Below are 56,884 nucleotides of genomic sequence, written 5' to 3' on the forward strand. Positions count from 1 at the left end.
AGGTTGCACTACAAGAGGCTGCACAGCGGCATACAGGTGAAGCCCAACACACGGCCTTCCCTGCGCAGTGGTTTGACGGCTTATGCCGAGCTCTCCCCGGGGAGCGATGCACTATTGCCCCCGTCGCCTTGCGGATGGCTGATGTGAGCGCCCGGTCGGGCCGCCCACATCACCACAAGACTTGACGCACAGACCCCGGGCGTCAGGACGACACGGTTTTGCCGTACGCTAATAGCACCGGTCGTGTGCGCGATGCCCTCGCTCACGGTTTCCCGCCCTGCGAAGCCCTTCGCGCCGATGTGACTAGCGTCCACCGCAGCTCACCCCGCGTTTCGTGACGATCGCGATACGCCCCTCTGACCGGGATGAGGTGGCGACAAGATGCGATAAATCAGAATTTCTGTAAAGGCGAATATTTTCGCGCCAGCGGATTGACCTGTCGTTTGGGTGTTTTGCCCGTCGGGCGACGCAAGGTCTTGTAGACCGGATGGAGCCCAGCGTAATCCGGGGCCCGTACCCGCGGAACGAATCCCGGATTGCGCTTCGCTCCATCCGGGCCACGGGACTCGCGGCGGCGTGATGAGGGCTTGGTGATCCTGCGCGGGATATCGTAGAAGCGATCCGAACAGGAGAGTCCTAAACAGGAGACTTGGGCGTGATGGTGGGCGACACGAACGTTCGGGCTGGCCAGTGCCATTGCGGCACCGTGCGTTTCGAGGCGACGCTCAGCGACGGCTTCAATTCGATCCGCCGCTGCACCTGCTCCTACTGCCGCATGCGCGGCGCCGTCGTCGTCATGGCGGCAATGGGCGGGATCAAGTTCCTCCAGGGCGAGGATGCGCTCACAAGCTACCGCTTCCATACCGGATCAGCGCAGCACTTCTTCTGTTCCCGTTGCGGAATCTACACGCACCATCAGCGACGATCCGACCAATCTCTCTATGCCGTCAACGTCGCCTGCCTGGATGGGGTAAGCCCGTTCGATTTCACTGAGGTGCCGGTCATGGACGGCATCAACCACACCAACGACACCGGTCAGCCGACGCGGCGGGCCGGCACGCTCCGCTTCATTCCGGCTGACTGAGGGCGGGGTTGCCTGGCTCAGCCGCGCGGCGACCGCGGCGGCCTGCGCTTCGCGGCATGCCGGCGCGGCGAGCGTGTCACGCGGGGGCGCAGGCGGGTTACAGCGGCTTCACGGCGCGGCTTGGTCTGGACTGGGCCGCGGGCGAGATCCATCAGCATGCGCAGCGCCTCGACCACCGAGCGTTGACGCACGGCGGTGCGGCCGATGGCGCCAAAGCGATGCTCGCGGTGAACGATACGTCCGTCGCGCGCGGCGGCAGCGAAATGCACGAGGCCCACCGGCTTGCCCGGTGTGGCGCCGCCGGGGCCGGCAATGCCGGTGATGGCGACTGCAAGATCGACGCCGGCACGCTCCAGCGCGCCGACCGCCATGGCTGTTGCGGTCTCCCTGCTGACGGCACCGAAATTGGTGAGCGTGCTTGCCTCGACCCCGAGCATCGCGCGCTTGGCGTCGTTGGAATAGGTGACGAAACCCCGATCGATCACGTCGGAGGAGCCGGGAATGTCGGTCAGCGCGCCCGCGACGAGACCGCCGGTGCAGGACTCCGCAGTCGCGATCGTCAGCTTGCGCATCCGGCACAGATCGAGCAGCGAGCGGGAGAGGGCGCGTGCGTCGCTGCCGGCCATGGCCTAGACACTCCAAATCTTCTCGTTAAACGGCAGACGGATGGTGGCGCTCGCGGTGGCCGCGATGCCTTCCTCGCGGCCGGTGAAGCCGAGCCGCTCGCTGGTGGTCGCCTTGACCGCGACCCGGGAGAGGTCGACGCCGGAGATCTCGGCGATGCGCGCGCGCATGGTGTCGCGCAAAGGGCCGATCTTCGGTCGCTCGCAGATCATGGTGACCTCGAGATTGGCGATGCGGCCGCCGCGCTGGGTGACGCGCTCGATGGCGTATTTCAAAAACTGGTCGGAGGAGGCGCCTTTCCACTTCGCGTCGCTGGGCGGAAAGTGCGAGCCGATATCGCCGTCAGCGAGCGCGCCGAGGATGGCGTCGACCAGCGCATGCAGGCCGACATCGCCGTCGGAATGGGCCAGGAAGCCCTTGGTGTGCGGCACGCGCACGCCGCAGAGCATGAGATGGTCGCCCTCGCCGAAGGCGTGGACGTCGTAGCCCGTGCCGGTCCTGATGTCGCCGAGCAGGCTGGCCAGCCGCGCTTCCTCGCGCACGAAATCCTCGGGGGTGGTGAGCTTCATATTGGCAACATCGCCTTCAAAGGTTGCAACCGTCAATCCCGCCCATTCGGCAATCGCGGCATCGTCGGTGAAATCGCTGCGCCCGTCCTTGGCCGCGCGACGATGCGCTTCGAGGATGACGTCGAAGCGAAAGGATTGCGGCGTCTGTGCGATCCGCAACCGCGCCCGGTCCGGCGTATCCTCGACATTACCGTTCTCGCCGGTGACCTTGATGGTGTCGGTGACGGGAACGACGGGGATCGCGGCGCCGGTGCGGCTGGCCGCATCGATCGCGCGGGTAATCACGCCTTCCGAAACGAAGGGGCGCGCGGCGTCGTGGATCAGCACGATGTCGGGCTTGTGCCTGGCGAGCGCTTCGAGACCGGCGAGCACCGAGGCCTGCCGGGTTGCGCCGCCATTGACCGGCGCCTCGTGGCTGAGCCCTGCGACCGCTGCCGTGAACATGGCGCTGTCGTCGGGGTTCACGACCGGCTGAACCGCGAACACGTCTCCATGACGGCTGAAGGCCTCCATGGCGCGATAGATCACCGGCACGCCGCCGATCTCGCGATATTGCTTGGGGCCACCGGCGCCTGCGCGCAGGCCGCGTCCGGCCGCGACGAGAACGACTGCGGTGCGCTGTGATTTCGCCATAGGACTCAAATACTCATTTGATGATGAAGAGAGTCGGGGGTGGGGTGATTGCCGCATGCCTCTAGCACGGCAGGCCCGCAAAAAAAGGGGGTTTCCCCGGATTGTGGGAAACAGCATTTTGCTGCACTGCACTTGAAAGATTTGCAGAACTGTCTAAACTGTAGGCATGACGCTTGACTGCACAAGAATTGTGCGCAAGATAGGTCATGGCAGGCGCGATGAGGCGCTGCCAACGCAACGAGACCCCTGTGACCGGCTCGGCAGTATCAGGCTCTAAGCCATTGAAGATAGGCGATATTGACGTCGCCACCCCGGTCTTCCTGGCGCCGATGTCGGGGGTGACTGACTCGCCCGTCCGCCGGCTGGCCGCGGAGTTGGGGGCCGGTCTGGTGGTGTCCGAAATGACGGCCAGCGACGAACTCGCCAATGGCCATCATATGTCCCGGTTGCGCTGCGAAGCCACCGGGATCGGTCCGCACGTGGTCCAGCTCGCCGGTTGCGAGACGCACTGGATGGCAGAGGGCGCCCGGATCGCCGAAGCCGAAGGCGCCGACATTATCGACATCAACATGGGCTGTCCGGCCCGTCACGTCACCGGCGGCCAGTCCGGTTCCGCCTTGATGCGCGACCTCGACCACGCCGTCAGCCTGATCGAAGCGACGATCGCGGCGGTGAAGGTGCCGGTGACGCTGAAGATGCGGCTCGGCTGGGACGACCGCACCCGTAACGCGCCGGAATTGGCGCGGCGGGCGCAGGCGTCGGGCATCAAGCTCGTCACCGTGCACGGCCGCACCCGCTGCCAATTCTACAAGGGCGAGGCCGATTGGGACGCGATCCGCGCCGTGCGGGAGGCCATCTCCATTCCGCTCGTCGTCAATGGCGACATCACGACTTACGAGAAGGCGCTCGCGGCGTTAGAGGCCTCCGGCGCCGACGCCGTGATGATCGGCCGCGGCGCGCAGGGCCAGCCCTGGCTGCCCGGCCAGATCGGCCGCCGCCTCAAGGGCGGGGCGGCGGAAGCCACGCCGTCGCTCGAGACGCAGCTGCATTACGTCCGCACGCTTTATGAAGGCGTCTGCGCGCTCTACGGCTTGCGCATCGGGCTGCGGCACGCGCGAAAACATCTCGGCTGGGCGCTCGACGTCGCGGCCGATGTGAGCCGCGCGCCGGCCGAGAAGCTGAAATCCTGGCGCCAGAAAATCCTCACCTCGGAGGATCCGCGCCTCGTCCACCGATCACTGCAAGATGCCTTCGACGACTTCGCATGGAGCGCCGCTGCATGAGCTCAGCCGCTGAACATCGTCGGCCCGTTGCGTCCGACAGCGATGCCATACTGGACGCACTGCCGAATCCCATGCTCATGATCGGGCCGGACGGCAAGATCGTCGCCGCCAACATCGCAACCGAAGCCTTCTTCGATATCTCGACGCAGTTCTTGAAGCGGCAGTCGCTGAAAGAGCTGGTGCCGTTCGGCAGCCCCTTGCTGGCGCTGATCGACCAGGTGCGTTCGTCGAACGCGCCGGTCAACGAATACAAGGTCGATCTGGGCACGCCGCGCATGGGCGGGGACCGCCAGGTCGATCTGCACGTTGCCCCCGTCACGGAACGGCCCGGCCATATCGTGGTGATGCTCCAGGAGCGCTCCATCGCCGACAAGATGGACCGCCAGCTCACCCATCGCAGCGCCGCGCGCTCGGTGATCGCGCTCGCCGCGATGCTGGCGCATGAAATCAAGAACCCGCTCTCCGGCATCCGCGGCGCGGCGCAGCTCCTGGAGCAGCAGGCCTCCTCGGAAGACCGCATGCTGACGCGGCTGATCTGCGACGAGGCCGACCGCATCGTGACGCTGGTCGACCGCATGGAGGTGTTCGGCGACGAGCGCCCCGTGGTGCGCGGCCCCGTCAACATCCATTCGGTGCTCGATCATGTCAAACGGCTGGCGCAGTCCGGCTTTGCCCGCAACATCCGCTTCGTCGAGGACTACGATCCCTCGCTGCCGCCGGTGCTGGCGAACCAGGACCAGCTCATCCAGGTGTTCCTCAACCTGGTGAAGAACGCCGCCGAAGCGCTGATCGACGTTCCCGACGGCGAAATCCAGCTCACCACCGCATTTCGTCCCGGCGTGCGCCTGTCAGTCCCCGGTCAAAAATCCCGTGTATCCCTGCCGCTCGAATTCTGCGTGAAGGACAACGGACCAGGCGTGCCGGACGATCTTCTGCCCAACCTGTTCGATCCCTTTGTCACCACCAAGCAGACCGGCTCGGGTCTGGGTCTCGCGCTGGTCGCAAAGATCATCGGGGATCACGGGGGCATCATCGAATGCGAATCTCAGCCGCGGAAGACCACCTTCCGCGTGCTGATGCCGATGTATTCCACATCGGTGAAACATGCCGATCAAAGCAGTCGCGACGGCTCTGCCGGGAAGTCGTCGTCTGCGTCACAGGGGGCAAAATGAGGATTAACGATGCCCGCAGGTAGCATTCTCGTTGCTGATGACGACACCGCCATCCGCACCGTTCTCAATCAGGCACTATCGCGCGCCGGCTACGAAGTGCGGCTGACCGGCAATGCCGCGACGCTGTGGCGATGGGTCAGCCAGGGGGAGGGCGATCTCGTCATCACCGACGTGGTGATGCCCGACGAGAACGCGTTCGACCTGTTGCCGCGGATCAAGAAGATGCGGCCGAATTTGCCTGTCATCGTCATGAGCGCGCAAAACACCTTCATGACGGCGATCCGCGCCTCCGAGCGCGGCGCCTATGAATATCTGCCGAAGCCCTTCGACCTGAAGGAGCTGATCGCCATCGTCGGCCGCGCGCTGGCCGAGCCGAAGGAGCGGGTCTCGACGCCGAACGAGGACGCCGAGATGGAGGCGATCCCGCTGGTCGGCCGCTCGCCGGCGATGCAGGAAATCTATCGCGTGCTGGCGCGGTTGATGCAGACCGACCTCACGGTGATGATCACGGGCGAGTCCGGTACCGGCAAGGAGCTGGTGGCGCGCGCGCTGCACGACTACGGCAAGCGCCGCAACGGCCCGTTCGTCGCGGTCAACATGGCGGCAATCCCGCGCGACCTGATCGAGTCCGAACTGTTCGGCCACGAGCGCGGCGCCTTCACCGGGGCCAACACCCGCGCCTCCGGCCGCTTCGAGCAGGCCGAGGGCGGCACGCTGTTCCTGGACGAGATCGGCGACATGCCGATGGAGGCGCAGACCCGTCTGCTGCGCGTGCTTCAGCAGGGCGAATACACCACGGTCGGCGGCCGCACCCCGATCAAGACCGACGTGCGCATCGTCGCGGCCTCCAACAAGGATCTGCGCGTCCTGATCCAGCAGGGCCTGTTCCGCGAAGATCTGTTCTTCCGTCTCAACGTCGTGCCGCTGCGGCTGCCGCCGTTGCGCGAGCGCATCGAGGATCTGCCGGATCTCATCCGTCATTTCTTCGCGCTGGCCGAGAAGGACGGACTGCCGCCGAAGAAGCTCGACGCGCTGGCGCTGGAGCGGATGAAGCAGCATCGCTGGCCGGGCAACGTGCGCGAGCTCGAGAACCTCGCCCGTCGCCTCGCGGCGCTCTATCCGCAGGACGTGATCACGGGCTCGGTCATCGACGGCGAGTTGGCGCCACCCACGGTCAGCCCGGGTGCCGCAGTCCAGCATGGCGTCGACAATCTCGGCGGCGCCGTGGAAGCGTATCTCTCCTCGCACTTCCAGGGCTTCCCGAACGGCGTGCCGCCGCCGGGCCTCTATCACCGCATCCTGAAGGAGATCGAGGTGCCGCTGCTTACGGCCGCGCTCGCCGCCACCCGCGGCAACCAGATCCGCGCGGCCGATCTGCTCGGCCTCAACCGCAACACGCTGCGGAAGAAGATCCGGGATCTCGATATCCAGGTGTATCGGAGCGGGGGCTAGCCTTCCCGCAACCGACGGTGGCTCAGCTCCCCTATCAAGCGGAGCTGAGCCTGTCCGGTTCGCGTTGGCCGTTGTGGCTGACGCGGTGAGCAGAAGTCCCGATGGGACCGAAACGTTCCTCCGGAACATTCATATGGTGATTTCTGCCGCGGGACCCGGCCTCACACCTATCTGACAAACCGGCCTGCTAGCTGTATCGCGCTGGCGACGTTCGCATTGGGCTCCTGCACCCCGAGACCATTGACCAGCAGATCCGCCGCCACGATCAGCAGCAGCACGGCCGACACCATCATTGCGAGAAAGAATTTGTGCATGCCGGTCAAGCCGCCGGAGCCGGATTCCGTTCCCGCCCTGCGGCATGTCGCTGTGGATGCGCGGGTCGGTCGCGGCGGGGGCGCCGCGGAATTGTCGCAATTCGGCAACAATGTGGTACGAATACATCAGTATCCGCCCGCCGCGGACCCCGTTTTCAGCACCCATTGCCGGAATGACCAGCGCAGACACCTCGGCCGCATCCTTTGACACGGCCCCAGCTGAAGAGCCCCGGCGTTGGTCGGCGCGCCGCTGGCTGGCGCCGTTCGCCGTGGCCCTGGCCCTGCTGTCGGCCTGCCTGACGTTCCTGGTCCTGACCGGCCTCACGTCGATCGAGCCGACCCCGGCGGTTGTCCGCTCGTTCTATCTGATCAATGCTGGCACGATCCTGCTGCTGGTCGGCATCATCATCCGCGAGCTCTGGCAGCTGATCCTGGCGCGACGGCGGGGCAGGGCGGCGGCGCGCCTCCATGTCCAGATCGTCAGCCTGTTCTCGATCGTGGCGGTGCTGCCGGCGGTGCTGGTCGCCGTCGTCGCCAACGTCACCATCGAGCGCGGCCTCGACCGCCTGTTCTCCGGCCCGACCAAAGAGGTGATCCAGAATTCGCTGACGATCGCGCGCGCCTACATGCAGGACCACGCGCAGCTGATCCGGGGCGACATTCTCGGCATGGCCAACGACATCGCCCACGCCCGGCCGCTCTACGACCAGGATCGCCGCTCTTTTCGCGAATTGCTGACGTCCAGCGCCGCCTCGCGCAATTTGCCGGGCGCGATGATCATCGACAAGAACACCAACATTCTCGAATCCGCCGACACCGGCATGCGGCTGGCCTATTCGCCGCCGGCGCCGGACTTCCTCAGCAACGTCAACGAATCCGAGCCCGAGATCGCGGTGCTGCCCGATGCGAGCTTCGTCGCCGCGGTGGTCCGCTTGCGCGCCTTCAGCGACACCTTCCTCTACGTCGCGCGGCCGCTCGATCCGAATGTCGTCAACCAGCTCAAGCAGACCGAGGTCAGCGTCGCCGAATACGCCCAGATCGAGTCGCGCCGGCTCGGCATCCAGGTCGCGTTCGCGCTGATGTTCGCGGTGATCGCGCTGACCATCCTGATGGCCTCGGTGCTGATCGGCCTCAACTTCGCCAACTCACTGGTCTCGCCGATCCGGCGGCTGATGAACGCGGCCCAGACGGTCTCGACCGGCGACCTCCATGTGAAAGTGCCGGTGCACCAGTCGGAAGGCGACCTCGCCCAGCTGGGTGAGACCTTCAACAAGATGACGGAGGAGTTGCGCAGCCAGCGCGACGAGCTGGTCAACGCCAGCGACCTCATCGACAGCCGCCGCCGCTTCATCGAGGCGGTGCTGTCGTCGGCTAGCGCCGGCATCATCGGCGTGGATAATTCAGGCAGCGTCGGCATCCTCAACCGTTCCGCCGAAAAGCTGATCGGGCACTCCGAAGCCGAGACGCTCGGCCATCCGCTTTCCGACGTGCTGCCCGAGCTCGAAGAGATGATGAAGAGCGCGCGGGAAGGGACCCAGCGCCTGGTGCAGGGGCAGATCACGATCACCCGGGACGGGCAGGAACGCAATCTGTCGGTCCGCGTCAGCGCCGAGAAGACCAGCCAACCCCACGACAGCTACATCATCACCCTCGACGACATCACCGAACTGGTCTCGGCGCAACGCACCTCGGCCTGGGGCGACGTTGCGCGCCGCATCGCGCACGAGATCAAGAACCCGCTAACCCCTATCCAGCTCTCCGCCGAACGCATTCGCCGCAAATTCGGCAAGGACATCACCGAGGGCAAAGACAAGCAGATCTTCGAACAGTGCACCGACACCATCGTGCGTCAGGTCGACGATATCCGTCGCATGGTCGACGAGTTCTCGCGCTTTGCGCGGATGCCGAAGCCGGTGATGGAGGGTGAGGACGTCGCCGACGCAGTGCGGCAGGCGGTGTTCCTGATGAAGGTCGCCCACCCCGAGATCGATATCGAGGCCGAGTTCAGGGAAGACCCGCTGCGCGCGCAGTTCGACCGGCGGCTGATCTCGCAGGCCGTCACCAACATCGTCAAGAACGCCACCGAGGCGATCGAGCAGGTCCCCCTGGAGGAGCTCGGCAAGGGCCGGATCGACGTCGTGGTCTCGCGCGAGGGCGAGGACGTGCTGATCGACGTCGTCGACAACGGCATCGGCCTGCCCAAGGTGGCGCGCTCGCGCCTGCTCGAGCCCTATGTGACGACACGCGCCAAGGGCACCGGCCTTGGGCTCGCGATCGTCGGGCGCGTGCTGGAAGACCATGGCGGCCGCATCGAACTGAAGGATGCCTCGGACTTCCGCGAGGGCCAACGCGGCGCCTGGATGCGGATGCGTTTTGCGATCTCCGGCGCTCCCGCCAAGAGCGAGGGGGCCGAACCGGCAGCCGCGGCAACGACCAAGCCGGAAAGCGGCGAAACGGCCACGAAATCCGTCAAGGATCCGGAAACAAAGCAGGCGGCCGTCGAAACCAAAGAGCCGGCTGAAAAGACCAATGATTCAACGAAGATCGAAGCCTCAACAGGCAGCTGAGAAAACAGGCGACCCATGGCAAGTGAAATTCTGATTGTCGATGATGAGGCCGATATTCGGGATCTCGTTGCGGGCATCCTCGAAGACGAGGGCTTCGTGACCCGGACCGCGCGCGACAGCGATACGGCGCTCGCCGAGATCGCCAACCGCAGGCCGCATCTGGTGTTCCTCGACATCTGGTTGCAGGGCTCCAAGCTCGACGGCTTGCAGCTCCTGGAGCAGGTCAAGAAGGACAACCCCGATCTGCCGGTCGTGATGATCTCCGGCCACGGCAACATCGAGACCGCGGTCGCCGCGATCAAGCGTGGCGCCTACGACTTCATCGAGAAACCGTTCAAGACCGACCGGCTGATCCTGGTCGCAAACCGTGCACTGGAGAACTCGCGGCTCAAGCGCGAGGTCAAGGAGCTGAAGCAGCTCGCGCCGAGCGCAAGCTCGCTGGTCGGCCGCTCGCCCAGCATGAACCAGCTGCGCCAGACCATCGAGCGTGCGGCCAAGGCCAACAGCCGCATCCTGATCGTCGGCCCCGCCGGTGCCGGCAAGGAACTGACCGCCCGCACGTTGCACACGGCCTCGGGCCGCGCCGACGGCCCCTTCGTCGTCATCAACGCCGCTGCGATCACGCCCGAGCGGATGGAGCACGAGCTGTTCGGCATCGAACAGTCCAACGGTGAGCACGCGCGTAAGCCCGGCGCGCTCGAGGAGGCCCACGGCGGCACTCTGTTCATCGACGAGATCGCGGACATGCCGCGCGAGACCCAGAACAAGATCTTGCGCGTGCTGGTCGAGCAGTCGTTCCAGCGCGTCGGCGGCAACGGCAAGGTGCAGGTCGACGTCCGCATCATCTCGTCCACCGCGCGCAACCTCGAAGAGGAGATCGCGGCCGGCCATTTCCGCGAGGACCTCTATCATCGACTGTCGGTGGTGCCGATCCGCGTGCCCGCGCTATCGGAGCGGCGTGAGGACATCCCGGAATTGATCGACTACTTCATGGAGCAGATTTCCGCGGGCAGCGGCCTGCCCAAGCGGCAGATCGGCCAGGACGCGATGGCGGTGCTGCAGTCGCATGTCTGGCCGGGCAATGTGCGCCAGCTCCGCAACAACGTTGAGAGAGTCATGATTCTGGCCGCGGGCGGGCCTGAAGTCATCATCACTGCCGACATGCTGCCGCAGGACGTCGGCTCCATGGTGCCGGCGATGCCGACCAGCAACAATGGCGAGCACATCATGGGCCTGCCGCTGCGCGAAGCGCGGGAAGTATTCGAGCGCGACTATTTGATTGCACAGATCAGCCGTTTCTCAGGAAATATTTCTCGCACGGCCGAGTTTGTTGGCATGGAACGCTCGGCACTGCATCGGAAGTTGAAGGCGCTCGGCGTCGGCTAACGCTGCGACGTCGTTGGAATAGGCGAGGAAAATCATCGATTTCCGTAGTTTTTCGGGGCAATACGGCATGGGCTGCCGCGTGAAGCGGCTTGCCTAATAAGCCTACCTGTCCTCTAATCGAACCGCTGTCCCTCCGAGGGGGATCTCATGAGGGACGGCAACCGGACGAGGACCCCCAATTTTCAAAAGAGGGCCGCAACCGGCGCAATAAAAAGAAACTCAAAGCGAGAAAAAAACAATGGCGGCAGACCGCGCACAAAACCTGCAGGACACCTTCCTTAATCACGTTCGCAAAACCAAAACGCCACTGACGATCTTTCTGGTCAACGGAGTGAAGCTCCAGGGCATCGTGACCTGGTTCGACAATTTCTGTTTGCTGCTTCGGCGCGACGGTCACTCGCAGCTCGTCTACAAGCATGCGATCTCGACCATCATGCCAGGCGCTCCGATCCAGTTGTTCGAAGGCGGCGAGGACCAGCCGGCTTGAGAGTGATCTGATTGGAACCCCGGAATTTCGACGGGGATGCCGACCGTCCGCGGTCGGCAGGGGATAAGCAGACGGGGCGGGTGCTTGTCATCGGTCCCTATTTGCGAGTGCGCGCAGGCAATGCCGACGCGCAATCGGAAGCTCATGTTCTGCGTGACGCGGAAGCCCGGCTCGACGAAGCTGCCGGCCTCGCGCGCGCGATCGATCTCGTCGTTGCCGATGCCATCATCGCGCCGATCAACCAGATCCGCCCTGCGACCTATATCGGCAAGGGCAAGGTCGAGGAGATCGCTGCGCTCGCCAAGAGCCTCGACGTCGAGCTCGTGGTGATGGATTGCGCGCTGGCTCCGATCCAGCAGCGCAATCTCGAGAAGGAGCTGCAGGCAAAGGTGCTCGACCGCACCGGGCTCATTTTGGAAATCTTCGGACGCCGCGCCAAGACCAAGGAAGGCTCGCTCCAGGTCGAGCTCGCGCATCTCAACTATCAACGTTCGCGCCTGGTGCGCTCATGGACCCATCTCGAACGCCAGCGCGGCGGCTTTGGATTCATGGGCGGTCCCGGCGAGACGCAGATCGAAGCCGACCGCCGCCTGATCCAGGAGCGCATCTCCAAGCTCGAGGGCGAGCTGAAGAAGGTGCAGGCCACGCGCCGTCTGCATCGCGCAGGCCGCCAGCGCGTGCCGTACCGCGTCGTCGCGCTGGTCGGCTACACCAATGCCGGCAAGTCGACGCTGTTCAACCGCCTGACCCGCGCCGACGTGCAGGCCGCCGACATGCTGTTCGCCACGCTGGATCCGACCCTGCGCGCGCTCACGCTGCCGCATGGCGGCAAGGCGATGCTGTCGGACACCGTCGGTTTCATCTCCAATTTGCCGACGCAGCTCGTCGCCGCTTTCCGCGCCACGCTGGAGGAGGTGCTGGAAGCCGACGTCATCCTGCATGTGCGCGATATCTCGCACGACGACGCCGAGGCGCAGCAGAGCGACGTTGACGCCGTGCTGCGCCAGCTCGGCATCAATCCCGATGATTCAGGCCGCATCATCGAGGTCTGGAACAAGATCGACCGTTATGGTCCCGAACAGCGCGAAGAACTTTTGAACATCGCCGCGCGCAGGCCGGAGGATCATCCGGCGATGCTGGTGTCCGCTGTGTCGGGCGAGGGGGTCGACGCACTGCTCGCCGCGATCGAGGAGCGCTTGGCCGCCAAACGCATCACGCTCGACCTCTCGATCGATGCCTCCGACGGCGCCGGCATCAGCTGGCTGCATCGGAATTCCGAGGTGCTGGCCAAGGAGCTGCACGACGGCCGCTTCGACATGACGGTGCGGGTGGACGAGACCAAGCGGGACATCGTGGTCAACAGATTCGATGCGGTGCCGCGACTGTCCGCGTAGACGCCGTCGCCCGCCAGTGAGTTGAGCTAACTGCTGCCTCAAGCAACGCTGTCGTCCCGGACAAGCGTAAGCGCAGATCCGGGACCCATAACCACAAGCGGCTGGAATTGGCACGCTGGTAGCTCCAGCGTGGTTCAACAATGTGCATTCGGGGTAATGGGTCCTGGCTTTCGCCAGGACGACGCTTGAGCTAGGAGCGCGCTTGGTTGCTTCTCTCGGGCGGCGCAGCGCTTTTCGCCTCACCTTTCGCCTCATTCCACAGCGCGTCCATCTCCGCGAGCGACGCCTGCTCCAGCGTCCGCCCCTGTGCTTCCAGCGCCCGCTCGATATAGGCAAAACGCCGCTCGAACTTCGCGTTGGTCGCGCGTAGCGCGGCTTCCGGATCGGCATCGACATGGCGGGCGAGGTTGACCAGCGCGAACATCAGGTCGCCGGTCTCTTCCGCCAGGCCCTCGCTGTCGTTGCGGTCGAGGGCGGCCTCGATCTCGTCGGCTTCCTCGCGGATTTTTGCCAGCACCGCGCGCGGATCGTTCCAGTCGAAGCCGACAGTGGAGGCCTTGCGCTGCAGCTCCATGGCGCGCGTCAGCGCGGGCTGGCCGGCCTTCACGCCCGACAGCAGCGATTTGTGGGACGGCACTTCCTGCGGCGGCCGGCGCGCGGCGCGCTCGGCTTTCTCCTCGGCCTTGATGCGGTCCCAGACTTCCTTGACGTGGGAGGAGGCGAGATTGCCGTCCTTGTCGGCGAAGACGTGAGGATGGCGCCGGATCATTTTTCGCGTGATGGCCTCGACGACATCTCCAAACGCGAACGCGTTCTGCTCCGACGCCATCTGGGCGTGGAACACCACCTGCAGCAGGAGGTCGCCGAGCTCCTCGCAGAGGTCGTCGAGGTCGCCGCGGCTGATGGCCTCGACCACCTCATAGGCTTCCTCGATCGTATAGGGCGCGATCGTTGCAAAATTCTGTTCGAGGTCCCAGGGACAGCCGGTCACCGGCGTGCGCAGCGCCGCCATGATCTCGATCAGGCGGGAAATGTCGCGGGATGGGGTCATTGCGGGGCAGTCTCCTGGCTCCCTAGCCTTATGCCAAAAGCGAGCCCCCGTTCCCAGTGTGGCGCGGCGGAACAGGGTGATTTCCACCAGTTGGCGGGCCGGATTGGCGAGCAGCGTGCGCAATGCTAAAGCGCGGGCCATGAGTGACGTATTTTCATCCGAAACCGCATTGGTACTGTTCTCCGGCGGCCAGGATTCCACCACCTGCCTTGCCTGGGCGCTGAACCGGTTTGCGCGCGTGGAGACGCTGGGGTTCGATTACGGCCAGCGCCACGCCATCGAGCTTGCCTGCCGTGACCGACTGTTCGACGGCATCAAGGATCTGCGCGCGGATTGGGCTTCCAGGCTCGGCGAGAGCCACACGCTGTCGATCCCGACACTCGCGGCCGTATCCGAGACGGCGCTGACGCGCGACGTTGCGATTGCGATGGGCGCTGACGGCCTGCCGAACACGTTCGTGCCCGGCCGCAATCTGGTGTTTTTGACTTTCGCCGCGGCGCTGGCCTATCGGCGCGGCATCAGTCACATCGTCGGCGGCATGTGCGAGACCGACTATTCCGGTTATCCTGATTGCCGCGACGACACCATTCGCGCGATGCAGGCCGCGTTGTCGCTCGGGATGGCCCGCAAATTCGAGTTGCATACGCCGCTGATGTGGATCGACAAGGCCGCGACGTGGAAGCTCGCCCATGACCTCGGCGGCGACGGGCTGGTCGACCTCATCCGCGAGCACTCGCACACCTGCTATCTCGGCGAACGCGGCGCGCAGCATGATTGGGGATACGGTTGCGGCGAGTGCCCGGCGTGCAGCCTGCGGGCAAAGGGGTGGCGGGAGTACGTGGCGGGGCGGTGAGGTGCCTCACTGCGCCGTCATTGCGAGGAGCTCTTGCGACGAAGCAATCCAGACCGCCTCTGCGGAGGGATTCTGGATTGCTTCGCTTCGCTCGCAATGACGGAATATGTGGAAGCAGCTTACCGAAAATCCTCCGGCGTCAGCTCGATCGGCTTGCCGTGCGGGGTGCGATCTGCCGCATGGTCCCAGGCGTCGCGGTAGCGATGCAACGTCTCCGCAGACGCAACGCCCTTGCGCGCGACCAGCCCCTCCAGCGTGGCGAGCCAATGGAGATAGTAGGTCTCGCCGGTATCGGGATCGCCGGCCGCCTGCGCACGTTTGATCTCGGAGGCCAGGGCTGCCGCCCATTCGGGCCAGGTGAACACGCCGCGCTCGTGCAGCGTCAGCGCCATCGCGAAGGCGTGCGCCTCCCAGGGCGCGCGAAACACCGGGCCGTCATCATCGCGCGGAATGCTCGGGATGGCTGCCGTCGCGGCGGCAGCAGCCGTGCTGCTCATCACGCCGGGTCCAGATACGGCTCGAACGCATCGATCGAGACTTTCGAGGTGGGATCGCCGTCCGCGCCCCAGAGATCGCGGCCCTCGAATACGACCGTGTAGAGCCATTGCGGATTCTCGCCGAGCTCCATCGCCGCCGAATCCGGAAACACGTGGCAGCCATGGTTCAGCTCGACGATTCCGACATGACCGCGCACGTAGCGCGGCAAGCGGGTGTGGGTCGCGGGATGAATGTTCTTCGCGCGGACCTTGTCACCGATCTTGAATTTCGCCGGTGCCGGGGCAGGCCGGGCGAACTTGCCACGCACCATGATGCGCTCGACCTGGCCGAGATCGAACTTGCCGTGCTTGAGCGCCTTGGCCGGCTGCATTGCGTGGCCGGCGGCGACTTCCTCCCGAGTGAGATAGCCTTTCTCGATCAGCATCTCCTCGAGCCCGAGAAACCATTTCTTGTAATAGGAGCTCGACAGGTACACGTGCGGCGGGATCGTCTCGCGATAGAAGCGCGAGGTGTCGATGTTGAAGGCGCCGGCCGCGCCCATCGCGCGCACCATGGCGAGAACACGCGACTCCCATTCCTCGTGGAACACCGGCTCGTTCGGCTCGGGCTCGACCTTGCCGAAGCCGTCCATGCCGCCCATGTCGTGCACGCCGTTCATGACGGCGCTCCGGGCATCTTGGGAAAGCCGGTGCCGATCATGGAATCGCGCGTGACCAGCTCGGCGAGCTGCTCCTCGCTCCAGCCATCGGTCCCCGCAGGGCGCATCGGCAGCACCAGAAAGCGCGTTTCGGCGGTCGAATCCCAGACCCGGATTTCAACGTCCTTGGCGACCTGCACGCCGAAATCGGCGAGCACGCCGCGCGGGTCCTTCACCGCGCGGGAGCGATAGGGCGCGGCCTTGTACCAGACCGGCGGCAGCCCCAGCATTTCCCAGGGGTAGCAGGAGCACAGCGTGCACACGACCATGTTGTGACGCTGCGTCGTGTTTTCGACCACGACGAGGTGGTCGCCGACGCGGCTGATATGGCCGAGCGTGCCGATCGCCTTCGAGCCGTCCTCCAGCAGTGCCGTCTTGAACGCCGGATCGCTCCAGGCCTTGGCGACGACGCGCGCGCCGTTGTGGGGACCGATCCGGGTCTCATAGGCCTGGATGATGGCGTCGAGCGCGGCCGGCTCGACATAGCCTTTTTCGGTCAGGATCGTCTCGAGCGCGCGCACGCGCAGCTCGGTCTCCGACAGCTCGGAATGGTCGTGATCGTGGTGATGATGATGCTCGCTCATGGGGCGAAGATAGTCCCAGAATCCGGGCGTTGTCGAGGCGAAGACTCTGCTAACATCGCACTATGGGCTGGGCTGCAAGAACCGGAATAACCGCCGCAATCGCGGCTCTTGGCGCATTCGCGGCGCAGGATGCGCGCGCCGCGAATGGCGCCTATGCGGTCGATGCCGCCGACATTTCCGAGGTCGGCTCCTGCAAGGTGGAGAGCTGGCTGTCGACGGCTTCCAACACGGATTTTTCGGCGGTCGCCAATCCCTCCTGCGTCGTCGATCCCTTCAGGCCGATCGAGCTGAGCCTGCAGACCATCCGGGCCCGGAGCGACGGCGGCTGGAGCACGACGGTCGCGCCAAAAGCCAAGACGAATTTCGTCCCGACCGGGATCGGCCGGTGGGGATTGTCGGCCTATGGCGGCGGATCGTTCGACGCGGCGACCGGCGAGGCGCTATCCGCCTTTGCCGTGATCCCCGCGACCTTCCGACTGTCCGAGACCATGCGCATTAACGTCAATGGCGGCTGGCTCTGGGATCGCACGGTGGATCGCCACTACCTGACCTACGGCATCGGCTTCGATTGGAAATTCACCGACACCTTGCAATGGACGATCGAGGCTTACGGGCAGGCCGGCGCCTCCGAGATCGCGAGCATCGTGCAGCCGCGTTTCCAGACCGGTGTGCGCTACCGTCCGAACGAGATCTTCTCCGTCGATGTGATCTACGGCCGCAACATCACAGGCGAAAATGCCAACTGGATCACCATCGGGACCACGGTCCGGTTTCCGGTCCATGGAAGCGAACCCGAACATCGGCGTACCGGGCATCTGTGAGCGCCAGGAAGACCCAAGAACAAGGGAGTTTGCGTTGCGTGACTATGTGAAGATCGAGAAGGGCCTCGGACCGGAGGGGCGGATTGCGGTGGTGCGGTTCGACCGCGGCGATGGCATCAACGCGCTGTCGCCCGAGGCGCTGCGCCAGCTCACCGCGGCCGCGCGCAGTTTTGAGGATGATTCCGCAACCTCTGTCGTGGTGCTCACAGGCAGCGCGGCTGCGTTCAGCGCCGGCTTCGACCTCAAGGATGCTGAAGGCCGCGCGCGCAAGGACATGGACCTCGGCACGCTGCGGCGGCATCTCAAGCTCGGACCGCGCCTGACTCACGCCTGGCAGGAGATGGAGCAGATCACGATCGCCGCCATCGAGGGCTTTTGCGTCGGCGGCGGCGTGGCGCTCGCCGTCGCGCTCGACTTCCGCGTCATGGGACGCGATGCCCATCTACGGGTACCCGAGATCGGGCTCGGCATGAACATGAGCTGGCAGAGCATTCCGCGCATGTTGCATCTGATCGGTCCGGCTCGCACCAAGCAGGCGGTGATCCTGGCCGATCAGCGCATCAGCGCGGATGAAGCCTATGAGTGGGGCCTGGTCGAGCAGGTGGTCGATCCCGGCCATGCGTTCGATGCCGCGATGGAGCTTGCGCGCAAGGTGGCAGCGCAGCCGCCGCTCTCCGTTGCCATGACGAAACTCACGGTCAACCGGCTGGCGCATGCGCTGGATAATCTCGCCAGCCACATGGACGTCGACCAGTTCGCCCTGGCAAGCCTCAGCGAGGACCACAAGGAGGGCGTCGAGGCGTTCCTGACGCGACGCAAACCGAAGTTCAGAGGGCGGTAGAAGCAGGCTCGGGCCATTGATTGCGCCGCGGACTATCCGTATACGCGGCGCTGGGACAAAATAGGCCCGATCAACGGGCCGGCAGACGACAATGACGATCGAGGGGGAGGGCCCATGACCGCTAGCTCGCAGGCGCCTGAGGCGAAAGGGTTTCGCTGGAAGCTGATCGCGCCGCTCGCGGTGTGGCTGGTGATCTATCTGTGGCCGGTGCCGGCGGGGCTCAACGTCAATCAGTGGCATTATTTTGCCGTCTTCGCGGCCGTCATCACCGGGCTCATCCTGGAATCGATGCCGGTCGGCGCGGTCGGCCTGATCGGGCTGACGGTTGCGGGCGTCGGCGGTTATATCGATCCCGATCCGACCAAGTCGCTGCGCTGGATGCTGGCGGGCTTTGCCGAGAGCACGGTCTGGCTGATCGTCGGCGCCTTCGTGTTCTCGATCGGGTACCGCAAGAGCCAGCTGGGCCGGCGTATTGCGCTCGTGCTGGTGCAAAAGCTCGGCACCAACACGCTCGGTCTCGGCTATGCGGTGGCGATGTCGGACTTCTTGCTGGCGCCGGCGACGCCCTCCAACACCGCGCGCAGCGGCGGCATCGTCTATCCCATCATCAGCAACATCCCGCGCATCTACGGCTCCGAGCCTGGACCGACCGCCGGCAAGATCGGCACCTATGTGATGTGGACCGCGTTCGCGTCGACCGCCGTCACCAGCTCATTGTTTTTCACCGCGCTGGCGCCCAATGCAGCGGCGCTCGCCATCGCCAAGAAGACCGTCGGAATCGACGTCAGCTGGGCGCAGTGGTTTATGGGCTTTGCGCCGCTCGGCCTCCTCCTGATGGTGCTGGTCCCGCTGCTCAGCTACGCGGTCTGCCGCCCCGAGGTGAAGAGCAGCCCGGAAATTTCCGAATGGGCATCGAAGGAGCTCGCGGAGATGGGCCCGATGTCGCGCAATGAGTGGATCATGCTGGCGCTGATCCTGCTCGCGATGTTCCTGTGGATCGCGGGCTCGAGCCCGGACATCCGCGTGCCGCTTCTGGGCTCGAATTTCGTCAACGCCACTACCGTCGTGTTCATCGTGATCTCGCTGATGCTGGTGACGGGCGTGATCGAGTTTGCCGACATCGTCGCCGAGAAGGGCGCCTGGGAGGTGTTCTTCTACTTCACCTCGCTGCTGACGCTGGCCTCGGGCCTCAACGAGATCGGCTTCATCAAATGGTTCGCCACCGAATACGCAAAGCCGCTCGCCGGGCTGTCGCCGTCGACCGCGATGCTGCTGCTGGTCGCGCTGTTCTTCTGGATCCATTATTTCTTCTCGAGCATCACCTCGCATGCCGCCGCCGTGCTGCCCGTGGTGCTCGCGGTCGGATCCGGCATCCCCGACCTGCCGGTCACGACGCTCGCCATGCTCTGCATGTATTCGCTTGGCTTGATGGGCGTGATCTCACCTTACGCGACCGGGCCGGCGCCGATGTATTTCGGCAGCGGCTATATCGGCAAGGGTCAGTTCTGGGGTTTTGGGCTGATTTTCGGGGTGCTCTATTTCGCGGGGCTTCTGCTGATCGTATGGCCCTGGTTGCGGGTCACCTGAGCCGGGGCGAGGGCCAAGACGGCGGCAGATGAATTTTCTTCAGTGGGGAGAAATTTGGAAAACTTCGTCCAACTCCCCGCAGATATCTGACATTGCCAGAGCGACCCGAAAGGGCGAAGGTGCGTGCTGCGATGCAGCGCTCCAGCCGAGTCCTCATCGCGTTTCACTCTCCGTCGCTTGATGCGACCGGTTCCCGGATGCCTCAGAGGCAAGCGGAACTATTGTGCATGAAGGCCGCCTCCATGAACGTCCACCCGTCGCTCGCGATCGGACAGCCGATCGAAACGCTTGACGCGATCCCAGGTCACGCGATCTCACCTGCCGCGACTGCGCCCGACGCGATGGTCCGCTTCGAAGGCATCTCGAAAACCTATCCGGCCTATCGCGGCAAGCCCGGCGTCAAGGCCCTGCAAAACATCGACTTCGCAATCCCGCGCGGTTCGATCACCGGCGTCATCGGCCGCTCCGGCGCCGGCAAATCGAGCCTGGTCCGGCTCATCAACGGGCTGGAGAGGCCGACCACGGGCCGCGTCATCGTCGATAATAGAAATATCTCGGCGCTCTCGGGCCGGGACTTGCGGCTGGCGCAGCGCTCGATCGGCATGATCTTCCAGCACTTCAATCTGCTGTCCTCACGCACCGCAGCGGCCAATATCGCGCTGCCGCTGGAGATTGCCGGCTGGGCCAAGGCCGATATCCGCGCGCGCGTGGCCGAGCTGCTTGCGCTGGTGGGCATCGCCGACAAGCACGACCGCTACCCGTCCGAACTCTCCGGCGGCCAGAAGCAGCGCGTCGGCATTGCCCGCGCGCTCGCGACGCGGCCGAGCGTGCTGCTGTCGGACGAGGCGACCTCGGCGCTCGATCCGCAGACCACGCGGGCGATCCTCGATCTGCTCGCGAACATCAACCGCGAGCTGGGCGTGACCATCGTGCTGATCACCCACGAGATGTCCGTGGTGCGCCAGCTCGCCAAGGACGTCGTGGTGCTCGATGCCGGCCACGTCGTCGAGAGCGGCCATGTCGCCGACATCTTCACCCACCCGAAGCATCCGATCACACAATCCTTCCTGGCCGAAGCGATCGGAGACAGCCTGCCGGTGTCGCTGGCGAGCCGGATCGTTTCGCAGCCGCCTGCGGGCGGACAGGCGGTGATCCGCGTCCAGGTGCGCGGGGCAGGGGCCGGCGACACGATGGTGGCGCGGCTCGCGCGCGAGCTCGGCCTCGACGTGTCGCTGCTGTCGGCCCGCATCGACGAGATCGGCGGCCAGCATGTGGGGTCGCTGACGCTTGGTATCCCTCTCGGCATCTCCGGCGGCGAGGACGCGACGACGCGCACGCTGGCCTGGCTTTCACAACATCAATTCCCCGCGGAGCGTCTCGGCTATGTCGCCTGAACTCATCAACCTGATCGTCCAGGCAACCGGCGAGAGCCTGTACATGGTCGGGCTCGCGGCGCTGATCGGCACCGCGTTTGGCCTGCCGCTCGGCGTCTTTCTCGCGACCAGCCGGAAAGGCGAGCTGTTCGCGGCGCCTCTCGTCAATCGCGTGCTCGGCATCGTCGTCAACGCGACGCGGTCCACGCCTTTCATCATCCTGGTCGTCGCCATCATCCCGTTCACGCGGCTGGTGGCTGGCACCTCGATCGGATCGACGGCCGCGATCGTGCCGTTGACGATCGCATCGGCACCCTTCATCGCGCGCCTGGTCGAGGCCGCGATCCGCGAGGTCGATGGTGGCCTGATCGAGACCGCATCCTCGTTCGGGGCCTCGCCGATGCAGATCGTGCTCAAGGTGCTGATCCCCGAAGCGTTGCCGGGTCTTCTGCTGGCGCTGACGCTCGCGGTGGTCAGCCTGCTCGGCTATTCCGCCATGGTCGGCGCCGTCGGAGGCGGGGGCTTGGGCGATCTCGGTATCCGCTACGGCTATCAGCGCTTCATGCCGGAGATGATGCTCACCGTCGTCGTCGTGCTGATCGCGCTGGTGCAGCTCGTCCAGAGCGCTGGCGATTATCTCGCGCGCCGGGTCAATCGCCGGCTGCGACATCGCTGACGCCGTTCCAGACATTTCGAACAAGCAGGTTCTTGTCGATCTGGAAGTATTCCAAAGTTCGAGACACGACTGAGCGCATTCGTCGCACGCGTTGCGCACGCGTCTGGAGAAATTCTAACGCAGTTCCTATCGCACTCCGAAATCGCCTGCGTTAGGGCGAGGCATCAAAAACGATACCGGCGAAGCCGGCAGTGCGTGGGGCCTCGACAGACGTGACCGACTTCCAACTTGCTTCGCGTTCCGACACGCGTCGTCGACAGATAAGGATTCTCTTCCTCGGAGCGGCCAGCACATTTGCTCTCGTCGTTCCCATCGGTGCCGTGGAGGCGCAGACGCAGATTCCCGCCGTCACCGTCGAAGCCCCGGCTCAGCGCGCCCGGCCTGCGGCGGTCGCATCAACGCGACGGTCAGGCGCGACACGCACCGCACGCGCCAATCGTCGCTCTCCGGCGCAGCAAGCCGCGCCAACCCAATCGGCATCCTCGAACGGCGCCACGGGTGAACGCGCCAATGGTCCGGTGCGCGGTTTCGTTGCGACGCGCAGCGGCACCGCGACCAAGACCGATACGCCGCTGATCGAAACCCCGCAGTCCGTCTCCGTCGTCACGACCGACCAGGTCAGGAACCAGGGTGCGGTCTCGATCGGCGAGGCGCTGCGCTACACCGCCGGCGTCAGCGGCGACGTCAATGGCGGCTCCGACACCCGCTTCGGCGCTCTCCAGATCCGCGGCTTCGACACCACCATGTCCGGCCTCTACGTCGACGGCTTGCGAATTCCCTCCAGCAATTACGTGCACTTCAACGGCCTCGATCCCTACGGCGCCGAGCGTCTCGAGGTTCTCAAGGGCCCGTCCTCGGCGATGTATGGCGGTAGCGGCACCGGCGGCATCCTCAACTATGTGACCAAGCTGCCGACGGCGCAGCAATTCGGCGAGGTCTCGATCTCCGGCGGCAGCTTCAACCGTTATCAGGGCCAGTTCGACATGGGCGGTCCCGCCAACAAGGACGGCACCGTGCTGTGGCGCCTGACCGGCGTGGTGCGCGACGGCGAGACCCAGGTCGACTTCACCAAGGACAACCGCGTCTTCATCGCGCCCGCCGTCACGCTCAAGCCGAACGAGGACACCACCATCACGATCCTTGCGAACTACCAGCGCGACCGGGCAGGGTGGGGTCTTCAGTTCCTGCCGGCCTCGGGCACGGTGTGGCCGAACAACGGCCGCACCATCCCCGTCTCGTTCTTCGCGGGTGTGCCGAGCTTCAACGCGTTCAACACCGAGATCGCGACCGCCGGCTACCAGCTCTCGCACAATTTCACCGACAACATCACGTTCCGGCAGAATTTGCGCTACGCCTATCAGCACAACGAGGAGAAGGTGTTCTTCGGCGGAGGCTATACCGACGAGGCCGCGGGACAGCTCGCGCGTTTTGGCAGCTACAGCAACTCCTACATCAACTCCTTCGCGGTGGACAATCAGCTCCAGGGCAAGTTCACCACCGGCTTCCTCAGCCACACCACGCTGGTCGGGATTGACTATCGCAACACCACATTCCGCGACACCGCCTTTGGCGTCACCACGTCCGCGCCCGAGATCAACGTCTTCAACCCGGTCTACAGCTACGACTGGACCATGGGCGCCATGAGCGACGACACTGGCGTCAAGCAGTCGCAAGTCGGCCTCTACGCGCAGGACCAGATCAAGCTCGGCCGGCTCTCGTTCCAGCTCGGTGGCCGCCAGGATTTCGTGACGACGCAGGTCGACAGCGGAATCTTCAATACGTCCGTCGCGAAGGATGCATCGGCCTTCACCGGCCGCGCCGCATTGATGTACAATTTCGACAACGGCATCGCGCCCTATTTCAGCTATTCGGAATCGTTCCTGCCGGTGCTCGCCACCGGCCCGAGCGGACAGCTGCTCAATCCCGAGACCGGCGTGCAGTACGAGGTGGGCGTCAAGTACCAGCCGATCGGCTGGAACGCGCTGTTCACCTTCGCCGCCTTCGACCTGACGCGCGACAACGTCGTTACCTTTGCGCCTCCGCTCAACATTGCCGAACAGACCGGGCAAGTAAAATCGCGCGGCCTTGAGCTCGAAGGCACGATGTCGCTCGCCGACGGCTGGAACCTGCGCGCGGCCTATGCCTATATCGATGCAATGGTCACGCAGGATCCGGTCAATGTCGGCAAGGCGCCGGTCACCGTGCCGCTCAACCGCGCCTCGCTGTGGAACGACTACACGCTTCAGACCGGGCCGCTCGCGGGCCTGCAGTTCGGCGGCGGCGTCCGCTATGTCGGCGCGACCTGGGGCGATGACGCCAACACGTTCAAGGTCGGATCGTCGACCGTGCTGGACGCGCTGCTCGCCTACACAAGGGACAATTGGCGGCTATCGCTGAACGTCACCAACCTCGCCGACACCCGTTATGTCGCCGCCTGCTACAGCCTGTCGGGCTGCTTCTACGCGGAGGGACGCAAGGCCATCGGCAAGCTGACGTATCGGTGGTGAGTTGGAATGAGGACGATGAGGCTCCACGAGAGGTCGTCATGGCCGGGCTTGTCCCGGCCATCCACGATCTTTCACGCGGCACTAAGAACGTGGATGCCCGGGACAAGCCCGGGCATGACGTTGCGGAAGATTCGGCACTCACACACTTTGCTCGTACTTGGCGAGATCTGAACGATGAGAGCGATATTCGGCAAGCTGCATCGCTGGGCGGGACTGCTGACGGCCGGATTCCTGTTCTTCTCCGGCATCACCGGGGCGATCATCTCCTGGGATCACGAGATCGACGAGGTCCTGAACAGCCATCTGTTCGACGTCAGCAGCAAAGGCCCGGCCATTCCTTCGATCGATCTCGCCAAGATGATCGAGCAGCGCGATCCCCGCGCGCGCGTGGTCTACCTGTTCATGACGCCGGAGGCGGGCCACTCGCTGTGGTTCTTCGTCATGCCCAAGATCGATCCCGCGACCGGCAAGCGTTACGCACTCGACTACAATCAGATCTTCCTCGATCCCAACACCGGAGCGGAGCTCGGCCGGCGCTATTGGGGCGCGGTGTGGCCGGTGACGCGCGAAAACTTCGTCTCGTTTCTCTACAAGCTGCACTACACCATGCACATCCCGGAATTCTGGGGCAGCGACCGCTGGGGCATGCGCGTGCTCGGCGTGATAGCCATCATCTGGACCATCGACTGCTTCGTCGGCTTCTACCTGACGCTGCCCTCGGGGCGCCGCGCCAGGGCGGCGCGGGCGCCGCAAGTCGCGCGCCAGCTCGAACGCGGCTTCTGGGCGCGCTGGGCGCCGGCGTGGACCATCAAGACGTCAGGCAGCGCCTACCGGATCAATTTCGACATCCATCGCGCTTTCAGCCTGTGGACCTGGGGCGTGCTGTTCATCATCGCCTTCACGGCGTTCTCGCTGAACCTCTATTTCGAGGTGTTCTCGCCGCTGATGAAGATGGTGTCGAACTACACGCCGACGCCCTATGAGCAGCGGCCATATCGCGATCTCGACGACCCCATCGAGCCCAAGGTCAGCTTCGCCGACATCGTCGCGCGCGCGGCGGCCGACGGCAAGGGGCGAGGCTGGACCGTCCCGGTCGGCTCGGTCAATTACGGCCCGGCCCATGGTGTCTATGCCGCGGCCTTCTTCCATCCGGGCGACGATCACGGCGCCGGCGGCGTCGGCCCGGCGCAGCTCTATTACGACAGCGAGGACGGCCGTCCGATCGGCGAACGGCTGCCCTGGGTCGGCACCGCCGCCGACATCTTCGTGCAGGCGCAATTTCCGTTGCATTCGGGCCGCATCGTGGGGCTGTTCGGCCGCATCCTGATCTCGATCATGGGGCTGGTCGTGGCGGCGCTCTCAGTCACCGGAATCGTGATCTGGTGGCGCAAGCGCCGCGCCCGTGTCCGGGTGCGTGAGACGGCGGCGATGCGCGTCGGCCAGCAGCTCACGCCGGCGGAGTAGGGTACCCGGCTTGCCGGATGAACCTTCCCGTCCGACATCGGCACAAAGACAGGAGATCGCCCCCAGCCTTTCGGACATCGAATGAGATCGCTTGCCTTGCTCTGCCTGCTCGTCCTGGCGACGCCCGCCCATGCGGCCGGGCCCGAGCAGCACTATCTCGACCTGCGCGATCGCTACATCGCAAAGTTCGCGAAGGCTCCGGAAAACGACGAGACCAGCAAGCAGCACGATGCGGCACTCAAGGAATTGACGGGTGTCCTGCGCGGCATGGTGGGTGCCGTCGCGATCAAGGGACTGCCGGCCGACGGCAGGACCAACGCCGACACGCTCTTCAAGGGCGACTCCGGCTTCGGCCATCTCGACGGCCTCGGCTTCGCGTCCGAAGGCGACAAGCTGCAGGCCGTCGTGACCACCACCGCGCTGCTCAAGCACTGGCTGCGCGAGCACCGCGAGGACGGCATGCCGCAGGAGATCGGCGCGGCATTCAAGTCGGACCGCTTCTACTATCAGGCGATCCAGGACTCCGCCTTTGCCAAATATGCCGAACTGCCGATCACGAAGCCCGCGGGAGCAAGCGCTGCGGTCGCTGTACTGGGCGTGCGCGGCAATGGCGATTTGAAGGGTCCGCCGCATGAAATCGATGTCGTCGCAATCCAGGGCGACAAGGTCTTCTTTCTCGCCGCAAGCGACGCGGTGAAGACGGCTGAGATCCCGGCCTGCGAAAAGGTCTGGAAGCAGATGATGGCCAAACCCATCGACAAGACAGACCCCCGCGGCGACATCACCCGCGAAGACAACGCAATGACCGCGTACACGGCGTGCTTCGCCAAGGAGGCACCAAGCCAGAGCTGGTATGCGACGGCGGTCAAGAAAGCGCAGAGCCAGCTGGAGTCGCTGCCGCTGCGCTAGAACGATCATCCAATTACCTTCGAGAGCTACAGCGTTGCGCGCGGCGCCATCGCTCGAAAATGCGCAATCGGAAATTGCAGCTCGTCCCGCAGATTCAACCGAGGCCCGAGCAGCGCGAAACGCTCCAAGCCGCATCGACGAGGTCATCGGCAACACCGTTCGCGGATTCGGCGACGACCGTGGAACTCGGTCCCGCCGAGGGGGTTGCATTGCGGTTGGAACCGAACGGGTAGAACACTTGAATCGCCGACAATTCCTGGAAGCCTCGGCATTGACGCCATTGGCAACGCTACTACCTGGCGCAGTGTCTGCGGCATCGGCGGCGGAGTTGCCGTTTGGCCCCTCTTATGTCCGCGAGCTTGCCCGCAATTTGGCGAGTAAGCCCTTTGCGCCACCAGAGGAAAAGGTCCCGGACGCGCTCAAGGATCTCACCTACGATCAGTACCGATCAATTCGCTTTCTGCCGGAGCGCGCGGCTTGGCGCAGCGAGAAGCTGCCCTTCGAAGTCCAGTTTTTTCACCGCGGGTTCTTTTATAAGAACAAGGTCGATATTTACGAGGTCTCCGGCGGACGAGCCGTACCGATCAGGTACCGGCGCGAGGATTTCGCATTCGGCGACAATATCGGCCAGGTACCGGACGTCGATCTCGGATTTGCCGGCTTTCGCATCCACGCCCCGATCAATCGGGCCGACTATTACGACGAGGTTTGCGCCTTTCTCGGCGCCAGCTACTTCCGTGCGGTTGCCAAAGGCGAGACCTACGGCCTGTCCGCGCGCGGTCTGTCGATCGATACCGGCGAGAGCAAGGGAGAGGAGTTTCCCCTTTTCAAGGCCTTCTGGCTGGAGAAGCCCGCGCCCGGTGCCACATCCGTCGTGGTACATGCGCTGCTCGACAGCAAGAGCGCTACGGCAAGCTATCGCTTCACGATCAGGCCAGGCGCTCCGACGGTCTTCGACGTGGAAATGTCGCTCTATCCGCGGATCGAGCTGCAACATGCCGGCTTGGCGCCCATGACGAGCATGTTCTTTTTCGGTCCGAACGACCGACACGATGTCGACGATTTCCGCCCTGCCGTGCACGATTCCGATGGGCTTGCCGTGTTCAACGGAAAGGGCGAGCAACTCTGGCGTCCGCTCAACAACCCACGCGATCTGCAGGCCAGCACATTCAATGACCTAAATCCGCGCGGCTTCGGTCTGATGCAGCGGGAGAGAAATTTCTTTGCCTACGAGGACATCGAATCGCGCTTTGAGCGTCGCCCGAGCCTCTGGGTCGAACCGATTGGAGATTGGGGAGAGGGCAGTGTGGTCCTATTTGAGATCCCGACCAAGGAGGAAGTTCACGACAACATCGCCGCCTTCTGGCGCCCGAAAACGCCTCTCCAGGCCAAGAGCGAAAACAACTACACCTACCGCCTGCACTGGGGTCCGGACGCGCCGAAGCCCAATTCCCTGGCCCGATTCACCCGCACAGGCGTTGGCGCGCGGGGCGACGACAGCAAATTGTTCGTGCTCGAGCTCGTCGGCGACGGACTGAAGGCGGTCGATCCCAACAAGGTGAGGGGAGCCGTCAGCGCTGACAAATCCGAGATCAAGAACGTCGTCACGCAGCCAAACCCGGAAACCGGGGGCTGGCGCCTGAGTTTTCAATGCGCCGTGAAGGACGCGCCTATCGAGTTGAGGGCGGTCTTGATGCAAGGCGATCAAGCCATCTCTGAAGTCTGGGTTTACCGATGGGCGCCCTGACGCCGTCACCCGCGCTTTCGCCTGAGCTCGGCATTCGGTATCTTCCCGATGAAACGCCTCTCCCGATGCTGCCCTGCCGATTGGAAGCGACCAATCGTGCCTATCCGGCGCGACTAGGGACCACCCCTGCCGTTGCAGCGCGGCGCCTGTTCATTGTCGGCGGAACGGTCGCGATCACCGCTGCGGGCGCCTTTGAGATGTACGATGTTCTCAAGGTTGGGGGTGTCACGGTCCTCGAAGGCATGGTGTTTGGGCTGTTTCTCGTGCTGCTCGCCTGGATCGCGTTTTCGTTCGTCTCTTCAGTAGCCGGTTTTTTTGTGCTCCTGCGGGGCCGCCCGGATGTGCTGTCAATTAACACCCACGGTTCGCTGCCCGCGATCAACGGCCGAACGGCAATGCTGTTGCCGACCTACAACGAGGATCAGCACCACCTCATGGCGCGACTCCGCGCCATGTACGAGTCGGTCGGCGAAACCGGACAGGCCCCGTTGTTCGATTGGTTTCTGCTCAGTGACACCACAGATCCGGACATCTGGATTGCCGAGGAGCTTGCGTTTCTAGACCTGCAGCGCAACTGCGGTTCAGGCCATCTCTATTATCGTCACCGCTCCGACAACACCGCCCGAAAGTCCGGCAACATCGCCGAATGGGTGAGGCGGTTCGGTGGCGCCTACGACTACATGATCATTCTCGACGCGGACAGTCTGATGAGCGGAGAGACCATCGTTCGGCTGGCGGGCGCGATGGAAGCGAACCCGCAAGCCGCGCTGATTCAGACGCTTCCGATCGTGGTCAATGCGCGAACCCTGATCAGTAGGCTCCAGCAGTTCTCGGGTCGGTTGTACGGTCCGCTGATCGCGGCCGGGAACGCCTGGTGGCACGCCTCAGAGGGCAACTACTGGGGACACAATGCCATCATCAGGGTGCAAGCTTTTGCGCAAGAGGCCGGCTTGCCCGAATTGCGCGGGAGGAAGCCTTTCGGCGGGCACATCCTCAGCCATGATTTTGTGGAAGCCGCACTGATGCGGCGGGCGGGGTGGGGGATTTTCATGGCCCCCGATCTCGGTGGGAGTTTCGAGGAGGTGCCACCGTCGCTACTGGATTTCGCCGCGCGTGACCGCCGCTGGTGTCAGGGCAATCTCCAGCACCTTGCCGTTCTGCCGGCGCGAGGCCTGCACTGGGTCTCCAGGCTTCACCTGCTGACCGGGATCGGCTCCTATCTCACCGCGCCCCTGTGGCTGCTGTTTCTATTGCTCGGAATCCTGATCTCCTTGCAGGCCTATTTCGTCAAGCCGGAGTACTTTCCCAAGGGCTTCTCGTTGTTTCCAACGTGGCCCGCACAGGATCCCGTGCTCGCCGCCTGGGTCTTTGCCGCGACAATGGGGCTCCTCATCGTCCCCAAATTGCTGGCCTACCTCGTTTTGCTCACCAGGCGTGCGGAACGGCAGGCATTCGGCGGCGGATTTCGCGTGCTGCTGGCGGTCGTCGCCGAGAGCCTGCTTGCCGCCTTGATCGCCCCATCCATGATGATCTTTCAATCCACCGCCGTTGCGGAGATCCTGCTGGGGCGTGATGCGGGCTGGCAGGTGCAACGGCGAAGCGATGGCAGGATCACGCGCGATGAAGTCTATCGTAAATTCACGGTGCCGACCCTATGCGGTCTGGCTATGGCGGCAAGCGCCTATGCCGTGTCGCTTCCGCTGCTGCTCTGGATGTCTCCGGTGATCATCGGCCTGGTTTGCGCCATTCCGATCGGTCTCGTCACGTCGACGGCACCGGGAATGGCGCACCTGTTTGCGACCCCCGAGGACAATCGCGCGCCGGCGCTGCTGCAGAGGGCGAGAGAACTTGCCGGCCTGGATCGGATCCAGGCACGCGCGGCTCTGATCGAACTTAGACAGAACCCCGCGTTGCTGGGACCGCACATGCAGTCACTCGAAACGCCGGCTCGCAAATCGGGCCAAATCGACATAGATCTCGCGATCGGCCGGGCCAAGATTGAGCAGAGCGACGATTTCGAGGAAGTCGTCAGCAGCCTCAGCGCACGCGAGACCCTTGCCGTGCTGAAGCACCGACAAGCCCTCGAGCAAGTCATGCGAATGCCGCGAGCTACCGCTTCCGCGGATGTCTAGGTCATCGCGTTGTAGGACAGGCGTTGACGACCCGGTTGGGCTTTGGGCCGAGGGCGAGATGTCTGCTGTGAGGGCGGTCCCAGCCTACAGCGAACTCCCACCCAAATTCCAGCCGCGCCCGCCTTCGCCAAAGATCTCGTACCCCGTCGCCGTCACTACAACCGTATCCTCGAGCTTGATGAACCCGCGCTTCGGATGCTTCATCGTGGTCTCGATCGACACCACCATGCCTGTTTCGAGCGGCAGCCGGGCGTCGGTGTCGTCGTAGGGGATCGGGCCCTTGGCGGTCAGGCGAGGGGCCTCGTGGCTGACGAGGCCCATGCCGTGGGCCAAAAACTCCGTGCAGTCACGCTGGCTGATCTTCGCGAGCTGCCGCTCGGCCGCGACGTAGATGTCGCCGCCCATGGCGCCGGGCCGGACCGCGGCGAAGGCGGCGCGCTGGACGGCTTCAATCTCGGCCAGACAGTCCTTCAGCTCGGCGTCGGGGTCGCCGAGCACGGCCATGCGCGCGAGGTCGCCGATATAACCGTGATAATTGCCGCCGGAATCGAGCGACAGCACGTCACCTTGCTCCCAGCGCTGCGCTGACGGCGCCCGGTTGTGACTGCTGCCACAGGCGAGCAGGCAGTATTCGAAGGTCAGCCCACGATTGGCCTCGGCGATCCGCAAGGCGTCCGACAATTGCTGCTTGGTCGTGCCCGGCCCGTGCCCGGCGATCACCGCCAGCATCGAGGCGATCACCAGTTCGGACGCCGTCTTGAGTTTTGCGAGCTCATCCGCCGACTTCACCGCTCGCAGCCGCTCCAGCACCAGCAGCGCGTCCTTGAGCTCGGCGCCGGGCAGGGCGTCACTGAGCGCCCGGCCCGCATCCATCGGCAGGAACGCCATCTCGACCCCGACCCGCTTCAGGGGCACGCCGGCGTCGCGGATCAGGCTGACGGCCCGCGTGATCGCATCGACCGAGCCGTTGGACTCGGTCCGGACCTGCGCAATCCATGGCGGCGCGACGGCGCGCTGATGGGTCTCCAGGCGGTGCCCGACATAGACCGCGTGCTCCGGTGCGCCCTTGGGATAGATCAGCACCGGCAGATAGCGGCTGACGCCCAGCGCATCCATGTAGTCGAAGAAGATCGCGCGCTCGGCACCGAGCATGTACTGCACATTGTGCTTGGAGGTCGCGACCAGGACGTCGAGACCGGCCGCCTCCATCAGACGGTCGAGCTTGGCCGCATCGAATGGAATGGCACGCGAGCGATCTGCGCGGGCGACGTTCTCCTGCATGACGAACCTCCAATGCTGCCGTGGGCATCAACCGCTGCGTCGGTTTGCCCGGGGCTTATTTGGCACCAAGTGTGAGCCGAAAGAGGGGTTCTGGGTAGCCACGGAGTTATCTGGCCTGATCTGCACGGCCATATCCATGATTCGCATAAGGTATATTATGGAATATCTTTATATACAATCAGATCAAATATTTAGCCAGAATTCCTCTCATGGGACCTTCGTTCCTCGCCCTTTTCCAGGCCGGCCGTCGCACGTCGTCCCGACTTTCGACGGCTACTGTGCACGGGGTTGTTTTTCGGTTTTTGAATCCGGCCGATGCCTCCGAAAGCCGATATTGCCGTGAGGATGTCCGGCTGCAATAAGCGAAGCTTCGCGAGATCGCAGATGACCTTCTGACCGTCCGTCCGTATAGGTTTGCATCTCAGAACAACAACAAACTTTCCGAGGAAGCAGACCCATGAGCTTTTCCCGCCGCACGCTTCTCAAGGCCTCAGCCGCGACCGCGGTCCTGGGCGGCCTCAGTGCGCCCCATGTGGCCCGCGCCCAGAGCGCCGAGTTCACGTACAAATACGCCAACAACCTGCCGGACACCCATCCGCTGAATGTGCGCGCCAAGGAGATGGCGGCGGCGATCAAGGCCGAGACAGGCGGCAAGTTCGACCTCCAGATCTTCCCGAACAACCAGCTCGGGTCCGACACCGACATGCTGAGCCAGATTCGCTCCGGCGGCGTCGAGTTCTTCACGCTGTCCGGACTGATCCTGTCGACCCTGGTACCGGCGGCCTCCATCAACGGCATCGGCTTCGCGTTCCCGGACTACGGCACGGTCTGGAAGGCCATGGACGGCGATCTCGGCGCCTTTGTCCGCGGCGAGATCAAGAAGGCCGGGCTCGAGGTCATGGACAAGATCTGGGACAACGGCTTCCGCCAGACCACGTCGTCGAGCAAGCCGATCACCGGTCCGGACGACCTCAAGGGTTTCAAGATCCGCGTGCCGGTGTCGCCGTTGTGGACCTCGATGTTCAAGGCGTTCGATGCGGCACCCGCCTCGATCAATTTCGCCGAGGTCTATTCCGCGCTGCAGACCAGGATCGTCGAGGGCCAGGAAAACCCGCTGGCGATCATCTCGACCGCCAAGCTCTACGAAGTCCAGAAATACTGCTCGCTCACCAACCACATGTGGGACGGCTTCTGGTTCCTGGCCAACCGCAAGGCATGGAGCAGCCTGCCCGAGGATGTGCGCACCATCGTCGCCAAGAACATCAATGCCGCAGCGCTTAAGGAACGTGAGGACACCGCCAAGCTCAATGCCAATCTCCAGCAGGAGCTCGCGGGCAAGGGCCTGACCTTCAATCAGCCCGCGGTCGCGCCATTCCGCGACAAGCTGCGGTCCGCCGGCTTCTATGCCGAATGGAAAGGCAAATATGGCGACCAGGCCTGGGACCTGCTGGAAAAGGCCGTCGGCAAGCTGTCGTAACGCGTTGGAGCCGTCATGGCTCATATCGAGGTCGAAGTGAGCGGAGTGGCGGGTGAGGCGACTGTTCAGTCCCCTCGCCGACCTTCGTTGCTGGCCTCGACGGAGCGCGCACTCGGCCTCCTCGTCGAAATCCCGGCGGCCATCTTGGTGGTCGTTGAGATCGCGATCCTGTTTGCCGGCGTGGTCGCGCGCTACGGCCTGCACCGGCCGCTGATCTGGTCGGACGAACTCGCCTCGATCCTGTTCCTGTGGCTCGCCATGCTGGGCGCGGCGGTCGCGTTCCGCCGCTCCGAGCACATGCGCATGACCGCGGTCGTCGGCAGCGCCAAGCCGGCCACGCGGGCCTGGCTCGATCTGGTCGCGACCTGCGCGGCGCTGGCGTTCCTGGCGCTGATCGTCTGGCCGTCCTGGGACTACGCCTACGAGGAAAGCTTCATCACCACGCCGGCGCTGCAGATCTCCAATATGTGGCGCGCCGCGGCGCTGCCGGCCGGAATCTGCCTGATGGCGGTGTTTGCGCTGTTGCGGCTGCTGCGCGCAGCCGATTACCGCATGGTGCTGGCGGCCGCGGTCGCCGTTGCCGTCGTCGTCGGCTTGTTCTGGCTGGCGCAGCCTTATCTGCGGCCGCTCGGCAACCTCAACCTCGTCATCTTCTTCGTCGGCGTCGCCGGCTTCTGCGTCTTTGCCGGCGTTCCCATCGCGTTCGGCTTCGGGCTCGCGATCTTCGGCTATCTGGCACTGACCACGCGCACGCCGGTCATGGTGCTGGTCGGGCGGATGGACGAGGGCATGAGCCACCTCATTTTGCTCTCGGTGCCGCTATTCGTATTTTTGGGGCTCCTGATCGAAATGACCGGCATGGCACGAGCCATGGTGGCGTTCCTGGCGAGCCTGCTCGGCCATGTCCGCGGCGGGCTGCATTACGTCCTGGTCGGCGCGATGTATTTGGTCTCCGGCATCTCCGGCGCCAAGGCGGCCGACATGGCGGCGGTCGCGCCCGTGCTGTTCCCGGAGATGAAGCAGCGCGGCGCCAAGCCCGGTGACCTCGTCGCGCTTCTTGCGGCCACCGGCGCGCAGACCGAAACCATTCCGCCGAGTCTCGTGCTGATCACGATCGGATCGGTCACGGGCGTCTCGATCGCCGCGCTGTTCACCGGCGGCCTGCTGCCCGGGGTGGTGCTGGCGATCACGCTGTGCATGCTGGTGTGGTGGCGCTACCGCCACGAGGACATGAGCCATGTCCGCCGCGCCACAGGCGGCGAGATCGGCAAGACCTTCGTCATCGCCCTGCCCGCACTCGCGCTTCCCTTCGTGATCCGCTACGCCGTGGTCGAAGGCATCGCGACCGCCACCGAAGTCTCCACCATCGGCATCGTCTATGGCGCCCTGGTCGGCCTCCTCGTCTACCGCCGCTTCGACTGGCGGCGGTTGTTTCCGATGCTGGTCGAAACCGCCGCGCTGTCGGGCGCGATCCTGCTGATCATCGGCACGGCCACCGGCATGGCCTGGGGCCTGACGCAGTCAGGCTTCTCGCGCTCGCTGGCGTCGGCCATGACCGGACTGCCGGGCGGCGCGGCGACCTTCATCGCCGTCTCGATCCTGGCCTTCACCATCCTCGGCAGTGTGCTGGAGGGCATCCCGGCGATCGTGCTGTTCGGGCCGCTGTTGTTTCCGATTGCGCGTGCGGTCGGCGTGCACGAGGTGCACTATGCCATGGTGATCATTCTCGCCATGGGTATCGGGCTATTCGCCCCGCCCTTCGGGGTCGGCTATTATGCCGCCTGCGCCATCGGACGCGTCGATCCGGCCGAAGGCATCAGGCCGATCTGGGGTTATCTGCTGGCGCTGCTGGTAGGATTGATCGTCGTCGCCGTGTTTCCGTGGATCTCCATCGGATTCCTGTAAGCCGGCGCGTGAGGGAGGTGTCGATGAGCGAGCGGCAGAACCAGTACAATATCGGCCTCGACAAGACGCCCGCCAATTACGTGCCGCTGAGCCCGTTGAGCTTCCTCGCACGCAGCGCCGCGGTCTATCCCGATCATGTCAGCACAGTCTACGAGGGGCGCAGCTTCACCTGGCGCGACACCCATGAGCGCTGCAAGCGCTTCGCCTCGTATCTTGCCGGCAAGGGCATCGGCGTCGGCGACACCGTCGCGGCGATGCTGCCGAACATTCCGGCGATGAACGAGGTGCATTTCGCCGTACCCATGACGGGTGCCGTGCTCAACGCGCTGAACATCCGGCTTGATGCGCCTTCGATCGCATTTCAGCTCGACCATGGCGGCGCAAGGATCATTCTGGTCGACCCGGAGTTTTCCGGCGTGATCACCGATGCGCTCGCGCAGATGAGTGGTCCAAAACCGTTCGTGATCGACGTCGACGACGCCGCATTCAAGGGCGGCAGGCGCATCGGCGAGATCGAGTACGAGGCCGCGCTCGCGCAAGGCGATCCCGATTTCACCACCATCCCGCCGAAGGACGAATGGGACGCGATCGCGCTGAGCTACACCTCGGGCACGACGGGAAATCCCAAGGGCGTCGTCACCCATCATCGCGGCGCCTATCTGAATGCCGTCAGCAACATCCTCGCGGGCCAGCTCGGCCAGCATCCGGTCTATCTCTGGACGCTACCGATGTTCCACTGCAACGGCTGGTGCTTCCCCTGGACCATCGCGGCGGCCGCCGGCATCAATGTCTGCCTGCGCAAGGTCGAGCCGACCAAGATCTTCGAACTGATCAAGCAGCACGGCGTCACCCACATGTGCGGTGCGCCGATCGTCTACAACACGCTGATCAACGCACCCGATGCGCCGAAGGGTGGTGCCGCGCGCCGGGTCGTCGGGCTGATCGCCGGTGCCGCGCCGCCGGTCGCGGTGCTCGAGGGCGCCGAGAGCATCGGCATCAAGCTGACGCACGTCTACGGCCTGACCGAGGTCTACGGCCCCGCCTCCGTCTGCGCCGAGCAGCCAGGCTGGGATGATCTGCCCGCAGCCGAGCGCGCCAGCTTGAAGCGGCGGCAGGGCGTGCCCTACCCGCTCGAGGAAGGCGTCACCGTCATCGATCCCCAGACCATGAGGCAGGTGCCGCGCGACGGCGAGACCATCGGCGAGGTCATGTTCCGCGGCAACATCGTGATGAAGGGCTATCTCAAGAACGACAAGGCGACGAAGGAAGCCTTCGAGGGCGGCTGGTTTCACACCGGCGATCTCGGCGTGCTCGACGCGAATGGTTACGTCATCATCAAGGATCGCTCCAAGGACATCATCATCTCTGGCGGCGAGAACATTTCCTCTGTCGAGGTCGAGGACATCCTTTACAAGCACCCCGCCGTGCTGTTCGCCGCCGTGGTCGCAAAGCCCGATCCGAAATGGGGCGAAGTGCCCTGCGCCTTCGTCGAGCTGAAGGACGGCGCGAGCGCGAGCGAAGCCGACATCATCGCCTTCTGCCGCTCGCATATGAGCGGCTTCAAGACGCCGAAGGCCGTCGTGTTCGGGCCGATCCCGAAAACGTCGACGGGAAAGATCCAGAAATTCCTGCTGCGCAACGAAGCGGGATCGGCGAAGGCGATCTCGGCCTGAGCCAATTCCATGGGTCTGCCAGCGCATTGAGAGGCGCCTGCCGTCCTAATTGCTTGATAAAGCTGGACGGGCAAGGCAACGTCCAGCCGGAATCGCCGACATCAATCCGGCGACCCATCCCGCTCAGCCTTCGCTTATGAAGGCAAAGCTCCCTATCGAGGCTCTATGGCAGCCATGCCCGCCGACAAGTTGAAGCTCTTTCGCATCCGCCGCGCGCCAAAAGGCGGCCGCAAGGCAGCACCGGGCCCGGACATCGAAGGAAAAATCCTCGATGCGGCAGAGTTCGTCTTTGGGCATTTCGGCTTTCGCGGAGCGACCACGGCACTGATCGCTAAAAAAGCATCGATCGCGAAACCCCACATTTACTATTATTTCGAAGACAAGGAGGATCTGTATCGCGCGGTACTGGAACGTGCGATGAACATGTGGGCCCGAGACATGGACAGTCTCGACATGACGTCCAACGCCGAGACCATCCTCGTGCGCTACATCAGCAGGAAGATCGATTTCTCGCGAGATCATCCGCATCTGTCGCGCATCTATGCCAACGAAATCATCAGCGGCGCTCAATTCATCGGCAGCTTCATCGAAAAAGTCTCGACCCCGTTGCTGCTCGACAAGGTCAAGACGCTCGAGCAATGGACCGCCAGCGGGGCGATTCGGCCGATCAGCGCTGTCGATCTTTTCTTCTGCATCTGGGCGATGACCCAGGCCTATGCCGATTATTCCAGCCAGATGGTCATCATGAAGGGCAAGAGACAGCTCGAAGAGGCCGACTACACCGCGGCCAAGGCGACGATCGTCCAGCTCGTTCTCGGCGGACTTGGTCTTTCGGGCTCTGCCGAAGCTGGCGCCTAGCCCCTTGTTCGGCCGCTCGTTTTTCGCCAGCGGCCCTGTTTCCCCCCTCTCCGCCATTACGCTAACGCGCGGGACATCCTAACCAGAACCGCACTGGATTTCCGGTTGCAGCGAGGCGTTTTGCGCCGGTAGCCGGCGCCAGATCGAAAATTCGTGTTTGTAAAAATATTTTATCGATCGTAAAATCATTTTATCGATCGTTATAAAATGGCATGTCGCTTGCTTCGGCCCGATCTACCGCAAAGTGCGAGCACCACCGCAGGGACGGCGGCTTCCAACGCGCCGTTGCCCCTGCGCCAGCAAATCCGAGGTAGAGGACATGTCATCCAACAGCGGCGACGTTCCCACGCTGATCATCACCGGCGCCCATCCAAAGCTTTACAATCACGACCTTGCTCCAACCGCGCCTGAGGGCCGAACCTGGGGTGTCTTCAGCCTGTTTGCGATGTGGATGTCGGACGTCCATTCCGTCGGCGGCTACACGTTCGCGGCGAGCCTGTTCTTTCTCGGCCTGACCGGCTGGCAGGTGCTGATCTCAATGCTGGTTGGTATCACGGCGGTCTACTTCCTGATGAACCTGATCGGACGGCCCTCGCTACGCTACGGCATTCCGTTCCCGGTCGTGGCCCGCATCTCGTTCGGGGTGATGGGCGCCAATCTCGCAGCCATGGTGCGGGGCGTCGTCGGCATTGTCTGGTACGGCGTGCAGACCTACTTCGCCTCGAAGGCGGTGCAAGTCCTGATCGTCACTCTGATGCCGTCGGCCGCCGATCTCACGCACAACAGCATCGCCGGCCTGTCGACGCTCGCATGGTTCAGCTTCCTTTTCATGTGGCTGTTCCAGCTTCTCATCTTCCTTAGCGGGATGGAGCGCATCCGCCGCTTCATCGATTTCTGCGGACCCGTGGTCTACGTCGTCATGTTCGCGCTGGCGATCTGGATGTTATGGCAGGCCGGTTTCTCAAGCCTGTCTCTTCAACTCAGCCCGCCGGCCGCCACAACCGCGGCGACGATTGGCGTGATGGCGAATGCCGCGATGCTGATCGTGGCCTACTTCTCGGCGCTCCTGCTCAATTTCGGCGACTTCGCCCGGTTCGGCAAGGATGAGCAAGCCATGAAAACGGGCAATCTGCTCGGGCTTCCCGTCAACTTCCTGGTCTTCTCGATCATCACAGTGATCGTGACGGCCGGTACGCTGAAGGTGTTCGGGGAGGCGATCATGGATCCAGTGCTGATCGTGGAGAAGATCGGCAACCCGTTCGTCGTCGTTATCGGATCGATCACGTTCATCGTCGCGACGATGGGCATCAACATCGTCGCGAACTTCGTTTCGCCGGCTTACGACATCTCCAACCTGAATCCTCAGCGCATCAATTTCAGGCTGGGAGGCCTCATCACGTCGATCCTGTCGGTCCTCGTCTGTCCCTGGCTGTTCGTGGCCAGCCCATCGGCCATCACGCTGTTCGTCAGCATCTTCGGCTCCGCGCTCGGGCCCATGTTCGGCATCATGATCGCCGACTACTATCTCGTGAAGAAGCAGATCGTCGTGCTGGAGGACCTCTATACGATGTCACCTGCCGGTGAATTCCATTACGACGGCGGCTGGAACTACAAGGCACTGATTGCACTTGCGGTATCCGGCACTCTGTCGATCGGGCTCTCGCTGGCAGGCGCCTATGGACTGATCTTCAACGTCGGCGACTGGGGTTGGCTGATCGGGGCCACTGCCGGCGGATTGATCTACCGAGCCCTCTCGAAGGAGCAAAGGCCGGTTTCCGTCATTGTCGGGGCGGGCGAATGACGTTCGAAGTTGCGGGTCCACCGCCATGTGGGCGGCGCCCCCGCAATACTCTTGGCATGCGCGTTCGGTCGAACGCGCATGCTATCCAGATACGACGTCGCGATGATCGGTGGCGATATTGCTACCTGCTGCGAGCCCCTTCCCCGGTCTGGACTGGATGCAGGTCTGCAACCGCTTCCTCCAGGATGGTAGCAACCTCCAACAGCGAGATCACCAGGCGCGGCGTCCGCCTCAGCCTGTCGTCGATCGCGGCGGCGAACAGGTCGTTCCGCTTCCGGCTACCGAGCAACCGCCATCGTCCAAAGGCGATCTTGTGGACGTTCCCGGAAACAAATCCGACCGAGGCCCATAATTGCTCGGATTCCAGCAGGAGCTCGCCGGCCATCCGATCCATCACGGTGACGATCGCGAGCAGATCATCGGTCACGGTCGCCAGACCCACCGCGCGGCTGCCCGGATCATCGGCATGTGAACTCCACTCGCTTGCGGTCTTCGATAATGGCCTGGCCTGCAATCCGGTGAGCTTGTCCACAAGCGCGGCGAACCGCGAACGGGCCGCGCGGACGATATCTTCCAGGAAAGACAGATTGGTCTGCGCCGACCCCGACATGGCGTGCGGTTTAATCGTCTTAAAGTACATCAATGCTCCCGGAGGCAACCAACGTGAATTTGAACCGTCGCCTAGATCTAAGGTCATCCGACCCGAGGTGCTTGAACGTCCTGAGCCACGATTGATCGAAACCGGCCTGAAAGGAAATCAGGCAAGGGCATCAAAACCGAACGCAGAGTGGGTTGGTCGTGTTCGGCCGCGCATTGGAGACACATCATGACCGATGATGGCCTCTACGGCGACCGGCTTGCGATGCTATTTCCAATGATCAGCGAGCCGAGCTCTAGCCTCGTCAAGTCGCTACAAAAGGGAACGTTCGCCGCGGTGCGGATGGCATATTCCGGACCGGTCGGCGATCCGACGCTGCCGTCGCCTCCGGACGAGGCCTTCGCACTTTGCCTTCGGCTGCAGTATCAAAGAGCCGAGTCGTGGCTGGATGGTCGATCCGCACCCAAGGGCGCCTTGAAGGACGAGACGAGCATCTACGATCTGCGATGTGAAACGGTCGTTCACTTCCGCGATCCCTTTGACTTTCTCTACCTGTATCTGCCGCACGGCACGCTCAATGAATTGGCGAACCAGCTTGATCTTGGTCGCGTCGAATATGACGTTGGCGCGGGCGCGAATTTCCTGGATCCAGTCATGGCTCATCTGGGTGCTTGCCTTCTGCCGGCGCTCGAAAGACCGCATGAGGCCAACGAGCTTTTCGTGGGCCACGTCGCGATGGCGCTCAACACGCATTTTCTCAAGACCTATGCCGTCGGCCGGCCTCGCAATCGCTCTCACCGCAGCGGATTGGCGCCATGGCAACTTCGGACGGCAAAAGCACTCCTTCGCGCAAATCTCGATGGCGAGATCGCGTTGGCCCGAATTGCCGCTGAGTGTGGCGTGTCAGCCGCCCACTTCGCCCGAGCTTTCAGAGTCAGCACAGGAACACCGCCGCATCGATGGTTGATCAATCAGCGGATCGAGCAAAGCAAGAGCCTGCTGGCAAGCTCGCCGCTGTCGCTCACGGAAATCGCCGTCAAATGCGGCTTCGCGGATCAAAGCCATTTTACCAGAGTGTTCTCGGCAGCAACGGGTGCCACGCCAGGACGCTGGCGACTGGTCCGCAAAGCTTAATCCCGGCAGGAACGCAGCAGCCGTGTCGCCGGCGCGAGGCTTTCGGCTCGGCTCGCCGTGCGTTCCCACCGGCAAGGCCGTGCTGCGTTAGGCCTGGTGATCTTGCCTGGTGGTCAATGCCGCTGATACGGGAGAAACCTTCCGCTCGCGTCGCGAAAGCGAACGGAAGATATTCCTGCCCTCACATCTTCTTGTAGGCGTCAACCAGCGCCTGACCGTCGGCTCCCGCCTTCTTGAGCCAGTCGGCGGTGAGCTGTTCGCCGATCTTCTGGAAGCCGGCCTTCAGGGCCGGGCTCGGTGGCTCGACCGTCATGCCCTTGGCCTTGAGCTGATCGATGTACCAAGTGCTCTTGTCCTGCCAGGCCTTCCAGCCGCGGGTTTCCGCGGTCGCGGCGGCCTTGAGGATGGCCTCCTGGGTCGGCTTGTCGAGCGCCTCGAACGCGGCCTTGTTGACGAAGGTGTAGTCCTTCGGGATCCAGGCTTGCACGTCATAGAAGTACTTCAGCGACTCCCATGCCTTCGCATCGTAGCCCGTGCCGCCTGACGACATGAAGGAGTTCACGACGCCGGTCGCAAGCGCCTGCGGCAGCTCGGCGGCCTGGATGGTGACGGACTGCGCGCCGACCAGCTCGCCGATGCGCGCGGTCCCAACGTTGTAAGCCCGCCATTTCAGGCCCTTCATGTCTTCGATGGTCCCAAGCGGCTTGTTGACATAGACGCCCTGCGGTGCCCACGGCACGACGAACAACAGCTTGAGCCCCTGCGCATCGAGCTTCTTCGTAATCAGCGGCTTCGACGCCTGATACAGCTTCATGGCGTCCGGAAAGCTGGTCGCCAGAAACGGCACGACATCGACCCCGTACACCGGATCCTCGTTCTCGTGGATCGACAGCAAGACTTCGCCCATCTGCGCCTGCCCGGTCATCACCGCGCGCTTGATGTCGGGCGCCTTGAACAGCGAGGCGCCGGGATGGACCGTGATCTGGAGCTTGCCGGAGGTGGCGGCTTCGACGTCCTTGGCGAACGCCACGAGGTTCTCGGAGTGCGGATTGTCGGCCGGATACGCTGCCGGCAGATTCCATTTGGTTTGAGCCAAAGCGGGTGTCGCAGCCAGCACGGCGCCAGCGATCAGGGATGCGCGGAATAAACGAGACATCATCGGGCTTCTCCTCACAGTCAATTTCAAAACGATACGCTCAGTCTGGGAAAGCGAGCTTGGGCAAGAACATCACGATCTGCGGATATTCCGTGATGATGAACACGGCCGCGAGCAGCAGGACGAAGAACGGGAACGCCGCGCGCGCGACGGTCAAGGTATCACGCCCGCTCATGTTCTGGAGCACGAACAGATTGAAACCGACCGGCGGCGTGATCTGCGCCATCTCCACGTGGATGATGAGATAGACGCCGAACCAGACCAGGTCGAGACCGGCCTGCTTGACCATCGGCAGCACGATCACGGCGGTCAGGACGATCATCGAGATGCCGTCGATCAGGCATCCCAGGATGATGTACATGATGCTCAGATACAGCGCGAGCATGCCCGGGGTGAGCTGCTGGCCCTGGACCCAGGTGGCGAGCGCCGCCGGAATGCCCGTATAAGCCATCGCTGCGGTCGTGTAGGCAGCGCCTGCAAGGATCAGCATGATCATGCAGGTCAGGCGCGTCGCACTCATGATGCTCTCGAGGAAGTTCTTACGCGTGAGCGTGCGGCTCCACCACGCCAGCAGCAGCGCGCCCGAAACACCCCAGGCGGCACACTCGGTCGCGGTCGCAAACCCCAACACGAGCGACAGGAAGACGGCCAGGATCAGAAGCAGGCATGGGGCGAGCTTGGCGGATTCTTGCAGCTTCCGGCGAAACGACATCGGCGGGTCGCGCGGCGGAACCTTTTTTGGATTGAGCAGCGACCAGATGATGATGTAGCCGGAATAAAGCACCATCACGAGCACGCCCGGCAGGAAGCCGCCGAGGAATACCTGAAGCACGGAGACGTTCGCCGTGACCGCATAGACCACCATCGGGATCGACGGCGGGATCAGCAGGCCGAGCGTGCCGGAGCCCGCGAGCGATCCGAGGCTGAGGCCCTTGTCGTAGCCACGCTTGTCGAGCTCGGGCAGTGCGATCTTGCCGATGGTCGCACAGGTCGCCGCCGACGAACCCGACACCGCCGCGAAGATGCCGCAGCCGATCACGTTGACATGAGTGAGGCGCCCCGGCAGCCACTGCACCCAGGGCGACAGGCCCCGGAACATCTCCTCGGATAATTTGGTGCGGAAGAGGATTTCGCCCATCCAGATGAACAGCGGTAGCGCAGCCAGCGTCCATGACGAGCTTGCGCTCCACGTGGTCGTCGCAAGCACCGAGCCGAGCGGCAGGCTCGTGGTCAGCGCCATCGCCACGAAGCCGACGAGCCCGAGCGAAACGGCAATCCAGATGCCGCTTCCCAGCAGCACGATCATGACGCCGAGCAGAATAAACGACAGTTCGATCATGCCGAGATTGGCCATCGTCAACCTCCGCCGCCCTGTGAGATCCGCTCGATGAATTCGTCCGGGGTCTCGTCCGGCGAGCCCTTCTCGTAGCTCGGCCGGTTGCCGCTGATGACACTGATCATTTCATCGATGAGCGCGATCGACAGGATCACGAGTCCGCCGGAAAACCCGAGCTGCGGAATCCAGAGCGGAAGCGCGACGACGCCCTGTGCCACGTCGTTGAAGCGCCAGGAATCGTAGGTCATCTGCACGGCATGCCGGGTGAAATAGAGGATGAAAGCGGCGGCAATGCCGAGGGCCACGACCTCCGCAACCTGCTTGGAGCGCCCATGCAGACGCTCCAGCAGCAGGCCGACACGGATCATCTCGCCGCGCTTGAAGGTGTGAGCGAGGCCGAGGAATGCCATCGCGGCCATGCACCAGGAGGCGAAATCATCGCCGGCGGGAATGTTGACCGCAAACTGGCGCCCGATCGACATGATCATCATGATTGCAAAGATCGCAACCATGAAGGCGCCGGCGGCGTAGCCCGCACCGAGATAAAGGAGATCCAGCGCGCGTCGCACCGGTCCCCGGCTCGTGACATCGTCCCCTGCCAACGCGATCCCCATCCTCACACGAGGCGATTCAGACAGTCCCGGCGATCGTACGTCGCACGCCGGTCCTGCATGAATATCGCCTCTGCCCAGCGCCCTGTCTTTCAGACGTTAGATCAACATGATGGGGCTAGCGCAAGCAAGGAGTATGCCGGCTCTCGCCGGAATTTCCACCGCAGGTTCAGCGCGTCTCCAGCCGCAGCCCGTCATACGCGGGCACCACGCCCGCCGGCAGCGACTGCCGGATCACCTCATAATCGACGTCGGCCGTCATGTTGGTGATGACGGCGCGCTTCGGCTTGAAGCGCTCGATCCAGGACAACGCGTCGTTGATGCTGAAATGGCTGACATGGCTGGTGTAGCGGAGGCCATCGACGATCCAGAGATCCAGATTTTCCAGAGCGCCCCAGCTCTCGCGCGGGATGTCGTTGAGGTCGGGTGTGTAGGCGGCATCGCCGATGCGATAGCCCATCGCGGGAATATTGCCGTGCTGAACCAGAAAGGCGGTCATCGTCACCGCGCCGCCCTTCCCCTGGATGGTCTGGCTTTCACCGGCTTCGATCGACTGCGCCGTCAGGATCGGCGGATAGTCGCTGCCAGCCGGCGAGACAAAGCAATAAGAGAACCGCGACATGATGTCGTTCGCGGTCGTCTGATTGAGATAGGTCGGAATCCGCCGGCGCATGTGCATCACGACCGAACGCAGATCGTCCATGCCGTGGGTCTGATCGGCGTGCTCGTGGGTCAGGAACACTGCATCGATGTGGTCGACATTGGTCGAGAGCAATTGCTCGCGCAGGTCCGGCGAAGTGTCGATCACGATACGCGTGGTGCCCTCGCCCGATGTCTGCTCGACCAGCAGCGAACAGCGGCGACGGCGGTTCTTGGGATTGTTGGGATCGCAGGCACCCCAGCCGAGTGCCGGGCGCGGCACGCCGGCGGAGGAGCCGCAGCCCAGGATCGTCAGCGTCAGCGTCATGCGGCTCCCAGTTCTAAGCTTTCACCCTGGAGAACAGGCGAAAGAAGTTTTCGCTTGTCTGGCGCGAGATCTCGTCAAACGACACGCCGCGTGTTTCGGCGAGCACTTTTGCGACCTCGACCACATAGGCCGGTTCGTTGCGCTTGCCCCGGAACTTGCCCGGCGCAAGGTAGGGCGAGTCTGTTTCAACCAAAATACGGTCGGACGGCAGTTCGGCCGCAAGCGCGCGCAGGGCCTCGGACTTCTTGAAGGTCAGGATGCCCGTGAAGCCGATATAGAGCCCGAGCGACACCGCCTTCAGCGCCAGCTCGCGCCCGCCGGTGTAACAATGCAACACCGCGCGAAACGATCCCTTTGCCGTCTCCTCTTCAAGGATGCGGCCGCAATCCTCGTCCGCCTCGCGGGTGTGGATCACCAGCGGCAGGCCGGTGGCGCGGGCGGCGGCGATGTGGGCACGAAAGCCCCTCGCCTGCGCCTCCGGCGAGCCGTTGTCGTAGAAATAGTCGAGCCCGGCTTCGCCGAGCGCAACGACCTTGGGGTGCTGCGTCAGCGCAATCAGCTCGTCCGGCGCGATGCCGTCTTCCTCATCGGCGTTGTGCGGATGGGTGCCTACGGAGCAATAGACGTCCTCGTAGCGCTCGGCGATGGCCAAGAGCTGGTTCAGCTTTCTCACCCGCGTCGAAATCGTGACCATGCGGCCAATGCCGGCCGCTCGCGCGCGCGACACGATCCCGTCGAGATCCTCCGCGAAGTCCGGAAAATCCAAATGGCAGTGGCTGTCGACCAGCATGGTGCGAACGCCTTACGCCGCCGGCTCGATGTAGCGCGGAAATGCCGGCGTTGGCGCGGGCAGCGTCGTACCGGGCGCGATGCGCGTCGCGCCGCCGAGCGCGGCGAAGTTGCGCTCCCCTTCGGGGATACCGAGGCTGTCCAGCAGCAATCCCGACGCGGTCGGCATCGCCGGCTGGGCCAGGATTGCGATCTGGCGCACGACTTCGGCGGTGACGTAGAGCACCGTCTTCTGCCTGACAGGATCGGTCTTGGCGAGCGCCCACGGCGCTTCGCCCGCGAAATAGCGGTTGGCTTCGGCGACCACGGCCCACACGGCATTGAGCCAGTGATGGATTTGCTGTGTCGCCATCGCTTCGCGGGACGCCGCAAGCATGCCGTCAGCTTGTGACAGGATCGCCTTGTCGTTGTCGCTGAATTCGCCGGGCTCCGGGAGCACGCCACCGAGCTGCTTTGCGATCATCGACAGCGAGCGCTGCGCGAGGTTGCCGAGATCGTTGGCGAGATCGGCATTGATGCGCGCGACGATGGCCTCGTGATTGTAGTTGCCGTCCTGGCCGAACGGCACCTCGCGCAAGAAGAAATAGCGCATCTGGTCGACGCCGTACTGGTCGGCGAGGTTGAAGGGATCGACCACGTTGCCGACCGACTTCGACATCTTCTCGCCCCTGCTGAACAGGAAGCCATGGGCATAGACCCGCTTCGGAAGCGGGATCCCGGCCGACAGCAGGAAAGCCGGCCAGTACACCGCATGGAAGCGGATGATGTCCTTGCCGATGATGTGCACGTCGGCAGGCCAATAACGCCAGTTCTTGTCGCTCTCGTCGGGGAAGCCGACGCCGGTGATGTAATTAGTGAGCGCGTCGACCCAGACATACATCACGTGCTCTTCGTCACCGGGCACCTTGACGCCCCAATCGAACGTCGTGCGCGAGATCGAGAGATCGCGCAGGCCGCCTCGTACAAAGCTCACCACCTCGTTCTTGCGCGAGTCGGGACCGATGAAATTGGGTTGCGTCTCGTAGAGCTTGAGCAGCCTGTCCTGATAGGCCGACAGACGGAAGAAGTAGCTCTTCTCCTCGACCCATTCGACCGGCGTGCCCTGAGGCCCGAGCCGCACCCCGTCGTCGTTCAGGCGCGTCTCGTCCTCGGCATAATAGGCTTCGTCGCGCACGGAGTACCAGCCGGCATAAATGTCGGCATAGATGTCCCCGTTCGCTTCCATGCGCCGCCAAATCTCCTGGCTGGAGCGATGATGCTGCTCCTCGGTGGTGCGGATGAAACGGTCGAACGACACGTTCAGGCGCTCGTCCATTTGCTTGAAACGGCCGGCATTGCGGGCCGCGAGCTCCGAGACGGACATTTTTTCGCTGGCCGCGGTCTGAACCATCTTCTGGCCGTGCTCGTCGGTGCCGGTCAGGAAGAACACGTCATTGCCGTCGAGCCGGGCGAACCGCGCCAACGTATCGGTCGCGATTGCCTCATAGGCGTGGCCGATGTGAGGACTGCCATTGGGATAGGCGATCGCGGTCGTGATGTAGAAGACGTTGTCGCGCGCGGGCACGGCCACGGGCGTGGTGGCCTGCGGCGCGGCGATGGGCTTCGGTGCACGCGGGGCCTTGGGCTTCGATACATTGGGCTTCACCGCCTTCGGCGGCGCGGCGACAGGAGCTGGTGCGGCGGTCACGGCGGGCGTAGCCACCCTTGCCGTCTTGGCTATCTTCTTCGCCGAAGCCTTGGCTGGCTTTTTGGTCGCTGTCTTCACCGTCTTCTTGGCAACGACCTGCTTCTTCGCTGCCTTCTTTGCCGTCTTCGCGGCGCTCTTCTTCCCGGTTTTTTTGGCAGCCGTCCTTTTGGTCGTCGCGGCTTTCTTGACCTTCTTGGCAGCCTTGCGCGCGCGCGCCTTCACGGCCTTCCTCGCGGCTTTCTTGACGGCTTTTGTGGCAGCCTTCTTCTTGCTGCTCTTGCCCTTGGCGGTTTTCTTAGCTCGCGCTGCCACGACGAATTCCTTTACCGGCTTCTCGAAATTTGGAAACGAACCTGCGTTAGTTTATTGTCTTGAGCATGATGCCATCGGAAAACCGCTGCACAGTTTTCCGGATCATGCTCTAGCGCGTTGCGTCCGCCAGCCAGCCGAACACCGAGAAAACCAAGGGCTTTCGCTCCAGATTGTAGGTTTCGGTGTCGCGCGCGGCGCGGACGATCTTTTCCCATACCTCAGCTAGGCGCGCAAGGCGCGGCAGGTTCTGGTTGGCATTGACCTCGTCGGCGTGTAGGCGTTCCGCGATCCAGCGATCGATGCCGTCGATGAAGGCGGCAAGCGCAACGCGATCGCTGGTGCCGAGCGATTCGCCGAGCGTGTGCAATTCGCGCGGGTCGACCTGCGGCAGTCGCGCCAGCAGCGCGGCCGTGCGTTGCTGGAGCTTCAGGGCGTCACCGCCGAGCAGCGTCAGCGCCCGCGCGACGCTGCCCTCGGAGGCCTCCGCCGCCTCGCGCAACGCCGGATCGTTCCGGTCGAGATCGGCAGCGGCTGCGGCTGCAGCAATCACGTCGTCGGTTGCGAGCGCGCGCAGGCGCAGCTTGCGGCAGCGCGACTGAATTGTGGCGAGCACGCGCGCCGGCGCGTGGCTCACCAGCAGGAACAGCGATTGCTGCGGCGGCTCCTCGAGAATTTTCAGCAGCGCGTTGGCGGCATTCGGATTGAGCTCGTCGACGGTGTCGACGATGCAGACGCGCCAGCCTTCGGCCGCCGCGGTCGAGCCGAAGAAACCGATCGTCTCGCGCGTCTCGTCCACGGTGATCACGGTGCGCATCACGCCGCGGTCGTTGGCGGTGCGCTCCAGCGTCAGCAGGCCACCATGCGAACTCGCCGCAACCTGCCGCGCCACGGCGTGATCAGGATTGATGGCGAGGTCTTCGGCGCGCTGCACCGAAGGCGCCAGCGGCTGGCCGTGAGCGAGCACGAAGCGCGCCATCCGATACGCCAGCGTCGCCTTGCCGATGCCTTGCGGCCCGCCGATCAGCCAGGCATGCGGGATGCGCCCGCTGCGATAGGCGGCGAGCAGCGCGGTCTCGGCCTCCCGATGGCCGAACAGAATGCTCGTCTCGCGCGGATGAGACATGGCGGTTTCGCGCTCGGTCTGACGCGGGCTCATATGGACACCACCGATGCCGGCGTCGGAAGCAGGCGATCACGCAGCGCGGTCCAGATGCGTCCGGCAACCGTATCAGGGTCGGAATTGGCGTCGATCAGCACGCAGCGCGCGGGATCGTCCGCCGCGATCTTGCGATAGGCCTCGCGCAGGCCCTGATGGAAACCGAGCTTCTCGGCCTCGAACCTGTCTGGCGTGCCGCTGCCGCGGCGAGCGGCCGCGCGCTGCAAGCCGATCTCGACCGGCAGGTCGAGGATGATGGTGAGGTCCGGCTTGAGATCGCCGATCGTGACCCGCTCCATCGCGTTGATCAGCGCCGCCGGTACCCGGCCGAGGCTGCCCTGATAGGCTCGCGTCGAATCGGCGAAGCGGTCGCACAACACCCAGGTGCCCTGGTTGAGCGCGGGTTGGATCACGGTGTGGACATGGTCGTCGCGCGCGGCCGCGAACAGCAGCGTCTCGGCCTCAGGTCCGAGCAGCTTGCCCATGCCTGACAGCACCAGATGCCGCATGATCTCGGCGCCCGGCGAGCCGCCCGGTTCGCGCGTGACGAGGATGCGCATCCTGGCTGCCTTGAGACGGTCGGCGAGCTTCTTGATCTGGGTCGACTTGCCCGTGCCCTCGCCGCCTTCAAAGGTGACGAAGCGCCCGCGTCCGGACGGCCACTTTACCGCGCTTTCACTCATGATCAGAGCTTCTCGGCGCCCGCACGGAACATGCCGATCACGAGCTCGCTGGCGCCGTCGATCGCGCGGCGCACGGTCGAGCCGGTGCCGATCGCGTCAGCGGCATAGACCGGCGTCTCCACCGCGATGTTGCCGCTGCGCCAGACCCTGACCAGCCCGACCTTCTGGCCGGCCTCGACCGGCGCGCGCACGGGGCCGCTATAGACGACGCGCGCGATCAGCTTGTCGCTGCCGTTCTTGTGCACCATCACTTTCACGGGCGTCTTGGCGACCAGTTTCACCGAACGGCTCTCGCCGCCGAACACCTTGGCGTAGCCGACGGGTTGATCGGCTGCGATCAGGGTGCGGGTCTCGAAATTGCGAAAACCCCATTCCAGCATCTTCTTGGCTTCGGTCGCGCGATCGTCGGGGTCTTCCAGCCCGTTGACGACGACGATCAGCCGCGTGCCGTTCTGCACGGCCGAGCCGACCATGCCGTAGCCACCTTCCTTGGTGTAGCCTGTCTTCAGACCGTCGGCGCCTTCCATGGAATTGAGCAGCGGATTGCGGTTGGGCTGGCGGATCTTGTTCCAGGTGTATTCCTTCTCGCCGAACAGTTTATAGAATTCGGGGAAATCGAGAATGATGTGCCGGGCGAGAATGCCGAGCTCGCGCACCGTCATCTTGTTGGCGGGGTCGGGCAAGCCGTTGGAATTGCCGAAGGTCGACTTCGTCAGGCCAAGCTCGCGGGCGCGCTTCGTCATGAAGTCGGCGGCGAAAATCCGCTCGTTGCCCGCCATGGCTTCGGCGAGCGCAATGCAGGCGTCGTTGCCGCTCTGGATGATCGCCCCGTGCAGGAGATCGTCGACCGTGACCTTGCTGTTGATCGCGGCGAACATGGTCGAGCCGCCAGAGGGTGCGCCGCCCCGGCGCCAGGCGTTCTCGCTGATCCGGTATTCGTCGGTCAGCTTGATGTCGCCCTTCTTGATCGCGTTGAAGACGACCTCGGCGGTCATCAGCTTCATCATGCTGGAGGGCGCGCGCAGTTCGTCGGCGTTCTTCTCGAACAGCACGCTGCCGCTGGAGGCCTCGATCAGGATCGCGGTCGGGGCGTCGCCGTCGAAGCCGGCATCATCTGTTTTCTTGGCGCCCTGGACGCTCTGGTTGGCGGCGTAGAGCGCCCCGCCCCAGCCAATGGCCGCCACCACAGCCGTCGCGATCAGCCCACGCGCCAGCGCTCCGGCGGTGAACCGGGTGCGCCCCAACGAGGAAAGATGAAATTCCATGGCCAAGCCCTGAGAGCGGCGTTCTAACAGTTGGAGCCGGTGCGAACAACACGCGGTGGCCGCTTGTCCTGAGATTGCACGATTCTCGTCCCGCCCCTATCGTGGCACCTCAGATTTTCTGACCAAACCCCTGAAACAAGGCGGAAAAGCGATGTCTTCCACCCGCGTGATCAAGGCCAATGGCATCGACCTGTTCATCCGCGAAGCCGGCCAGGGTCCGCTGGTGGTGCTGTGCCACGGCTGGCCGGAACTCTCCTACTCCTGGCGCCACCAGATCCCGGCGCTGGCGCAGGCCGGGTTTCGCGTCGTCGGTCCCGACATGCGCGGCTATGGCCAGAGCTCAGCGCCGCCCGAGGCGACGGCCTATTCGATCTTCGACACGGTCGGCGACATCGTCGGCCTCGTGCAGGCGCTCGGCGAGACCAAGGCCATGGTGGTCGGCCACGATTGGGGTGCACCGGTGGCCTGGCATGCGGCGCTGTTCCGGCCCGACATCTTCACGGCGGTCGCTGGCCTGAGCGTGCCGCCGCCGTTCCGCGGCCGCGGCAAGCCGCTCGACCTTCTGCGCCAGGGCGGCATCAGCAATTTCTATTGGCAGTATTTCCAGGCGCCCGGCGTGGCCGAAGCCGAGTTCGAGCATGATGTCGCGCGCACCATGCGCATCGTGCTCGGCGGGCGGGGCCTTGCCGATCCCTCCGCGGCGATGTTCGTGCAGGAAGGCAAGGGCTTCCTCGGCCACGGCAACCCGGAGGAGCCTCTGCCGGCCTGGCTCAGCGAGACTGACCTTGCTTATTTCACCGAAGCCTTCCGCAAATCCGGCTTCCGCGGCGGCCTCAACTGGTATCGCAACCTCGACCGCAATTGGGAGCTGACGGCGCCCTGGCAGGACGCGCAGATCCACCAGCCCTCGCTCTTCATTGCCGGCTCGAAAGACGCCGTCATCACCGGCCTGATCGGAGCCAAGCGCGTCAACGAGCTCGAGCGCGTGCTGCCCAATTTGAAGCGAAAGCTGATCATCGACGGCGCCGGCCATTGGGTCCAGCAGGAGCGGCCCGAGGAGGTGAATGCGGCGCTGGTGAAGTTCTTGAAGGAAAGCGCGGCCTAGTAGAGGCCTCGGCCGCTCAGGATGCCGCGGGCTTCGGCAGCGCCATCCGAGGCGTAGGCGCCGGGCGGCGCGCTCTCGGTCGCATAGCGGCCGTCCCCGTCATAGGACACGGCGCGGGCGTTCTGGACCGCCCGGCCCCGGTTACGGCTCGAGGCCGACATTTCCGAGGTCGCACTGAGTGAAGCCATCTCGGCGGAGGTGTTGCCGAGATTGTAGGGCCGTCCCTCCGGCGTCGGAACTTCGCCGCGCATGGCGCCACGGTTCGACGACGGCAGCTCCGGCACGAACGGTCGCGCCGAGGCGACCCGGACCATCGAGGGCGAAGGCGCCGGGGTCCCGGTGCGCAAGGTCGCCATCAGCTGGCGGTCGTCGGAGCCTTCCAGCGGCGCCCGGCCGACATATTCGACCCGGACCTTGGCGATGCCATTGCCTTTGAATTCAAGCAGTTCGGCGGCCTTGTTCGAGACGTCGATGAGCCGGTTGCCGTGATAGGGCCCGCGGTCATTGACGCGGACGATCAGCGACTTGCCGTTCGAGACGTTGGTCACCCGCGCATAGGACGGCATCGGCAGGGTCGGATGCGCCGCGGTCAGCGAGCCCATGTCGAACACTTCGCCATTGGCGGTCAGGCGGCCGTGGAAATCGTCGCCGTACCAGGACGCCATGCCTTCGGCGCGGTAGTTGACGTCCTCTTCGGGCACATAGGTCCGGCCGCCCACCACGTAGGGCTTGCCGACGCGGTAGGCGCCGCCGCCCTTCGGGACCGGATCGCCCAAAGCCACGACCCGGGGGCTCGAGGACACGCCGTATTTCGGATCGACCCGGCTGGCGAATTTGTTGGAGGACGCGCAATTGGCAAGCGCAAGGCAGGTCGCGGCCGCCGCAGCAGCGCGCGCGGCCCGCAAAACCGAATCTGAACGTCGGATCCCCATTCGCCCCAAATACCATTCCGCCGGAGCCGTACCTAACCCGCTTTGGCTACGGGGCAGCGCTGTCCGGTCCTTTGCTCCGAGGCGGCCCACCACCGCGTCGGAAGTCGTAACGATAACGCAACCCGAACACGGCGGAAATGGGGAGCCCACAGCGTTCACGCCGGGATGGTAAACGGGGCGTATGCGTTCGCCCCGTTGAACTACGGGGCGCGGGCGCCCTGCTCCGTGCCATGGCCGGACATTCTGTTGCGCCAAATCCTCACTCCACCCCCATTGTCGCGCGGCTCACTGGAATTCTTTTGACTGTGCAAGGCCGCCCGCGTTTTCTCGCGTGCAGGGCGGAATGGAATGAGACGATGATCGAGACGGTTTCGGCACTGATGGGTTTGGTAAGCGCGGGGATCTTCCTGGCCCATGCGTTTGAAGGTTACCGCACGAGGGCCTGAGGCACTCGCGCGGACGGCAAGCATCACCCTTTCAAGACGGCGCGTTCGGACGTTTTTAATCGATCCGATCGAGCATCGCAGACGAGAGCGGCAGGTGTCCCATGCGCAACCATGACCTCGTATCCCATGACCTCGTATCCGGCGGCTTCCTGGCATTGACCGCCGGTGGTTTGGTCCTGCTGTGCTCGAGCCTCATGGCATTGGCCTTCGCCTGAGCACCCCAGCACTTCCCGAAAAATACGCTTACCGCAGTCCAAGCAGCGAACGCCGATAGAGGCTGTCACGGGCTTCGCTCAGGCAGACGAAGCTGCCGTCAAAACCCTGGGCGTACCGCTTCTGGCCTTTGCCGTAGTACACGCCTTTGCTGAAATCGAGCCAGACGACCCGGTCGTGCGGGCAATGACGCTGCGCCTGCGCCTCGTAGCGAAATGGCGTCAGCGGCGTGGCCGATACCTCAGCGCCGCTGCAGCCGATCAGGATCGCAACAGCGAGCGTGATCGCGCCGGGCCATGTGCCGAAGCTGCTCCAATATACTCCGCCAGATACTCCGCAAGACACCACCCGCCTCCCGATCCCAGCCGTCGACGGCCGCCTTGCTTTCACTTGTCCGCTTCGAGTTGCTGCAACGCTTGGTGCAAGCATTCCTGAAGCTTGGCTGCCACCTGTTCGCGCGATACGCCCTTGGCGGCGAGATCGCCTGACACCTTGTCGAGGATCTCGTCCATCTTCTGCTTCTCCAGATGGTCCGTCACCAACGCCGTCGCGTAGCTTGCCGCGGCATCGCCGCTGAGGCCGAGCTGGGTTGCGGCCCAGAGCCCGAGCAGCTTGTTGGACCGGGCCGTGGCCTTGAACATGAGCTCCTCGTCGTGGACGAATTTGGCCTCAAAGCCCTGCTCGCGCTTGTCGAACGTGGACATGGTCAGCTCCATTGTCGTTTCGCTGATCGGGATCGGACTGGCTGGAAGCGAACGTCTCCGTGGTTCACGTCAGGGTCATCTGAAGCTTCCGGCGGAAGCCAAACGCCGTCAAGCCCGCTGGGCTGCGCCCACCGGGCGCGCGCAGGGCACCGATCAGCTCCACGCCAGCCAACCCCGCTAGGCAGGGATGTTTACTGTTCGTTAAGCAGACTCAGCGCCGCATGGCCCGGGGGACATCCAGAGCTGACGCATGAACAAAGAACTGCGGGAGTTTCGACGGCTTGAACGGGTCTGCCTGGAGCAGGCAGCCCTCTCCACCATGGACCTCGCGCGAGGCGGGTTGCTCAAGGTCGCTGACGATTGTCGCGTCGCAGCCGAAGCGATCGAGGCACAATCGCCTCGCAGACCTTTCGCAAGTGCCGTCCAGGCGCTGAAGCAGGCGTTGAGCGTGACGCGCGTCCCTCACCGGCACTGAGGCCAGCGCTCGCGGGCAAGGACATCTTTGACGGGGCGACCGCGCGCGGTCAGCCCTTGGCCTCCGTCTGCTCACGTGCCAACCGTTCGGCCCTCAGCCGCTCCTTGTTGGCGTAAAACGCCTTCTGCGCCGCTTCGTGATCGCGCATGGCTTTTTCGGCTTCGATACGGCGTGTCGCATCGCGCGCCTGCCGCTGCTCGGGGGTCAAGGGCTTGCGCCGGTAGGAAATGTCTTCCGTCATGGCAAAATAACGCGTGGGTGAGGAAAGAGTTCCTCATGGTCACGCTGAGCGGCACTGCGGGCCGACTGCATAATGTGCGAAAACAACCCCATGCACAGTAGCCAAGCCATTCTAAAGACAGCACTTTTTTATCGCACTGACGGTGCGTTTGACCCGCCGGCGATCTCGATGTCGGCAATAACAGGCAAATGGTCCGAATAGGCCCTCGCCCCTTCGTCGGTCCAGACCTTCCCGATCGGGCTGTCGGAGGTTGCATAGATGCGGTCAAGCCGCAGCAGGGGCAGATGCGACGGGAAAGTTCGCAGCCGCGTCCGGTTCGGGCAGACCTGCGCGAGCACGCGCCGCACCGATTTGATCCAGAACCAGTCGTTGAAATCCCCGAGGACGACGGTCCTTCCAGGTTTCACCAGGCTCACCAGCGCCTGAGCCTGCGCATGGCGCTCGTGGATGCTCAAGCCGAGATGCGTGGCCACCACGCGGACATCGCCAACCGGCGTCAGCAGTCCCGCGGCGATCGCCCGGCGCGGCTCGCGCTCACGATACGACACGTCGACGATCTCGGGCGGGCCGGAGAATGGGAAGCGGCTCAGGAGCGTCTGGCCGTATTCGCCATCGGCCGTGACGATCGACTTGGCGTGAACACGGTGATCGCCAACGACACTCGCCAGCTTCGCAAACGGATCGTCTGATCGCGATCGCGAATCCACCTCCTGAAGCGCGACGACATCGGGAGCCCATTTGCGAATGATGGAACAGATACCCTCGAGATCGAACTTCGGATTGAGATTGAAGGTGCCGTGCACATTCCACGTCATGAAGCGCATCGACGCCATCAACGCCTCCCGGCGAGCCACGTCGCGACGAATTGCGCGCCTGCGCAGATCGCGAGCCAGCCCAGGAACGCCAGTGCAAGCAGCAATATGTTGAGCCAGGACGCATTCCTGGCGAGATCAGCGATCTGAGCCCCCAAAACTGCCATGGCGAGAATGCCGGGCGTCATGCCGAGCAGTGTTCCGATCAGGAAGTCACGCAGAGGCAGCGTGCTCGCGCCAGCCACGACATTCACCACCGAGAACGGCGCGATCGGAATCATCCGGATGACGACGACAGCCAGAATGCCCTTGCCGACGACCCGTTCCTGGATGCGCGCGGTACGTCGCCCCAGCAAACGCTGCAGGCGTTCGCGCCCGAGTGCCCGTCCGATCGCAAACAGGACAAAGGCGCTGAGCAAGACGCCCGTGATGGCGGTGACGAAGCCTAGCCATGGTCCGAGTGCGGCAGCCGTTGCCGCGATGAGCACGAGAACCGGAAACACGACCAACCCGCCGACGACGAAAGCCGCTATCGCGAATGGCGGCCCCCAGACGGACTGCG

At 64.0% G+C, this 56,884-nt stretch carries 51 protein-coding genes (1 of these 51 cut by a window edge); 27 read left to right on the top strand and 24 right to left on the bottom strand.

The features are described from left to right. The first annotated feature begins 658 nt into the window (after nucleotides 1-658). Nucleotides 659-1,084, top strand: coding sequence for a GFA family protein (locus AC0L3J_RS33790; RefSeq protein WP_473349983.1), 426 nt, complete (start codon nucleotides 659-661; stop codon nucleotides 1,082-1,084). A 17-nt stretch (nucleotides 1,085-1,101) separates the two neighbouring features. Here the strand turns inward: AC0L3J_RS33790 and AC0L3J_RS33795 are convergent, their stop codons facing one another. Further along, nucleotides 1,102-1,710 (bottom strand): CinA family protein, encoded by a 609-nt coding sequence (locus AC0L3J_RS33795; protein WP_473349944.1) that lies wholly within the window; start codon nucleotides 1,708-1,710, stop codon nucleotides 1,102-1,104. Nucleotides 1,711-1,713: 3 nt separating this feature from the next. Continuing rightward, nucleotides 1,714-2,910, bottom strand: coding sequence for a bifunctional 2-C-methyl-D-erythritol 4-phosphate cytidylyltransferase/2-C-methyl-D-erythritol 2,4-cyclodiphosphate synthase (locus tag AC0L3J_RS33800; protein WP_473349945.1), 1,197 nt, complete (start codon nucleotides 2,908-2,910; stop codon nucleotides 1,714-1,716). Nucleotides 2,911-3,191: 281 nt separating this feature from the next. Between AC0L3J_RS33800 and dusB the strand changes: the two genes are divergently transcribed. From dusB to ntrC, 3 genes are read left to right on the top strand one after another with little or no spacing between them, the layout of a single operon-like run. After that, nucleotides 3,192-4,193, top strand: a complete 1,002-nt coding sequence (gene dusB, locus AC0L3J_RS33805) for a tRNA dihydrouridine synthase DusB (RefSeq protein ID WP_473349946.1) — start codon at nucleotides 3,192-3,194, stop codon at nucleotides 4,191-4,193. After that, nucleotides 4,190-5,365: a two-component system sensor histidine kinase NtrB gene (locus AC0L3J_RS33810; protein WP_473249091.1), complete on the top strand. Its 1,176-nt coding sequence runs from the start codon at nucleotides 4,190-4,192 to the stop codon at nucleotides 5,363-5,365. The genes dusB and AC0L3J_RS33810 overlap by 4 nt, the downstream gene beginning before the upstream one ends. Before the next feature lie 9 nt (nucleotides 5,366-5,374). Further along, a complete protein-coding gene (gene ntrC / locus AC0L3J_RS33815) occupies nucleotides 5,375-6,817 on the top strand; it encodes a nitrogen regulation protein NR(I) (RefSeq protein WP_027566921.1) in 1,443 nt (480 codons plus the stop codon). A 167-nt stretch (nucleotides 6,818-6,984) separates the two neighbouring features. On the opposite strand, the gene AC0L3J_RS33820 is transcribed toward ntrC, so the two are convergent. Then, on the bottom strand, nucleotides 6,985-7,131 hold the full coding sequence (locus tag AC0L3J_RS33820; protein ID WP_473349947.1) for a hypothetical protein: 147 nt from the start codon (nucleotides 7,129-7,131) through the stop codon (nucleotides 6,985-6,987). A gap of 173 nt (nucleotides 7,132-7,304) precedes the next feature. Here AC0L3J_RS33820 and AC0L3J_RS33825 point away from each other — a divergent pair, with 173 nt between their 5' ends. The 4 genes from AC0L3J_RS33825 (at nucleotide 7,305) to hflX (ending at nucleotide 12,965) form a co-directional block, all read left to right on the top strand. Further along, nucleotides 7,305-9,698: an ATP-binding protein gene (locus AC0L3J_RS33825; protein ID WP_473349948.1), complete on the top strand. Its 2,394-nt coding sequence runs from the start codon at nucleotides 7,305-7,307 to the stop codon at nucleotides 9,696-9,698. Between the two features lie 15 nt (nucleotides 9,699-9,713). Beyond that, entirely contained in the window at nucleotides 9,714-11,084 is a 1,371-nt protein-coding gene (ntrX, locus tag AC0L3J_RS33830; protein WP_007591127.1) for a nitrogen assimilation response regulator NtrX, read from the top strand. Between the two features lie 238 nt (nucleotides 11,085-11,322). Next, on the top strand, nucleotides 11,323-11,571 hold the full coding sequence (hfq, locus tag AC0L3J_RS33835; RefSeq protein WP_007591126.1) for an RNA chaperone Hfq: 249 nt from the start codon (nucleotides 11,323-11,325) through the stop codon (nucleotides 11,569-11,571). A gap of 11 nt (nucleotides 11,572-11,582) precedes the next feature. Further along, nucleotides 11,583-12,965, top strand: a complete 1,383-nt coding sequence (gene hflX / locus AC0L3J_RS33840; RefSeq protein ID WP_473349949.1) for a GTPase HflX — start codon at nucleotides 11,583-11,585, stop codon at nucleotides 12,963-12,965. Nucleotides 12,966-13,155: 190 nt separating this feature from the next. Here the strand turns inward: hflX and mazG are convergent, their stop codons facing one another. After that, nucleotides 13,156-14,016 (bottom strand): nucleoside triphosphate pyrophosphohydrolase, encoded by an 861-nt coding sequence (gene mazG / locus AC0L3J_RS33845; protein WP_473349950.1) that lies wholly within the window; start codon nucleotides 14,014-14,016, stop codon nucleotides 13,156-13,158. A gap of 139 nt (nucleotides 14,017-14,155) precedes the next feature. Here mazG and queC point away from each other — a divergent pair, with 139 nt between their 5' ends. Continuing rightward, on the top strand, nucleotides 14,156-14,869 hold the full coding sequence (queC, locus tag AC0L3J_RS33850) for a 7-cyano-7-deazaguanine synthase QueC (protein ID WP_473349951.1): 714 nt from the start codon (nucleotides 14,156-14,158) through the stop codon (nucleotides 14,867-14,869). Between the two features lie 119 nt (nucleotides 14,870-14,988). On the opposite strand, the gene AC0L3J_RS33855 is transcribed toward queC, so the two are convergent. From AC0L3J_RS33855 to nthA, 3 genes are read right to left on the bottom strand one after another with little or no spacing between them, the layout of a single operon-like run. Continuing rightward, nucleotides 14,989-15,366, bottom strand: a complete 378-nt coding sequence (locus AC0L3J_RS33855; protein ID WP_473349952.1) for a nitrile hydratase accessory protein — start codon at nucleotides 15,364-15,366, stop codon at nucleotides 14,989-14,991. After that, nucleotides 15,366-16,025, bottom strand: a complete 660-nt coding sequence (gene nthB / locus AC0L3J_RS33860) for a nitrile hydratase subunit beta (RefSeq protein ID WP_473261287.1) — start codon at nucleotides 16,023-16,025, stop codon at nucleotides 15,366-15,368. Before nthB ends, AC0L3J_RS33855 begins: the two co-directional genes overlap by 1 nt. Further along, a complete protein-coding gene (nthA, locus tag AC0L3J_RS33865; protein ID WP_473349953.1) occupies nucleotides 16,022-16,648 on the bottom strand; it encodes a nitrile hydratase subunit alpha in 627 nt (208 codons plus the stop codon). Before nthA ends, nthB begins: the two co-directional genes overlap by 4 nt. A 62-nt stretch (nucleotides 16,649-16,710) precedes the next feature. Between nthA and AC0L3J_RS33870 the strand changes: the two genes are divergently transcribed. The 10 genes from AC0L3J_RS33870 to mdoH all read left to right on the top strand — a co-directional run bounded on the left by AC0L3J_RS33870 (nucleotide 16,711) and on the right by mdoH (nucleotide 30,705). Beyond that, entirely contained in the window at nucleotides 16,711-17,469 is a 759-nt protein-coding gene (locus AC0L3J_RS33870) for a hypothetical protein (RefSeq protein WP_456764372.1), read from the top strand. Nucleotides 17,470-17,503: 34 nt separating this feature from the next. Then, nucleotides 17,504-18,310 (top strand): enoyl-CoA hydratase/isomerase family protein, encoded by an 807-nt coding sequence (locus AC0L3J_RS33875; protein WP_456764371.1) that lies wholly within the window; start codon nucleotides 17,504-17,506, stop codon nucleotides 18,308-18,310. 114 nt (nucleotides 18,311-18,424) lie between these two features. Beyond that, entirely contained in the window at nucleotides 18,425-19,897 is a 1,473-nt protein-coding gene (locus tag AC0L3J_RS33880; RefSeq protein WP_473349954.1) for a DASS family sodium-coupled anion symporter, read from the top strand. 227 nt (nucleotides 19,898-20,124) lie between these two features. Next, the gene (locus AC0L3J_RS33885; protein WP_473349955.1) at nucleotides 20,125-21,291 is read left to right on the top strand and encodes a methionine ABC transporter ATP-binding protein; all 1,167 of its coding nucleotides are present in this window, start codon (nucleotides 20,125-20,127) and stop codon (nucleotides 21,289-21,291) included. Beyond that, complete coding sequence (locus tag AC0L3J_RS33890; RefSeq protein WP_473349956.1) at nucleotides 21,281-21,946, top strand: methionine ABC transporter permease; 666 nt, start codon at nucleotides 21,281-21,283, stop codon at nucleotides 21,944-21,946. The genes AC0L3J_RS33885 and AC0L3J_RS33890 overlap by 11 nt, the downstream gene beginning before the upstream one ends. 518 nt (nucleotides 21,947-22,464) lie before the next feature. Next, a complete protein-coding gene (locus AC0L3J_RS33895) occupies nucleotides 22,465-24,453 on the top strand; it encodes a TonB-dependent siderophore receptor (protein WP_473349957.1) in 1,989 nt (662 codons plus the stop codon). Between the two features lie 174 nt (nucleotides 24,454-24,627). After that, entirely contained in the window at nucleotides 24,628-25,917 is a 1,290-nt protein-coding gene (gene fsrB / locus AC0L3J_RS33900; protein ID WP_473349958.1) for a siderophore utilization protein FsrB, read from the top strand. An 81-nt stretch (nucleotides 25,918-25,998) separates the two neighbouring features. Then, nucleotides 25,999-26,826, top strand: a complete 828-nt coding sequence (locus AC0L3J_RS33905) for a hypothetical protein (protein WP_473349959.1) — start codon at nucleotides 25,999-26,001, stop codon at nucleotides 26,824-26,826. A gap of 238 nt (nucleotides 26,827-27,064) precedes the next feature. After that, nucleotides 27,065-28,573, top strand: a complete 1,509-nt coding sequence (locus tag AC0L3J_RS33910; RefSeq protein ID WP_473349960.1) for a glucan biosynthesis protein G — start codon at nucleotides 27,065-27,067, stop codon at nucleotides 28,571-28,573. Further along, the gene (gene mdoH / locus AC0L3J_RS33915; protein WP_473349961.1) at nucleotides 28,561-30,705 is read left to right on the top strand and encodes a glucans biosynthesis glucosyltransferase MdoH; all 2,145 of its coding nucleotides are present in this window, start codon (nucleotides 28,561-28,563) and stop codon (nucleotides 30,703-30,705) included. Before AC0L3J_RS33910 ends, mdoH begins: the two co-directional genes overlap by 13 nt. A gap of 84 nt (nucleotides 30,706-30,789) precedes the next feature. Here the strand turns inward: mdoH and AC0L3J_RS33920 are convergent, their stop codons facing one another. After that, the gene (locus AC0L3J_RS33920) at nucleotides 30,790-31,986 is read right to left on the bottom strand and encodes a M24 family metallopeptidase (protein WP_473349962.1); all 1,197 of its coding nucleotides are present in this window, start codon (nucleotides 31,984-31,986) and stop codon (nucleotides 30,790-30,792) included. A 457-nt stretch (nucleotides 31,987-32,443) separates the two neighbouring features. Between AC0L3J_RS33920 and AC0L3J_RS33925 the strand changes: the two genes are divergently transcribed. The 5 genes from AC0L3J_RS33925 to AC0L3J_RS33945 all read left to right on the top strand — a co-directional run bounded on the left by AC0L3J_RS33925 (nucleotide 32,444) and on the right by AC0L3J_RS33945 (nucleotide 39,700). Then, nucleotides 32,444-33,463: a TRAP transporter substrate-binding protein gene (locus AC0L3J_RS33925; RefSeq protein ID WP_027517958.1), complete on the top strand. Its 1,020-nt coding sequence runs from the start codon at nucleotides 32,444-32,446 to the stop codon at nucleotides 33,461-33,463. 15 nt (nucleotides 33,464-33,478) lie between these two features. Continuing rightward, nucleotides 33,479-35,368 carry a TRAP transporter large permease gene (locus tag AC0L3J_RS33930; RefSeq protein WP_473349963.1) on the top strand — a complete coding sequence of 630 codons (1,890 nt, stop codon included), beginning with the start codon at nucleotides 33,479-33,481 and terminating at the stop codon, nucleotides 35,366-35,368. Nucleotides 35,369-35,391: 23 nt separating this feature from the next. Beyond that, nucleotides 35,392-37,041 (top strand): acyl-CoA synthetase, encoded by a 1,650-nt coding sequence (locus tag AC0L3J_RS33935; RefSeq protein WP_473349964.1) that lies wholly within the window; start codon nucleotides 35,392-35,394, stop codon nucleotides 37,039-37,041. A 165-nt stretch (nucleotides 37,042-37,206) separates the two neighbouring features. Then, nucleotides 37,207-37,899 carry a TetR family transcriptional regulator C-terminal domain-containing protein gene (locus AC0L3J_RS33940; protein WP_473349965.1) on the top strand — a complete coding sequence of 231 codons (693 nt, stop codon included), beginning with the start codon at nucleotides 37,207-37,209 and terminating at the stop codon, nucleotides 37,897-37,899. A gap of 319 nt (nucleotides 37,900-38,218) precedes the next feature. Continuing rightward, complete coding sequence (locus AC0L3J_RS33945) at nucleotides 38,219-39,700, top strand: NCS1 family nucleobase:cation symporter-1 (RefSeq protein WP_473349966.1); 1,482 nt, start codon at nucleotides 38,219-38,221, stop codon at nucleotides 39,698-39,700. A gap of 121 nt (nucleotides 39,701-39,821) precedes the next feature. Here AC0L3J_RS33945 and AC0L3J_RS33950 read toward each other — a convergent pair whose 3' ends face one another. Next, nucleotides 39,822-40,397, bottom strand: a complete 576-nt coding sequence (locus tag AC0L3J_RS33950; RefSeq protein WP_473349967.1) for a hypothetical protein — start codon at nucleotides 40,395-40,397, stop codon at nucleotides 39,822-39,824. A gap of 129 nt (nucleotides 40,398-40,526) precedes the next feature. On the opposite strand from AC0L3J_RS33950, the gene AC0L3J_RS33955 reads away from it, so the two are divergent. After that, nucleotides 40,527-41,432, top strand: coding sequence for a helix-turn-helix domain-containing protein (locus AC0L3J_RS33955; RefSeq protein ID WP_473349968.1), 906 nt, complete (start codon nucleotides 40,527-40,529; stop codon nucleotides 41,430-41,432). A gap of 181 nt (nucleotides 41,433-41,613) precedes the next feature. Here AC0L3J_RS33955 and AC0L3J_RS33960 read toward each other — a convergent pair whose 3' ends face one another. The 9 genes from AC0L3J_RS33960 to AC0L3J_RS34000 form a co-directional block, all read right to left on the bottom strand. Next, a complete protein-coding gene (locus AC0L3J_RS33960) occupies nucleotides 41,614-42,591 on the bottom strand; it encodes a TRAP transporter substrate-binding protein (protein ID WP_473349969.1) in 978 nt (325 codons plus the stop codon). Nucleotides 42,592-42,628: 37 nt separating this feature from the next. Then, on the bottom strand, nucleotides 42,629-43,942 hold the full coding sequence (locus tag AC0L3J_RS33965; RefSeq protein ID WP_456764355.1) for a TRAP transporter large permease: 1,314 nt from the start codon (nucleotides 43,940-43,942) through the stop codon (nucleotides 42,629-42,631). A gap of 2 nt (nucleotides 43,943-43,944) precedes the next feature. Continuing rightward, nucleotides 43,945-44,538, bottom strand: a complete 594-nt coding sequence (locus AC0L3J_RS33970; protein WP_473349970.1) for a TRAP transporter small permease — start codon at nucleotides 44,536-44,538, stop codon at nucleotides 43,945-43,947. A gap of 166 nt (nucleotides 44,539-44,704) precedes the next feature. Continuing rightward, nucleotides 44,705-45,502 carry an MBL fold metallo-hydrolase gene (locus AC0L3J_RS33975; protein WP_473349971.1) on the bottom strand — a complete coding sequence of 266 codons (798 nt, stop codon included), beginning with the start codon at nucleotides 45,500-45,502 and terminating at the stop codon, nucleotides 44,705-44,707. Nucleotides 45,503-45,515: 13 nt separating this feature from the next. Then, nucleotides 45,516-46,292: a TatD family hydrolase gene (locus AC0L3J_RS33980; RefSeq protein ID WP_473349972.1), complete on the bottom strand. Its 777-nt coding sequence runs from the start codon at nucleotides 46,290-46,292 to the stop codon at nucleotides 45,516-45,518. Between the two features lie 12 nt (nucleotides 46,293-46,304). After that, nucleotides 46,305-48,290, bottom strand: a complete 1,986-nt coding sequence (gene metG, locus AC0L3J_RS33985) for a methionine--tRNA ligase (RefSeq protein WP_473349973.1) — start codon at nucleotides 48,288-48,290, stop codon at nucleotides 46,305-46,307. A gap of 109 nt (nucleotides 48,291-48,399) precedes the next feature. After that, nucleotides 48,400-49,446: a DNA polymerase III subunit delta' gene (locus AC0L3J_RS33990; RefSeq protein WP_473349974.1), complete on the bottom strand. Its 1,047-nt coding sequence runs from the start codon at nucleotides 49,444-49,446 to the stop codon at nucleotides 48,400-48,402. After that, nucleotides 49,443-50,129 carry a dTMP kinase gene (tmk, locus tag AC0L3J_RS33995; RefSeq protein ID WP_456764351.1) on the bottom strand — a complete coding sequence of 229 codons (687 nt, stop codon included), beginning with the start codon at nucleotides 50,127-50,129 and terminating at the stop codon, nucleotides 49,443-49,445. The genes AC0L3J_RS33990 and tmk overlap by 4 nt, the downstream gene beginning before the upstream one ends. A gap of 2 nt (nucleotides 50,130-50,131) precedes the next feature. After that, nucleotides 50,132-51,394, bottom strand: coding sequence for a D-alanyl-D-alanine carboxypeptidase family protein (locus AC0L3J_RS34000; protein WP_473294609.1), 1,263 nt, complete (start codon nucleotides 51,392-51,394; stop codon nucleotides 50,132-50,134). 151 nt (nucleotides 51,395-51,545) lie between these two features. On the opposite strand from AC0L3J_RS34000, the gene AC0L3J_RS34005 reads away from it, so the two are divergent. Further along, complete coding sequence (locus AC0L3J_RS34005; protein ID WP_473349975.1) at nucleotides 51,546-52,499, top strand: alpha/beta fold hydrolase; 954 nt, start codon at nucleotides 51,546-51,548, stop codon at nucleotides 52,497-52,499. Here AC0L3J_RS34005 and AC0L3J_RS34010 read toward each other — a convergent pair. The 3 genes from AC0L3J_RS34010 to AC0L3J_RS34020 form a co-directional block, all read right to left on the bottom strand. Next, nucleotides 52,496-53,431 (bottom strand): septal ring lytic transglycosylase RlpA family protein, encoded by a 936-nt coding sequence (locus AC0L3J_RS34010; RefSeq protein WP_473349976.1) that lies wholly within the window; start codon nucleotides 53,429-53,431, stop codon nucleotides 52,496-52,498. The two genes, AC0L3J_RS34005 and AC0L3J_RS34010, sit on opposite strands and share 4 nt — an antisense overlap. A gap of 689 nt (nucleotides 53,432-54,120) precedes the next feature. Continuing rightward, nucleotides 54,121-54,435: a hypothetical protein gene (locus AC0L3J_RS34015; RefSeq protein ID WP_473349977.1), complete on the bottom strand. Its 315-nt coding sequence runs from the start codon at nucleotides 54,433-54,435 to the stop codon at nucleotides 54,121-54,123. 41 nt (nucleotides 54,436-54,476) lie between these two features. After that, a complete protein-coding gene (locus AC0L3J_RS34020) occupies nucleotides 54,477-54,794 on the bottom strand; it encodes a DUF1476 domain-containing protein (RefSeq protein WP_473349978.1) in 318 nt (105 codons plus the stop codon). A 250-nt stretch (nucleotides 54,795-55,044) separates the two neighbouring features. Between AC0L3J_RS34020 and AC0L3J_RS34025 the strand changes: the two genes are divergently transcribed. After that, a complete protein-coding gene (locus AC0L3J_RS34025; RefSeq protein WP_027566955.1) occupies nucleotides 55,045-55,269 on the top strand; it encodes a hypothetical protein in 225 nt (74 codons plus the stop codon). Nucleotides 55,270-55,318: 49 nt separating this feature from the next. Here AC0L3J_RS34025 and AC0L3J_RS34030 read toward each other — a convergent pair whose 3' ends face one another. The 3 genes from AC0L3J_RS34030 to AC0L3J_RS34040 all read right to left on the bottom strand — a co-directional run. Then, nucleotides 55,319-55,510: a hypothetical protein gene (locus tag AC0L3J_RS34030; RefSeq protein ID WP_007591059.1), complete on the bottom strand. Its 192-nt coding sequence runs from the start codon at nucleotides 55,508-55,510 to the stop codon at nucleotides 55,319-55,321. Between the two features lie 128 nt (nucleotides 55,511-55,638). Next, the gene (locus AC0L3J_RS34035) at nucleotides 55,639-56,343 is read right to left on the bottom strand and encodes an endonuclease/exonuclease/phosphatase family protein (RefSeq protein WP_473349979.1); all 705 of its coding nucleotides are present in this window, start codon (nucleotides 56,341-56,343) and stop codon (nucleotides 55,639-55,641) included. Further along, nucleotides 56,343-56,884, bottom strand: the final stretch of a protein-coding gene (locus AC0L3J_RS34040; protein WP_473349980.1) for a VTT domain-containing protein. Its footprint extends 1,492 nt past the window's final position; the window shows 542 of its 2,034 coding nt (coding positions 1,493-2,034); its start codon lies beyond the right edge, outside the window; its stop codon occupies nucleotides 56,343-56,345. Before AC0L3J_RS34040 ends, AC0L3J_RS34035 begins: the two co-directional genes overlap by 1 nt.

It is taken from the genome of Bradyrhizobium sp. Kon37, from assembly GCF_055807535.1.

Bases quoted from the DNA above. Each gene is read 5' to 3' on its own strand.
- mazG (WP_473349950.1), bottom strand. From the start codon at position 14,016: ATGACCCCATCCCGCGACATTTCCCGCCTGATCGAGATCATGGCGGCG.
- AC0L3J_RS33950 (WP_473349967.1), bottom strand. From the start codon at position 40,397: ATGACCTTAGATCTAGGCGACGGTTCAAATTCACGTTGGTTGCCTCCG.
- AC0L3J_RS33960 (WP_473349969.1), bottom strand. From the start codon at position 42,591: ATGATGTCTCGTTTATTCCGCGCATCCCTGATCGCTGGCGCCGTGCTG.
- hfq (WP_007591126.1), top strand. From the start codon at position 11,323: ATGGCGGCAGACCGCGCACAAAACCTGCAGGACACCTTCCTTAATCAC.
- AC0L3J_RS33990 (WP_473349974.1), bottom strand. From the start codon at position 49,446: ATGAGCCCGCGTCAGACCGAGCGCGAAACCGCCATGTCTCATCCGCGC.
- AC0L3J_RS33800 (WP_473349945.1), bottom strand. From the start codon at position 2,910: ATGGCGAAATCACAGCGCACCGCAGTCGTTCTCGTCGCGGCCGGACGC.
- AC0L3J_RS33880 (WP_473349954.1), top strand. From the start codon at position 18,425: ATGACCGCTAGCTCGCAGGCGCCTGAGGCGAAAGGGTTTCGCTGGAAG.
- mdoH (WP_473349961.1), top strand. From the start codon at position 28,561: ATGGGCGCCCTGACGCCGTCACCCGCGCTTTCGCCTGAGCTCGGCATT.
- AC0L3J_RS33790 (WP_473349983.1), top strand. From the start codon at position 659: ATGGTGGGCGACACGAACGTTCGGGCTGGCCAGTGCCATTGCGGCACC.
- AC0L3J_RS33870 (WP_456764372.1), top strand. From the start codon at position 16,711: ATGGGCTGGGCTGCAAGAACCGGAATAACCGCCGCAATCGCGGCTCTT.
- AC0L3J_RS34005 (WP_473349975.1), top strand. From the start codon at position 51,546: ATGTCTTCCACCCGCGTGATCAAGGCCAATGGCATCGACCTGTTCATC.
- AC0L3J_RS33945 (WP_473349966.1), top strand. From the start codon at position 38,219: ATGTCATCCAACAGCGGCGACGTTCCCACGCTGATCATCACCGGCGCC.
- AC0L3J_RS33980 (WP_473349972.1), bottom strand. From the start codon at position 46,292: ATGCTGGTCGACAGCCACTGCCATTTGGATTTTCCGGACTTCGCGGAG.
- AC0L3J_RS33965 (WP_456764355.1), bottom strand. From the start codon at position 43,942: ATGGCCAATCTCGGCATGATCGAACTGTCGTTTATTCTGCTCGGCGTC.
- nthB (WP_473261287.1), bottom strand. From the start codon at position 16,025: ATGAACGGCGTGCACGACATGGGCGGCATGGACGGCTTCGGCAAGGTC.
- nthA (WP_473349953.1), bottom strand. From the start codon at position 16,648: ATGAGCGAGCATCATCATCACCACGATCACGACCATTCCGAGCTGTCG.
- AC0L3J_RS34025 (WP_027566955.1), top strand. From the start codon at position 55,045: ATGAACAAAGAACTGCGGGAGTTTCGACGGCTTGAACGGGTCTGCCTG.
- AC0L3J_RS34000 (WP_473294609.1), bottom strand. From the start codon at position 51,394: ATGGAATTTCATCTTTCCTCGTTGGGGCGCACCCGGTTCACCGCCGGA.
- AC0L3J_RS33825 (WP_473349948.1), top strand. From the start codon at position 7,305: ATGACCAGCGCAGACACCTCGGCCGCATCCTTTGACACGGCCCCAGCT.
- AC0L3J_RS33970 (WP_473349970.1), bottom strand. From the start codon at position 44,538: ATGGGGATCGCGTTGGCAGGGGACGATGTCACGAGCCGGGGACCGGTG.
- AC0L3J_RS33925 (WP_027517958.1), top strand. From the start codon at position 32,444: ATGAGCTTTTCCCGCCGCACGCTTCTCAAGGCCTCAGCCGCGACCGCG.
- queC (WP_473349951.1), top strand. From the start codon at position 14,156: ATGAGTGACGTATTTTCATCCGAAACCGCATTGGTACTGTTCTCCGGC.
- ntrX (WP_007591127.1), top strand. From the start codon at position 9,714: ATGGCAAGTGAAATTCTGATTGTCGATGATGAGGCCGATATTCGGGAT.
- AC0L3J_RS33975 (WP_473349971.1), bottom strand. From the start codon at position 45,502: ATGACGCTGACGCTGACGATCCTGGGCTGCGGCTCCTCCGCCGGCGTG.
- AC0L3J_RS33940 (WP_473349965.1), top strand. From the start codon at position 37,207: ATGGCAGCCATGCCCGCCGACAAGTTGAAGCTCTTTCGCATCCGCCGC.
- ntrC (WP_027566921.1), top strand. From the start codon at position 5,375: ATGCCCGCAGGTAGCATTCTCGTTGCTGATGACGACACCGCCATCCGC.
- AC0L3J_RS33955 (WP_473349968.1), top strand. From the start codon at position 40,527: ATGACCGATGATGGCCTCTACGGCGACCGGCTTGCGATGCTATTTCCA.
- AC0L3J_RS33795 (WP_473349944.1), bottom strand. From the start codon at position 1,710: ATGGCCGGCAGCGACGCACGCGCCCTCTCCCGCTCGCTGCTCGATCTG.
- AC0L3J_RS34030 (WP_007591059.1), bottom strand. From the start codon at position 55,510: ATGACGGAAGACATTTCCTACCGGCGCAAGCCCTTGACCCCCGAGCAG.
- AC0L3J_RS34035 (WP_473349979.1), bottom strand. From the start codon at position 56,343: ATGGCGTCGATGCGCTTCATGACGTGGAATGTGCACGGCACCTTCAAT.
- AC0L3J_RS34010 (WP_473349976.1), bottom strand. From the start codon at position 53,431: ATGGGGATCCGACGTTCAGATTCGGTTTTGCGGGCCGCGCGCGCTGCT.
- AC0L3J_RS33885 (WP_473349955.1), top strand. From the start codon at position 20,125: ATGAAGGCCGCCTCCATGAACGTCCACCCGTCGCTCGCGATCGGACAG.
- tmk (WP_456764351.1), bottom strand. From the start codon at position 50,129: ATGAGTGAAAGCGCGGTAAAGTGGCCGTCCGGACGCGGGCGCTTCGTC.
- AC0L3J_RS33930 (WP_473349963.1), top strand. From the start codon at position 33,479: ATGGCTCATATCGAGGTCGAAGTGAGCGGAGTGGCGGGTGAGGCGACT.
- AC0L3J_RS33810 (WP_473249091.1), top strand. From the start codon at position 4,190: ATGAGCTCAGCCGCTGAACATCGTCGGCCCGTTGCGTCCGACAGCGAT.
- AC0L3J_RS33820 (WP_473349947.1), bottom strand. From the start codon at position 7,131: ATGCACAAATTCTTTCTCGCAATGATGGTGTCGGCCGTGCTGCTGCTG.
- AC0L3J_RS33935 (WP_473349964.1), top strand. From the start codon at position 35,392: ATGAGCGAGCGGCAGAACCAGTACAATATCGGCCTCGACAAGACGCCC.
- AC0L3J_RS33905 (WP_473349959.1), top strand. From the start codon at position 25,999: ATGAGATCGCTTGCCTTGCTCTGCCTGCTCGTCCTGGCGACGCCCGCC.
- fsrB (WP_473349958.1), top strand. From the start codon at position 24,628: ATGAGAGCGATATTCGGCAAGCTGCATCGCTGGGCGGGACTGCTGACG.
- AC0L3J_RS34020 (WP_473349978.1), bottom strand. From the start codon at position 54,794: ATGTCCACGTTCGACAAGCGCGAGCAGGGCTTTGAGGCCAAATTCGTC.
- AC0L3J_RS33890 (WP_473349956.1), top strand. From the start codon at position 21,281: ATGTCGCCTGAACTCATCAACCTGATCGTCCAGGCAACCGGCGAGAGC.
- AC0L3J_RS33855 (WP_473349952.1), bottom strand. From the start codon at position 15,366: ATGAGCAGCACGGCTGCTGCCGCCGCGACGGCAGCCATCCCGAGCATT.
- AC0L3J_RS33920 (WP_473349962.1), bottom strand. From the start codon at position 31,986: ATGCAGGAGAACGTCGCCCGCGCAGATCGCTCGCGTGCCATTCCATTC.